54 protein-coding genes and 1 pseudogene are annotated in these 50,280 nt (G+C 61.2%); 32 read left to right on the forward strand and 23 right to left on the reverse strand.

What is annotated here, in order from left to right:
• Window positions 1-178: 178 nt before the first annotated feature.
• The 7 genes and pseudogenes from PVW51_RS21425 to PVW51_RS21455 all read left to right on the forward strand — a co-directional run.
• Window positions 179-2,161, forward strand: coding sequence for a ParB/RepB/Spo0J family partition protein (locus tag PVW51_RS21425; protein WP_274577362.1), 1,983 nt, complete (start codon window positions 179-181; stop codon window positions 2,159-2,161).
• A 74-nt stretch (window positions 2,162-2,235) separates the two neighbouring features.
• Window positions 2,236-2,829: a regulator gene (locus PVW51_RS21430; RefSeq protein ID WP_274577364.1), complete on the forward strand. Its 594-nt coding sequence runs from the start codon at window positions 2,236-2,238 to the stop codon at window positions 2,827-2,829.
• The gene (locus tag PVW51_RS21435; RefSeq protein WP_093733138.1) at window positions 2,829-3,482 is read left to right on the forward strand and encodes a DUF6927 domain-containing protein; all 654 of its coding nucleotides are present in this window, start codon (window positions 2,829-2,831) and stop codon (window positions 3,480-3,482) included. The genes PVW51_RS21430 and PVW51_RS21435 overlap by 1 nt, the downstream gene beginning before the upstream one ends.
• A 125-nt stretch (window positions 3,483-3,607) precedes the next feature.
• Window positions 3,608-3,934, forward strand: coding sequence for a type II toxin-antitoxin system PrlF family antitoxin (locus PVW51_RS21440; protein WP_074637394.1), 327 nt, complete (start codon window positions 3,608-3,610; stop codon window positions 3,932-3,934).
• Complete coding sequence (locus PVW51_RS21445; RefSeq protein ID WP_093733139.1) at window positions 3,931-4,449, forward strand: type II toxin-antitoxin system YhaV family toxin; 519 nt, start codon at window positions 3,931-3,933, stop codon at window positions 4,447-4,449. Before PVW51_RS21440 ends, PVW51_RS21445 begins: the two co-directional genes overlap by 4 nt.
• Before the next feature lie 249 nt (window positions 4,450-4,698).
• The gene (locus PVW51_RS21450; protein ID WP_009819682.1) at window positions 4,699-4,851 is read left to right on the forward strand and encodes an antitoxin PaaA2 family protein; all 153 of its coding nucleotides are present in this window, start codon (window positions 4,699-4,701) and stop codon (window positions 4,849-4,851) included.
• Window positions 4,852-4,952: 101 nt separating this feature from the next.
• Window positions 4,953-5,147: pseudogene (locus PVW51_RS21455) on the forward strand (hypothetical protein); the annotation flags it as partial.
• A gap of 35 nt (window positions 5,148-5,182) precedes the next feature.
• Here the strand turns inward: PVW51_RS21455 and PVW51_RS21460 are convergent.
• Window positions 5,183-6,379, reverse strand: coding sequence for an IS256 family transposase (locus PVW51_RS21460; protein WP_093733141.1), 1,197 nt, complete (start codon window positions 6,377-6,379; stop codon window positions 5,183-5,185).
• Between the two features lie 166 nt (window positions 6,380-6,545).
• On the opposite strand from PVW51_RS21460, the gene PVW51_RS21465 reads away from it, so the two are divergent.
• On the forward strand, window positions 6,546-6,959 hold the full coding sequence (locus PVW51_RS21465; protein ID WP_093733142.1) for a hypothetical protein: 414 nt from the start codon (window positions 6,546-6,548) through the stop codon (window positions 6,957-6,959).
• Window positions 6,960-7,078: 119 nt separating this feature from the next.
• Window positions 7,079-7,405: a YnfA family protein gene (locus tag PVW51_RS21470; RefSeq protein WP_167354532.1), complete on the forward strand. Its 327-nt coding sequence runs from the start codon at window positions 7,079-7,081 to the stop codon at window positions 7,403-7,405.
• Window positions 7,406-7,543: 138 nt separating this feature from the next.
• Here PVW51_RS21470 and arsH read toward each other — a convergent pair whose 3' ends face one another.
• The 3 genes from arsH to PVW51_RS21490 form a co-directional block, all read right to left on the reverse strand.
• A complete protein-coding gene (arsH, locus tag PVW51_RS24330; RefSeq protein ID WP_093733144.1) occupies window positions 7,544-8,668 on the reverse strand; it encodes an arsenical resistance protein ArsH in 1,125 nt (374 codons plus the stop codon).
• A 103-nt stretch (window positions 8,669-8,771) separates the two neighbouring features.
• The gene (locus PVW51_RS21485; protein ID WP_093733203.1) at window positions 8,772-9,146 is read right to left on the reverse strand and encodes a rhodanese-like domain-containing protein; all 375 of its coding nucleotides are present in this window, start codon (window positions 9,144-9,146) and stop codon (window positions 8,772-8,774) included.
• A 25-nt stretch (window positions 9,147-9,171) separates the two neighbouring features.
• Window positions 9,172-10,083, reverse strand: coding sequence for an MBL fold metallo-hydrolase (locus PVW51_RS21490; RefSeq protein ID WP_093733145.1), 912 nt, complete (start codon window positions 10,081-10,083; stop codon window positions 9,172-9,174).
• Between the two features lie 136 nt (window positions 10,084-10,219).
• On the opposite strand from PVW51_RS21490, the gene PVW51_RS21495 reads away from it, so the two are divergent.
• Window positions 10,220-10,537 carry an ArsR/SmtB family transcription factor gene (locus PVW51_RS21495; RefSeq protein WP_208596042.1) on the forward strand — a complete coding sequence of 106 codons (318 nt, stop codon included), beginning with the start codon at window positions 10,220-10,222 and terminating at the stop codon, window positions 10,535-10,537.
• Between the two features lie 85 nt (window positions 10,538-10,622).
• Here PVW51_RS21495 and PVW51_RS21500 read toward each other — a convergent pair whose 3' ends face one another.
• Window positions 10,623-10,973, reverse strand: a complete 351-nt coding sequence (locus PVW51_RS21500; RefSeq protein WP_093733147.1) for an ArsR/SmtB family transcription factor — start codon at window positions 10,971-10,973, stop codon at window positions 10,623-10,625.
• Between the two features lie 56 nt (window positions 10,974-11,029).
• Here PVW51_RS21500 and PVW51_RS21505 point away from each other — a divergent pair, with 56 nt between their 5' ends.
• The 14 genes from PVW51_RS21505 to PVW51_RS21570 all read left to right on the forward strand — a co-directional run bounded on the left by PVW51_RS21505 (window position 11,030) and on the right by PVW51_RS21570 (window position 24,377).
• Window positions 11,030-11,884, forward strand: a complete 855-nt coding sequence (locus PVW51_RS21505; RefSeq protein WP_093733148.1) for a cation transporter — start codon at window positions 11,030-11,032, stop codon at window positions 11,882-11,884.
• Window positions 11,881-12,378, forward strand: coding sequence for a signal peptidase II (gene lspA / locus PVW51_RS21510; protein WP_093733149.1), 498 nt, complete (start codon window positions 11,881-11,883; stop codon window positions 12,376-12,378). The genes PVW51_RS21505 and lspA overlap by 4 nt, the downstream gene beginning before the upstream one ends.
• 46 nt (window positions 12,379-12,424) lie before the next feature.
• Window positions 12,425-12,937, forward strand: a complete 513-nt coding sequence (locus PVW51_RS21515) for a TRAP transporter small permease subunit (protein ID WP_093733150.1) — start codon at window positions 12,425-12,427, stop codon at window positions 12,935-12,937.
• Window positions 12,927-14,300 carry a TRAP transporter large permease gene (locus PVW51_RS21520; protein ID WP_093733151.1) on the forward strand — a complete coding sequence of 458 codons (1,374 nt, stop codon included), beginning with the start codon at window positions 12,927-12,929 and terminating at the stop codon, window positions 14,298-14,300. Before PVW51_RS21515 ends, PVW51_RS21520 begins: the two co-directional genes overlap by 11 nt.
• Before the next feature lie 140 nt (window positions 14,301-14,440).
• Complete coding sequence (locus tag PVW51_RS21525) at window positions 14,441-15,694, forward strand: cytochrome P450 (RefSeq protein WP_093733152.1); 1,254 nt, start codon at window positions 14,441-14,443, stop codon at window positions 15,692-15,694.
• A gap of 175 nt (window positions 15,695-15,869) precedes the next feature.
• Window positions 15,870-16,124: a transposase gene (locus PVW51_RS21530; RefSeq protein ID WP_244148412.1), complete on the forward strand. Its 255-nt coding sequence runs from the start codon at window positions 15,870-15,872 to the stop codon at window positions 16,122-16,124.
• A gap of 41 nt (window positions 16,125-16,165) precedes the next feature.
• Entirely contained in the window at window positions 16,166-17,098 is a 933-nt protein-coding gene (locus PVW51_RS21535; RefSeq protein WP_093733153.1) for an IS5 family transposase, read from the forward strand.
• Window positions 17,099-17,218: 120 nt separating this feature from the next.
• A complete protein-coding gene (locus PVW51_RS21540; RefSeq protein ID WP_093733154.1) occupies window positions 17,219-17,518 on the forward strand; it encodes a type II toxin-antitoxin system RelB/DinJ family antitoxin in 300 nt (99 codons plus the stop codon).
• Window positions 17,505-17,780, forward strand: a complete 276-nt coding sequence (locus tag PVW51_RS21545) for a type II toxin-antitoxin system RelE/ParE family toxin (RefSeq protein ID WP_093733155.1) — start codon at window positions 17,505-17,507, stop codon at window positions 17,778-17,780. Before PVW51_RS21540 ends, PVW51_RS21545 begins: the two co-directional genes overlap by 14 nt.
• Window positions 17,781-17,887: 107 nt before the next feature.
• Window positions 17,888-22,150 (forward strand): strawberry notch family protein, encoded by a 4,263-nt coding sequence (locus tag PVW51_RS21550; RefSeq protein ID WP_093733156.1) that lies wholly within the window; start codon window positions 17,888-17,890, stop codon window positions 22,148-22,150.
• Window positions 22,151-22,271: 121 nt separating this feature from the next.
• A complete protein-coding gene (locus PVW51_RS21555) occupies window positions 22,272-22,658 on the forward strand; it encodes a DUF6878 family protein (protein ID WP_093733157.1) in 387 nt (128 codons plus the stop codon).
• 1 nt (window position 22,659) lies between these two features.
• A complete protein-coding gene (locus PVW51_RS21560) occupies window positions 22,660-23,121 on the forward strand; it encodes a DUF6915 family protein (protein ID WP_093733158.1) in 462 nt (153 codons plus the stop codon).
• 99 nt (window positions 23,122-23,220) lie between these two features.
• Window positions 23,221-23,541, forward strand: a complete 321-nt coding sequence (locus tag PVW51_RS21565; protein WP_093733159.1) for a hypothetical protein — start codon at window positions 23,221-23,223, stop codon at window positions 23,539-23,541.
• Between the two features lie 107 nt (window positions 23,542-23,648).
• The gene (locus PVW51_RS21570) at window positions 23,649-24,377 is read left to right on the forward strand and encodes a DUF736 family protein (RefSeq protein WP_093733160.1); all 729 of its coding nucleotides are present in this window, start codon (window positions 23,649-23,651) and stop codon (window positions 24,375-24,377) included.
• 166 nt (window positions 24,378-24,543) lie between these two features.
• Here PVW51_RS21570 and PVW51_RS21575 read toward each other — a convergent pair whose 3' ends face one another.
• Together PVW51_RS21575 and PVW51_RS21580 are read right to left on the reverse strand one after the other, a co-directional pair.
• A complete protein-coding gene (locus PVW51_RS21575) occupies window positions 24,544-26,883 on the reverse strand; it encodes a S8 family peptidase (RefSeq protein WP_244148413.1) in 2,340 nt (779 codons plus the stop codon).
• 31 nt (window positions 26,884-26,914) lie between these two features.
• Window positions 26,915-27,997: an AAA family ATPase gene (locus tag PVW51_RS21580; RefSeq protein WP_093733162.1), complete on the reverse strand. Its 1,083-nt coding sequence runs from the start codon at window positions 27,995-27,997 to the stop codon at window positions 26,915-26,917.
• 681 nt (window positions 27,998-28,678) lie between these two features.
• Here PVW51_RS21580 and PVW51_RS21585 point away from each other — a divergent pair.
• The 5 genes from PVW51_RS21585 (at window position 28,679) to PVW51_RS21605 (ending at window position 35,785) form a co-directional block, all read left to right on the forward strand.
• Window positions 28,679-29,608 (forward strand): DUF2493 domain-containing protein, encoded by a 930-nt coding sequence (locus PVW51_RS21585; protein WP_093733163.1) that lies wholly within the window; start codon window positions 28,679-28,681, stop codon window positions 29,606-29,608.
• A 539-nt stretch (window positions 29,609-30,147) separates the two neighbouring features.
• On the forward strand, window positions 30,148-30,354 hold the full coding sequence (locus PVW51_RS21590; RefSeq protein ID WP_274577395.1) for a hypothetical protein: 207 nt from the start codon (window positions 30,148-30,150) through the stop codon (window positions 30,352-30,354).
• 514 nt (window positions 30,355-30,868) lie between these two features.
• Window positions 30,869-31,462, forward strand: coding sequence for a helix-turn-helix domain-containing protein (locus PVW51_RS21595; protein WP_274577397.1), 594 nt, complete (start codon window positions 30,869-30,871; stop codon window positions 31,460-31,462).
• Window positions 31,449-33,782: a relaxase/mobilization nuclease domain-containing protein gene (locus tag PVW51_RS21600; RefSeq protein ID WP_274577399.1), complete on the forward strand. Its 2,334-nt coding sequence runs from the start codon at window positions 31,449-31,451 to the stop codon at window positions 33,780-33,782. Before PVW51_RS21595 ends, PVW51_RS21600 begins: the two co-directional genes overlap by 14 nt.
• A gap of 8 nt (window positions 33,783-33,790) precedes the next feature.
• Entirely contained in the window at window positions 33,791-35,785 is a 1,995-nt protein-coding gene (locus PVW51_RS21605; protein ID WP_274577401.1) for a type IV secretory system conjugative DNA transfer family protein, read from the forward strand.
• A gap of 54 nt (window positions 35,786-35,839) precedes the next feature.
• On the opposite strand, the gene PVW51_RS21610 is transcribed toward PVW51_RS21605, so the two are convergent.
• Window positions 35,840-36,724, reverse strand: coding sequence for a hypothetical protein (locus PVW51_RS21610; RefSeq protein ID WP_274577403.1), 885 nt, complete (start codon window positions 36,722-36,724; stop codon window positions 35,840-35,842).
• A gap of 45 nt (window positions 36,725-36,769) precedes the next feature.
• Between PVW51_RS21610 and PVW51_RS21615 the strand changes: the two genes are divergently transcribed.
• On the forward strand, window positions 36,770-37,588 hold the full coding sequence (locus PVW51_RS21615) for a S1 family peptidase (protein WP_274577406.1): 819 nt from the start codon (window positions 36,770-36,772) through the stop codon (window positions 37,586-37,588).
• A gap of 38 nt (window positions 37,589-37,626) precedes the next feature.
• On the opposite strand, the gene PVW51_RS21620 is transcribed toward PVW51_RS21615, so the two are convergent.
• From PVW51_RS21620 to PVW51_RS21690, 15 genes are read right to left on the reverse strand one after another with little or no spacing between them, the layout of a single operon-like run.
• Window positions 37,627-38,703, reverse strand: coding sequence for a type IV secretion system protein (locus PVW51_RS21620; protein ID WP_102859897.1), 1,077 nt, complete (start codon window positions 38,701-38,703; stop codon window positions 37,627-37,629).
• Between the two features lie 12 nt (window positions 38,704-38,715).
• Entirely contained in the window at window positions 38,716-39,129 is a 414-nt protein-coding gene (locus PVW51_RS21625) for a hypothetical protein (RefSeq protein WP_043755080.1), read from the reverse strand.
• Complete coding sequence (locus PVW51_RS21630) at window positions 39,126-39,320, reverse strand: DUF4177 domain-containing protein (RefSeq protein ID WP_209226995.1); 195 nt, start codon at window positions 39,318-39,320, stop codon at window positions 39,126-39,128. Before PVW51_RS21630 ends, PVW51_RS21625 begins: the two co-directional genes overlap by 4 nt.
• Window positions 39,317-40,303, reverse strand: coding sequence for an ATPase, T2SS/T4P/T4SS family (locus PVW51_RS21635; protein ID WP_274577423.1), 987 nt, complete (start codon window positions 40,301-40,303; stop codon window positions 39,317-39,319). Before PVW51_RS21635 ends, PVW51_RS21630 begins: the two co-directional genes overlap by 4 nt.
• A gap of 4 nt (window positions 40,304-40,307) precedes the next feature.
• Window positions 40,308-41,687 (reverse strand): TrbI/VirB10 family protein, encoded by a 1,380-nt coding sequence (locus PVW51_RS21640; RefSeq protein ID WP_149780671.1) that lies wholly within the window; start codon window positions 41,685-41,687, stop codon window positions 40,308-40,310.
• Window positions 41,684-42,379 carry a TrbG/VirB9 family P-type conjugative transfer protein gene (locus PVW51_RS21645; RefSeq protein ID WP_274577433.1) on the reverse strand — a complete coding sequence of 232 codons (696 nt, stop codon included), beginning with the start codon at window positions 42,377-42,379 and terminating at the stop codon, window positions 41,684-41,686. Before PVW51_RS21645 ends, PVW51_RS21640 begins: the two co-directional genes overlap by 4 nt.
• Window positions 42,380-42,381: 2 nt before the next feature.
• Window positions 42,382-43,035: a virB8 family protein gene (locus tag PVW51_RS21650; protein ID WP_149780672.1), complete on the reverse strand. Its 654-nt coding sequence runs from the start codon at window positions 43,033-43,035 to the stop codon at window positions 42,382-42,384.
• Window positions 43,036-43,051: 16 nt separating this feature from the next.
• Entirely contained in the window at window positions 43,052-43,861 is an 810-nt protein-coding gene (locus PVW51_RS21655) for a type IV secretion system protein (RefSeq protein ID WP_274577436.1), read from the reverse strand.
• Window positions 43,861-45,015 (reverse strand): lytic transglycosylase domain-containing protein, encoded by a 1,155-nt coding sequence (locus PVW51_RS21660; RefSeq protein ID WP_274577437.1) that lies wholly within the window; start codon window positions 45,013-45,015, stop codon window positions 43,861-43,863. The genes PVW51_RS21655 and PVW51_RS21660 overlap by 1 nt, the downstream gene beginning before the upstream one ends.
• Window positions 45,005-45,172: a hypothetical protein gene (locus PVW51_RS21665; protein ID WP_274577438.1), complete on the reverse strand. Its 168-nt coding sequence runs from the start codon at window positions 45,170-45,172 to the stop codon at window positions 45,005-45,007. The genes PVW51_RS21660 and PVW51_RS21665 overlap by 11 nt, the downstream gene beginning before the upstream one ends.
• Window positions 45,169-47,544: a type IV secretion system DNA-binding domain-containing protein gene (locus tag PVW51_RS21670; RefSeq protein ID WP_274577439.1), complete on the reverse strand. Its 2,376-nt coding sequence runs from the start codon at window positions 47,542-47,544 to the stop codon at window positions 45,169-45,171. Before PVW51_RS21670 ends, PVW51_RS21665 begins: the two co-directional genes overlap by 4 nt.
• Entirely contained in the window at window positions 47,534-47,812 is a 279-nt protein-coding gene (locus PVW51_RS21675) for a type IV secretion system protein VirB3 (protein WP_114284347.1), read from the reverse strand. The genes PVW51_RS21670 and PVW51_RS21675 overlap by 11 nt, the downstream gene beginning before the upstream one ends.
• Window positions 47,805-48,098: a TrbC/VirB2 family protein gene (locus tag PVW51_RS21680; RefSeq protein ID WP_012187163.1), complete on the reverse strand. Its 294-nt coding sequence runs from the start codon at window positions 48,096-48,098 to the stop codon at window positions 47,805-47,807. Before PVW51_RS21680 ends, PVW51_RS21675 begins: the two co-directional genes overlap by 8 nt.
• Window positions 48,095-48,709 (reverse strand): lytic transglycosylase domain-containing protein, encoded by a 615-nt coding sequence (locus PVW51_RS21685; protein WP_274577440.1) that lies wholly within the window; start codon window positions 48,707-48,709, stop codon window positions 48,095-48,097. The genes PVW51_RS21680 and PVW51_RS21685 overlap by 4 nt, the downstream gene beginning before the upstream one ends.
• Before the next feature lie 43 nt (window positions 48,710-48,752).
• Window positions 48,753-49,121 carry a hypothetical protein gene (locus PVW51_RS21690; RefSeq protein ID WP_274577441.1) on the reverse strand — a complete coding sequence of 123 codons (369 nt, stop codon included), beginning with the start codon at window positions 49,119-49,121 and terminating at the stop codon, window positions 48,753-48,755.
• A gap of 210 nt (window positions 49,122-49,331) precedes the next feature.
• On the opposite strand from PVW51_RS21690, the gene PVW51_RS21695 reads away from it, so the two are divergent.
• Both PVW51_RS21695 and PVW51_RS21700 read left to right on the forward strand, forming a co-directional pair.
• On the forward strand, window positions 49,332-49,583 hold the full coding sequence (locus tag PVW51_RS21695; protein WP_274577442.1) for a hypothetical protein: 252 nt from the start codon (window positions 49,332-49,334) through the stop codon (window positions 49,581-49,583).
• Between the two features lie 124 nt (window positions 49,584-49,707).
• Window positions 49,708-49,965, forward strand: coding sequence for a helix-turn-helix domain-containing protein (locus PVW51_RS21700; protein ID WP_274577443.1), 258 nt, complete (start codon window positions 49,708-49,710; stop codon window positions 49,963-49,965).
• The last annotated feature ends 315 nt before the right edge of the window (window positions 49,966-50,280 follow it).

Consider the following 50,280-nt stretch of genomic DNA (forward strand, 5'->3'; position numbering starts at 1 on the left):
TGTCTTAAACCTGGTGAGGAATGAGATCTTCGCCGGAATTTGTGACTTGCCCGAAACCCTTGACAGAGGCCCGCCCCATTACGGAAGTGGGCCTTTTGTCGTGGTGATCCCTGAAGCCGGGGATTGGTCACGCGCAAGCGCGCGCGGGCCACACCTCACCCACTTGGAAGGATATCCCATGACCACAAGCTTTGCCCCTCTCACCGTCGCCATCGGCGATCTGGTCCCGCATCCCGCCAATGTGCGCAGCAACTCGCCGGAAACTTATGACCTCGAGAACATCGCCCATCTGAAGGCCAGCATCGCTGTGCTGGGCCTGCTCCAGCCGCTCCTCGTCCAGATGCTTGACGGCAAATATGCTGTCCTCGCCGGTGGCCGACGCCATGCCGCGCTGAAGGAGCTGGTTGCCGACAAGGCCGCCAAGGAGTTCACAGCGAAGACCAAGGTGGACTGCCGCCTTGTGCCGGAAGACTGTGACGTCACCACGGCGCTGTCGCTCGCCGAGAACATCACCCAGGCACCGATGAATGCCATCGACGAGTTCGAGGCCTTCGCCCGGATGATGGAGGTCGACGGCCAGACGCCCGAGACCATCGCCAAAACCTTCGGCACCACCGTCTCCGCCGTGAAAGGCCGGTTGCGCTATGGCCTTATCCATCCCGACATCCGCGCCGCGGCCCGGGGCAAGGTGATTACGCTCGACACGATGAAGGCCTTCGCCGAGCATCCGAGCCAGGAGGCGCAGCGCGAGGTCTTCGAGGCGCTCACGAAGGACGGCGGCTATCTGCAGGCCTATACCGTCCGTCAGGCCCTCAAATCCCGCGGCGTGCAGGTCAGCGATGATATCGGGGCTTTCGTGCGCGAAGACTACGAGGCGCGTGGCGGTGCCGTCGCGGCTGACCTTCTGGAAGAGCATTCCGTACTCGAGGATGCGGCGCTGGTCGAAACTATCCTGCTCGAGAAGCTCGGTGCGGCTGCCGAAGAGACCCGTATGAGGCTGGGCTTTGCCTGGGCCGATGCGATGGTGCGCTATGATTACGCGACCATGGCCGACTACGGCCGCGTCTATCCCGGCCCCGTTGAGCCCGACGAGGCCGCCCAGAAGCGCATCGATGAGATCACCGCCGAGCTCGAGAAACTGCAGCTCGAGATGGAGGATGAGGGGCTCGAGGACGACACCTACAACGCCCTTTACGAGCGCGTGGACGCTCTGGAAGAGGAAGCCCGCGACCTGCAGGAGGCCTACAGCACCGAGGACCTCGCCCGCGCTGGTGTGATTGCGTCGTGGTCGGCCGGTAAGGTCACGCTCCATGTGGGCCTCGTCCGCCCCGAGGACACCGTCAAAGAGGAGGGCGCGCGCGGCTCCGCGAGTAATCCGACAGGGGAGGAGGCCCCGGACCCGGGCGAAATCACCTACCCGGCCTCACTAGCCGAGAACCTCAAGACAGAGCGGGCCATGGCCCTTGGCGCTGCGATGGCGCTGCATCCGGAGGCCACGCTCGATCTGACGCTCTTCAAGCTGGTCAGTGACGTTCTGGCCAGTGGCATGAGTGTCACGCAGGCGATCAAGATCGATGCCCGCAAGGAATACCGCAGCCATGCCAAGATGGACGAGATCGACGAGACCTCGCTCGAGCAGGTGGCGGCGGCGCATGATGCGCTTGACCTCTCGTGGCTCGACGACGCCCGCGCGCCCGCCGATCAGTTCGCGGCGTTTCGGGCCCTTCAGGCAGGGGAGAAGGCCAAGCTCGTCGCCTATGCCACCGCCAGCACCACGCAGTCCTGCTTCGCGCGGGATCATCGGCGCGACAGCCTGATGCATGCGTTCGAGATCGAGATCATGCCCGACATCCGCGCCCACTGGACGCCGAATGCGGCGCTCTTCAACCGCTTCAAGAAGGTCTGGCTCCTGAAGATCCTCGGCGAAGATCTGGGTCTGGCCCAGGAGGCGGTGACGCTCGCCTCGTCGAGCAAGAAAGAGATCGTCGCCTTCTGCGACAAGCTCTTTGCAGAGCCCTTCGCCACACTCACGGACGCGCAGCGCGCTGCCGTGGCCGCCTGGTGCCCGCCGATGATGCAGACCGCCGGTGTTGCCTGTGATGAGGCGGCACCCATTGCAGAGACCCCGGAACCTGACGGCGAGGTCGCGAAAGCGGCCTGACGCATCAAGTGACCCGCGCGAGGCGCAATGCCCGCGCGGGTCGATCCTCCCACACCCAACGGAAAGACATCCCCATGGCTATTCTTAAGTTCTCTGCCTCCGCTGTTGCGGCGCAGATCGCCCATGCGCGCGCCTGCAAGACCTTCCTGCCCAATTGGAACGGGCCCGTGGACAGGCCGGCCCTGATCCTCATCGTCGGCAATGGTGTGCATCTGCGCTCAAACGGCATCGATGGCACGACCACCCGTATCGTTACCACCGAGCAGGCCGATCCCTCCTTCGCCTTCGCCGACGGCATGAACCCGTTTCGGGACACCGACTGGATGGCGCAGCGCCGCATGGCGTTTCGTGATCTGACCGGCCAGTTCTACACCGACATCCTGGATGATGTGCAGGTGCTCATCGACCGGGGGCGGGGGGCGATCCGGCTCGCCACCGATGGCCACAGCATCCGCGTTTTCGTGCGCCGGGCCTCGGACTATCTCATCGGCGGGACCTACGAAGTGCCCTCGGGCCTCGGCGGCTTCTTCCGGGTCATCCTCAAGGATGCCTGCGATACCTTCGCGATCGTGCAGAACTGCGGCAATTGCGAGGATTTCGACGCCATGCAGCCCTACCGCGTGCCGCTCGATGCGCTGATGGAAATCGATGACCGGAGGGCGGCGTGATGGGTTGGCTCTTCTACACCGACGGCCGCGTCCAGACCTACGCAGATGAGAAAGCGGAGATTGCTCGGCTGTGCACCTTCGAGGGCGAAAGGCGCAAGACGGAACTGGTCAAAGCCTGCAAGGTGGGTTCGACTTGGTACGCGGCGGCAAAGGTCACATATATCGACGGCACCCCTGTCGAAGACACGACCTATGTCACCGATGCGGATGGCTCCATCACTTTCGCCGCCGTATTCCTTACCCGATATGATGACGGCAGCTGGGGCTACAAGAACATGGAGGAAAGCGCGGGACCGGTCGAATCCCGCGCGCCACTGAGCCTATTGGCCCTGCTGTCCGAGCTGAAAGACCCAGACAGCTATGCTCATGCCTGGTGCCAGCGCTGCCAGGACTGGGCTGCGATCCCGGACTACGAGGAAGGCGACAAGATCAAGCTCGCAGCACCTGTGACGCTCACCGATGGCAGTACCTGCCAGATTGTCACCGCGACCCACTACAGGCGCGGGCGGCAAAAGCGCCGCTGCTACCGCATCGAGGAAACTGGTGGGCTCGTGCGCCTGTCGAAGGCCTCGCTTGCGGGCTCGGAGCTGCTCAGCTCCGCGAAAGGTGCGGCTAGCCCGGTGCTGGCGGAGTTCCTGACGAGGCGAAATTAGGTCCTGCGCCGGACGGGTCATCGACCTGCCCGGCGACAGCAGATGCTGCGGCTTGTCTTGACAAGGCAATGCAAATGCATTACCTATCGCAGGCAGCAAAGATCCCTCTCTTTCAGGAGACTGCCATGACAGCGCTCGCACAAGATGTCTCGAAACTCACGGATCGGTATCAGACGACCGTGCCGGCGGGTGTTCGCAAGCAACTCAAGCTGGGCAAGGGCGACCAGATTCGTTACTGCACTGAGCCGAGTGGCAGGGTCTATATCGAGCCCGTGCGCAGCGAAGAGGAAGATCCCGTGCTCGGAGCCTTTCTCGATTTTGTCGAGGCCGATATCAAGGCGCATCCGGACCGCATTCGGGCCTTCGATGGGGCTTTGCATGACCGTCTTGCAGCACTGGTCGGAGACGTTGACGTCGATCTCGATGCGCCGCTATCGCTCGAGGATGAATGAGCGGCGATAGCGTGCCCGCCCAAGCGCCCCTTGTCGTAAACGGATGGTCGATATATGCGCATCCGCTCTTTCTGGACCAGCTCGAAGGGCTGACCCTGGAGGTCGAGGCGCGTAAGGCGCGCGATCCCAAGACCTGGCGCAAGAAAAATTCCACGAAACGGCTGGCCGCCATCTTCAAGCTGGTGACCGAGGCCATACCGGCAGATCCGGGTGCCGCAGCCTTCCGGCAAGGCGGCACACTCGGCGACCACCGCAAGCACTGGTTCCGGGCGAAATTCTTCCAGCAGTATCGGTTGTTCTACCGGTTCAACAGCGATGCGAAGGTCATCGTGGTGGCCTGGGTGAACGACGACAAGACCCTGCGCGCCTATGGCAGCAAGACGGATGCCTATGCGACGTTCAAAGGGATGCTGGAAGATGGCAACCCACCTGACAATTTCGACGCGCTCTTGAAAGAAGCTGCGGCGGCGGACAAGCGGTTCGAAACTTCCCTTGAAGCGGCGCCAGATCGGTAGGTGGCCCGGTTTGCTGTGAACCTACCGGCATTGCCGTTTACGACGTCAGGCTGGGTGATGTAGCATCAACCCATAGTATAGTCGGAGAAAGCGCAATGGACCCAAAGGGTAAGGAAGGGCCGCACCTCGGCACCGATGAGCAAGGCGCGTCTCGGATGAAACGGAAGCGTTGCCAATTTGCGGTGCGCGTTGCAGACATGCCCGATGACCTCGGCAAGCTTCTGGACTGGGGCCTAGAGGAGCATTTCCGTGGCCGCTGAAGCGAATTCGTATGACGCCTGGTTTTGCGCGCAGGTACAGGCCGCGCTGGAGGATGCACGCTCGGGAACATCTCAGGTTCAGGTGATGCAGGCCGCACAGGCATTGATTGATGCGAAGCGGCAGGTCGAACCCAAGTCCTGACCAAGCCTTGGAGGTCAGCGCGGTCTGACCCCGTCACCCTGAAAAGCGAAAGCGGGCTTTTTGTCCTTTGGAACTCAGACCCTGATCCAAAGGAAATCCCCATGTCCAAGCCCAAACCGGCAAACCCGGCTCTCTCAATCTCCGACGCTGATCTCGTCTGTGCGCTGGCGCAAATCGGCGCGGAGATCGACCACCAACCCCTGCGCAGCTCAGCGCTCGCGCGCATCATGCGCGAGACATTCCATGGCAGTGATGCCGGCGGCGCCTGGGACGGGATAGTGTCCCACCGACTGGTGTAAGAGCGCCGACCTTCGGAGAAGTCCAAGCCTGATCAGGAGGCCACGGCGGGCAACCTGATGCCGGGATTGTCGATGACGCGTGCGAGGGATTCAAGGCTCATGTAGCGGCGCGCGACTGTCCACTCGTCATTGGTCTCCAGCATCAATGCGCCAACGAGCCGAACAATGGCCTCGTCGTTGGGAAAGATGCCGATGACATCGGACCTTCTCTTTATTTCGCGGTTCACCCGCTCAAGTGGGTTCGTCGACGCGATCTGGGGCCAGTGCTCGCGAGGGAAATCCATGTAGGCGAGCACGTCATCGCGGGAAGCGTCCATCAGGGCGCCGAGCGTCGCCTGCTTCTCACGCAGCGCGTCGGCAACCACCTCCCACTGGGCTTCGGCATCGGCCTTGTTGTCCTGGGCAAAGATCGTCTTCAGCATCGCGGCCACGGCCGTGCGCTGCTTGGCCGGGGCATGGGCCAGAGCGTTTCGCATCCAGTGAACCCGGCATCTTTGGTGGGTCGCATTGAAGACCCGCCGCGCGGCGGCCCGGAGCCCCTTGTGATCGTCGGAGATCACCAGTTTCACTCCCCGCAGGCCGCGGTCGGCAAGACTGCGCAGGAAGTCGATCCAGAAGGTTTCTGCCTCGGAGAGGCCCGTGGCGACGCCCAGCACCTCGCGTTTGCCATCTTCGTTGACTGCCACGGCCACTATCACAGCACGGCTGACGATCCGCCCGCCGTCACGGACCTTCAGATAGGTCGCGTCGAGCCAGAGGTATGGCCAGCTCCCCTCCAGCGGCCGATCCAGGAACGCGTTCACCCGATCGTCGATCTCGCCGCAGAGGCGACTGACCTGGCTCTTCGACATGCCACCGGCGCCCATGGCCTTCACCAGGTTGTCGACCGAGCGGGTGGAAATGCCTTGGACGTAAGCCTCCTGGATCACGGCCACGAGCGCCTTCTCGGCCGTGCGGCGAGGCTCAAGGAAGCTGGGCAGATAGCTGCCCTTGCGCAGCTTCGGAATTTCCAACGCGACCCGGCCGGCACGCGTGTCCCAGTCCCGCGCGCGATAGCCGTTCCGATGGACCTCGCGCAGCGGCGAACGCGCGCCCTTCGCAACGCCCGTTCTCGCCTCAACCTCTGCCTCCATGATCCGCTCGGCCGCGAAGGCCAGCATCTCGCGGACCAGATCTCCATCAGCCTGCTTTTCAACCAGCTCGAGCAGAGCCATTCTGTCGTCGGTCATCGTCGTCTCCATCTGGTTCAAGGTTGCCCAACCTGAACCTACTTCGAAGATCGACGGTGACCGCCAGCGTCACACCCGGCCGCGCGCTGCGCTACGCCAAGGGCTCCGCCCGCGGCCTCTTACACCAAGCGTTGGGACACTATCGTTTCGCGCCAACGGAGCAGCATTGCGGGGCGCACTTTGCGACGGTGTGGTCTGGCCGCGCAGTCGATGGCACCGGTTGAACGTCTTGCTGGGTGCTGTTGCCGCCAAGCTGATCTCAGCCACGCATTACGTCTGGGCCGGGCTTGCCGTGGGCGTGGTGCTGGCACCTTTCGACTATCTGTTCTTGATGGTATTCGCCGGTTTTTCACTTGTGCTGTCGCGGTTTGTCCGGGTGCCGGGAGGTTTTGTCATCGGGTCCGCACTGGCGTTCGATCTGCTCGGAGTGCCCGTTGAACAGGCCCTTTTGATGATCCTGTTCAACTGGATGATGTCGATCATACTCGTCGTCAGTGTCGGGCTGATCGTCCTGTGGCAATCCGGCATCGACATCCGGCGCGCGCGACAGGAAGCTGAGGCCGCCGATGTCAGCGCCTGACGTCCCTGTTCTGCGCAACCAGCGGAGGCGCTTTTGGCATGGCGCGCGCAAGCCACTTTCTCGTGCGCATTGACATGAAGGAATAGACCCGACCCTGTCTGGAGCGTATGTCCGCCCCGATGAAAACAGTTCTGATCAACTTCATTGCCGCGCTTGCTGAAATCACTGGATGTTTTGCCTTCTGGGCTAGGTTCCGACTGGACAAGAGTCCGTTCTGGCTGGTGCATGGGATGCTGTCATTGGCGGTTTTCGCATCGTTGCTAGCCCTCAGCCCCGCCGATCAGGCGGGACGCGCCTATCCAGTCTACGGTGGCATCTACATCGTATCGTCCCTGCTATGGCTATGGGGTGTGGAAGGCCATCGCCCGGATCAATGGGATGTTATCGGAGCGGCCATTTGCCTTGTCGGTGCGGGTATAATTCTCTTGGCACCGCGTGGTATTTGACGCGGCTCTGCCACAACCCTGTCTTCCCCGAAAATCGTGATCAGTCTTTCGTTTCACAGGTTCCATTGATGTTGGCATTCTGCACATTCGGAAGGTTTTCCTGAGTCGCAGACGGTGCGAAAACGCTGGAGCGTTCGATCAGATCGCTTTCTGATTCACCCGCTTCGACAACTTGGCGGCGCTTTCCCTGCGCTCGCTGTAACGGTCGAGCAGGACATCCACGTTGTCCCGGGTAAGCAGGGTGAACTTCATCAGCTCCTCCATAACATCGACCATCCTGTCGTATAACGGAGACGGCTTCATGCGGCCCGCCTCGTCGAATTCCAGAAACGCCTTCGGGGTGGAGGACTGGTTCGGGATGGTCAGCAGGCACATCCATCGGCCGAGGATGCGGAGCTGGTTCACGGCGTTGAAGCTCTGCGAGCCGCCGCTGACCTGCATGACGGCCAGCGTCTTGCCCTGCGTCGGGCGCACGCCGCCGAGGCATAGCGGTATCCAGTCGATCTGGGTTTTCATGACGCCGGTCATCGCGCCGTGGCGTTCGGGCGAACACCAGACCATGCCCTCGGACCAGGTGACGAGATCGCGTAGTTCTTTCACCTTCGGATGATCGGCGTCCGCGTCGTCGGGCAGTGGAAAACCGGACGGGCAATAGGTTCGCGTCTCCGCCCCCAGTCGCGTCAGGATACGGGCGGCTTCCTCGGTCATCAGTCGGCTGAACGAGCTATCTCGCAGCGAACCGTAGAGCAGCAGGATGCGCGGGGCGTGCGTCGCCCGCGCGGGTGCCAACAGCCGATCGGTGTCAATGGGTTGGAAATGGGTTTCTTCGATGTTCCGTGTATCAGCCAAAGCGGCGTCTGCAGGGTGATCAATTGGCAGTTCCGGTGCCCAGGTCTCCCCCGGCCCGAAGGCAAGCTGCGGGCCGCCATCAAGGTAGCCCGGCACGTGCATCCCGTGCCAGTGTGCCGTGATTGGCTCATCAAGGCGGTTCGTTACGCTGATGTTTGCGGTGCGCCCACGCTGGAAACGCAGCAATGGCCCAAGGTAATCCTGCGAGTAACCCCAAGTCTCTGAGGCAGCTCCACCGACGAAGTCACGTGTTCCGCGTATAGCCTCAAGCGCGTTACCCGCGCCGGATCCGACCTCCATAATCTCCGGTATTGGCAATGGCGCACCAGGCTCGGCAGCCCAAGCCCGACTGATGTTGAGTACAGGGGTTGCGATAGCGGCGGTGGCGAGGCCGAGGAATTTGCGGCGTTTCATAGGGATACTCCGTTATTGCAAGAGTTGTAGGGCGTTGGCTAACCATTGAGGGAAACATGATCGTCACGATCCCCGCAGCGATAAGATCGCGACAGCGTCCGCGTTAGATCCGAAACGGCAGGTCCGCCTCTTTCCAAGCCGCGAGACCGCCTTCGATCACCGTTGTGACATAGCCCATCTGGCGCAGGCTGTCGGCTGCCAGAGCCGCACGCGCACCCGATGCACACAGCACGTGAACCCGTCCGTTGCCGCCGCGTTTATTGGCCAGGACCTCGTTTGCCTTGCCCGTGTCCGCGTCGGCCTGCGCCTCGACCAGTCCGCGCGGGATATGGACCGCGCCGTCAACCGCTCCATCGCTGTCCAGTTCCGCCGGTTCGCGCACGTCGAGAATAATATCTCCCTGCTTCATCGCGCTGTGGGCTTCCGCTGGGCTGATCACATCAACACGTGATCTGGCATCTTCAACGAGGTCTTTCATGGATTTATTCATAATGGCATCTCCTTCAAAATTTGTTCACGGGCATTTTCAAGTAATGCGCACCGTCGTCCTCGGACGCGGGTAATTGGCCCGCGCGAAGATTGATCTGGAGCGCGGCCAACATCCGGTCCGGCAAACCCAGCGTGGCATCGCGATCCTCACGGGTCTGAATGTAGTCGCTTTTGTCGGTGCCGTCCTTCACATGCACATTCTCGGCCTTGTGCATAGCGACTGTGGCTTCCCAATGCGGCTCGTCGCGATCCTCGGACCCGTAGTCATGCCCGACAAAGAGCCGGGTCTCCTCCGGCAAAGACAGGATTGCCTGGATGGAATTCCACAGGTCCTCAGTGGACCCGCCAGGAAAATCGGCACGCGATGTGCCACTGTCGGGCTGCATCAGCGTGTCGTGTACGAAGGCCGCATCGCCGCAAACATAGGTGATAGAGCCCAGTGTGTGCCCTGGTGACAGCATTACGTAAATGTCCAGATCGCCGATGCTGAAGGTATCGCCGGCCGCGAACAGACGATCAAAATCGCGATCCACGTCGAACGCGTCCGGCGTGTTGTAGTATTCGCGCCAGAGTCCGGCGATATCGCGAACCTTCTCACCGATGGCGTTGACGGCACCGGTCCGTTCCTTGAGGTGCGAAGAAGCCGTGACGTGATCGGCGTGGGGGTGCGTATCGAGAACCCATTCGACTGTAAGGCCGTGTTCGGCCACAAGGTCCAGTACCTGCTCCATACTGCGCATATCGGTTGTAAAACTTGCAGGATCGAAGTTCAGTACGACATCGATCAATGCAGCCTTTTTGGTCGTCGGGTCGGCGCAAATGTACTGGATGGACCCGGTGTCGGGCTCATAGATGCCCCAGACATCGGGGCTATTTTCCCCTGTCGATGCAGAATGGCGAACGACAGGTTCTTTCAGCTTGGACATGTTTACGCTCCTTTGCTTGCGAAGTCTGTGACCGGCCCAGTATGGGGCTCTGTTGAAATATTGTATTGTTCAAGTCGTCTGTCGGAAGTATATGTAAGTCATGTCTAAATTAGTCAACTCTAATACAGAGAAACCCATGCCCTCCCTCTCCATCTTGCAGACGCGCGCGCAGGATGTGGCGGGTCAACTGGCGTTGCTGTCGAATGCCAACAGGCTTCTCGTGCTCTGTCACTTACTGGAGGGAGAGCAATCGGTGGGTGAGCTACAGGGCCAGCTCGCCCTGAGCCAGTCGGCACTCAGCCAGCATCTCGCGAAGTTGCGTGAGGCTGGCATGGTCGCGACAAGGCGCGAAAGTCAGACGATTCACTACAGCATTGCCGATCTACGCCTACACGACATGATCGATGCGCTCTATCGCATCTACTGTGAAAGGGATGAGAGCGCGCTGGGTTGATGAACGTACCGGTTCCGTTACCCGGACGGGCTAGGTTGTAATTATGGTGAAGAGTTCAGGATTTCGCGGGCCGCGACATGATCGCTTACGCTTCGCGGTAATTGTCACACGCCTCAACACCCTCTGCAACCAATTCTAGAAGTGCGTCAACATCGTTCAAAAGGGCTGTAATGCGCGGGTTGCTGATGCGGTAGCGGATGAAGCGTCCGTCGCGATCGCTGGCCACGAGCCCGCAATCCAGAAGACACCGGAGATGGTTGGAAACGTTTGGCTGCGATAACTCCGTGCGCGTCACGATCTCATGAACGGCCAACGGCGCTTCGCGCAAGGCGTCCATAATCGCGAGGCGGCTCGGGTCCGCAAAGCCGCGAAACAGCTTCGCTCTTCGTTCAATAACGGTAGTCCCGGTATTGCAGTCGGCGATAATTTGATCCATATCATTCCTCGCTGATATGTTGTTTCTTGATTCACTCTAGCAGGAGAAGTGCACCCATGGCCAACACCGATAGCGCCGGTTCGACGGCAGATATCCCATCCTTCCGTTACCGCGTCTCCGGCATGGATTGCGCCAAGGACGCCGCGCAGATTGAACGAGCGGCGCAATCTGCCGGGGTCGCGCCCGACGCGGTGAAAGTGTCGGCGGCGACCCACATTATGACCCTGAAGGCCCCCGAAGCGCGGTTGCCGGAGATCGAGAAAGCCGTTGAAACCACGGGGTACGGGTTCGACCGCATCGAGAGCGACGAGGACCTTCAGCAAGGTGCGGCCCATCAGGATCCAGCCTACCGACGCGCGCTCTGGATCGTCGTGATCCTGAACGTTGGTTACGGTGTCATCGAGTTGGTCGGCGGGTTCATCTCCGGATCGCAGGCTGTGAAGGCCGATGCGCTCGATTTCATCGGCGATGGCGCGATCACCTTCCTTGGCCTTCTGGCAATCGGTTGGAGCCTTGCCTGGCGGGCGCGGTCAGCCCTGATTCAGGGCATCTTTCTCGGTCTGCTCGGTCTTGGCGTCCTTGGCACAACCATCATGCGGGCATTCGAGCCGACACCGCCAGATGCCACTCTGATGGGGATACTGGGCCTGATTGCTCTTGTCATCAATGTCATCTCCGTGTTGCCCCTGCTGAAATTCCGCAAGGGCGACGCGAACATGCGGGCTGTTTGGCTGTTTTCGCGCAACGACGCCATCGGCAACGCGGCAGTCGTTATCGCCGCCGGTCTGGTGTTTTGGCTGGGTAGCGCATGGCCCGACCTGATCGTCGCCTTCGGCATCGCCGGATTGTTCCTGCATTCTTCCTGGGCGATCATCAGCGATGCGCGTTCCGATCTGAAAGTGGCGGCATGAACAGCCGCATTCTGGGTGCGCTCTGCGCGATTGCAGCTTTCGGTCTCGATCAGGGCACCAAGACGCTGGCCCTTAACACCCCGGCGCTTGAGCATGGGGTCGAAGTTCTGCCCTTTCTCAATCTCGTTCGTGTCCTGAACGATGGGGTCAGCTTCGGCATGCTCGGCGGGATCGTGCCCTGGTGGGGTCTCATCGCGCTTGCTGCCGTGATCGTGGCATGGCTGCTGATCTGGTTATGGCGCGCGCCGGACAGGCTGACGGCTGCTGCTCTCGGTCTGGTTATCGGCGGTGCGCTCGGCAATGTCATCGACCGGCTGCGTTATCAGGCGGTCCCTGACTTTCTGGATTTCCATTTCGGAACATACCACTGGCCGTCCTTCAACCTCGCTGACGTGGCGATTTTCTGCGGGGCGGCACTGCTGTTCTGGGACGGCTTTCGCGCGACGAAAGACTCCGAACAGGACCACCGCAAGGAAAATATCACCGGGGGATAAAAGCTGACAAGTAAGGAACTTTGGGAGGTGACTAGGCTTGAGATTTTTGGATTGGATTGACCGTGGGATACGCGGCATCGGCGTCGTGACTGCATGGCTGACAGTTGTTGCGATTGCCGCTTACGGCGCGCTTCAGATGCTGGATCGCAAGCTACAACTTGGCGTTTCGAGCTACCTGCCGGACCTGTCCACGTCACTGCTGTTCATCCTGATCTTCTTGACCTTTGGGTATACCTACCTGCGCGACGGTCACGTGCGCGTGGATGTTCTTCGCAGGCATTGGTCCGCGCACCGCATTGCGTGGATCGAATTGATAGGTGGCCTTTTTGTCCTTCTCCCGCTCGCCGCCATCCTGACCTATTACGGGTGGGACGGTCTGATGCGCACCACGAAATACGCCGAGACCCAGTTGTGGGCAGAACGCATTGCCGGAGTCATCGGCCCCATCTTGCTGGCTCTTGCGGGGGTGATCGTAGCCCTGCGCAACATCGCCTTTCTGGCGGGGAAACGTGCGCAAGGCGCTCCGGAACAATCGGGCGGCCTCCATAATGGCAAATGAGGTCCTCACGGTCGCTATGCTGGTTGTGATGGCCATCGGGGTCTTCAGTGGCTTTCCGGTGGCTCTGGTCCTGGCGGGGACGGGCTTTCTGGGATTTGCGGCTGCGGTCTGGGTGGGAATCACTGACTTTCAGCATCTGGGGCTGATCTACCTGCGGGCTCGCGGCGTGCTGACCAATGAATCAGTCCAATTCACCAGCGTGCCAATGCTGATTTTCCTCGGACTGGTCCTGAATGCCAGCGGGGTTGCCGAAACCATGTTTCGCTTGCTGGGGCGTCTTCTGACAGGCGTTCCGGGTCGCTACGCCATTGCGACCCTGCTGATCGGCCTCGTGCTCGCGCCAGCCGCCGGGGTCATCGGCGCTTCGGTCATCACGGTGGCGCTGGTCGCCTATGCCCCGATGATGGCCTCCGGCTACGCACCGCGAACCGCGGGTGCCGCTGTCGCGGCCTCCGGCGCATTGGGCGTCGTGTTTCCACCCGCCGTGATGTTGTTCTTCATCTCGAACGTGTTCTATCTGCGTATCGGGTTGATGTACGTGGCCCTGATCGTGCCTGTTCTTCTGATGGTCATGGCCTTCGCGATCTACTTTGCCCTCACCTTGCGAAAAACCGTTGAAATCCCCCTGGACGCGCCTAAGACCAATCTTGTGTCAGACCTTTTGTTCGTACTCGCTTCAGTCGCTGTTATCGCATTCATTCCGCTCAGCATTATCCTGGGCTTTGCAACACTCACGGAGGCGGCTGGCGTAGGGGTGTTTGGCGCTCTGTTGGTCGCGCTGGTGCGAAAGCGCTTGTCTTTCTCGTCGTTGAACTCTGTCACGGTGCAGACAAGTACCATGACGTCGATGGTCTTCTTCATTGTACTGGGCGCATCAGTCTTTTCGCTGAGTTTCCACCTTGTTGGTGGACCCGATGTCATCTTCGACTGGATATCCGCATTTGATCTCTCCCGATGGGAATTATTGGCGATGCTCCTTGGTGTGGTCATCGTCCTCGGGTTTGTTTTTGACTGGATCGAGGTGCTGCTGGTTTTCATACCCGTGCTGATGCCGATCTTCTCGGAACTCGACTTCGCGGATCACGTCGGCTCTGCATACTTTGCGCAAATCTGGATCGCCGGACTGATAGCACTGGCGTTGCAGACGTCTTTTCTGACGCCTCCTTTCGGCTATGCCCTGTTCTTTGCCAAGATGGCGGCACCGAAGGGTATCAACCTTTCCGATATCTACCGCGGCGCGGTACCGCTTGTCGCCATCGAGATCGTATTGATTGCGGCGCTAATCTCGTTCCCTCAGCTTATCACCTGGCTGCCTGAAATGTCCCTTGGGTCTGCTGATGCGCCGCAGTTGATCCAGCGGTGACAGGTATTGCTGGCGCGGATGTAGTGACTTCCTGCCGAGTGGCACTTCTGTTCTGGAATAGCTGCCGCACCGCAGGCGGCCAGACTGAACAGGGCGAAAGTAAAGAAACAGAAACAGAAACAGAAACAGAAGGATAATGCATGTCCGACATACCATCCGCAAAGGGCTTTGACAGCACGCTCTCCCTTCTGCGCAATCCTTACGGGTTCATCCCGGACACCTGCCGCGCCCTTGACACCGATCTGTTCGCAACCCGCATCCTCCTTCAAAAGACGATCTGTATGACCGGTGCGGCGGCAGCGGAAGTTTTCTACTCCGAGGATAAACTGGTTCGCGAAGGCTCGATGCCCGGCCGCATTCAGAAGACACTGCTCGGAGAAGGTGGCGTTCAGGGACTGGACGGCGAGGCCCATCGGCACCGCAAACAGATGTTCATGTCGCTGATGGGAACGGAGCGGATCGCTGCTCTCCAGGGCATATCGCTTCACATGCTGGACAATTACGCACCCGACTGGGCGGCAGCAGATAAGATCGTTCTCTATGGCGAATTGCGCGAGATTCTTACGAGAGCTGTCTGCGCGTGGGCCGGAGTGCCGCTTCCCGAGGCGGAGGCGAAGACGCGAACGGCGCAGCTGACGGCTCTGTTTCAGGATGCCGGAGCCGTTGGCCTAAAACATTGGCGCGCGCGTCTGTCGCGGCACAGCCTGGAAAGGTGGGCTGAACGGATCATCGGGCAGGTTCGCGATGGAAGTCTCCAGCCACAAAAAGAAAACGCCCTCCACGTCATCGCGACATGGAGCGACCTCAATGGGGAGTTATTGACCCCCAAGGTGGCCGCCGTAGAGCTTTTGAATGTCCTGCGCCCGACCGTCGCGGTATCCGTGTTCATCGTTCAGGCCGTCCATGCCCTGCACCAGTATCCCCACTGGGTGCAAAAACTGAAAGACGACGAAAGCCGACTTGAGCCTTTCGTGCAGGAGGTTCGCCGCCTATATCCGTTCTTTCCCGCAGTCGCGGCACGGGTAAAAAGCGCATTCGAGTGGCGCGGATATCGGTTTCCGGAAGGGTGCAGGGTTCTGCTCGACCTTTATGGCACAAACACCGATCCGCGTTCATGGGACGCGCCGCAAGAGTTCCGGCCCGAACGCTTTCGGGACCGCGCCAAAAACCCCTATGATTTCATCCCGCAGGGCGGTGGCGACCACCACTTGGACCACCGCTGTCCGGGCGAATGGATTGCTATCAGCCAGATGAAGGCATTCTGCGGATATTTCGTGAATTCCATCGACTACGATGTGCCGGATCAGGATTTGGAGCTTGATACAAAAGAGTTGCCGCCCCTGCCGAAGACCCGGTTTGTCATGTCCGATGTCAGGCTTAAAAATGGATCGTGATTGGACAGCTCCGGTTTCCCTGCGAGCTCTGGAAATCGAGGCGCGCCGATTGGTTGCTAAGAAAGTGGAACATACAAATGCCCAAACGAACTAAACGTCCGGTCTGACTGCCCTGCCTGCGCGATGGAGTGGGTGATAGTGTCCACCATGGATAGTGGACATCTTGAGGTTGGTGATGGCGGGGAAGAAGGGTTTGAAGAAGCGGCTCTGGTCGGATGACGAGAAGCGCACGATTTGCGCGCAGACGTTGACGCCGGGCGTTTCGGTTGCACAGGTTGCCCGCCGCTATTCGATGAACGCGACCCTGATTTTCAAGTGGCTGAAAGATCCCCGGTTTGCGCCGTTGGAGAGCGGACCGTCGCCAGAGGAAAGTATCGCTCTTGAAGGCGTTTTCCTTCCTGTCGAGAGACCTTGTTGCACATATCGGTGAGGGGGATTCACTGAGCGCGCGCTGACGGTTAGCTCGAGGTCATGCCGAAGCCTTCCCCGATCCGCTACCGCACGACGAACTGGTCAGACTACAACGCGGCGCTGCGCAAGCGCGGCTCGCTGTCGGTCTGGTTCGACCCCGAGATGGTCTGGCATGCGGAGAAAACTGGCAAGCGCGGACGGCCCGAGACCTTCTCGGACGCTGCGATCCAGACATGCCTCACCCTGAAAGTGCTCTTCGGTCTTCCGCTCCGGCAGACGGTCGGGCTGGTTGAAAGCCTGATCCAGATGGCGGGGCTCGACTGGCCGGTTCCGGACTATTCGACGCTGTGCCGCCGGCAGGCGCGGATCGCGGTGCAGGTCCCGTATCGCACCTCGGGCCAGCCGCTGAACCTGTTGATCGACAGCACTGGCATCAAGTTCCGCGGTGATGGCGAGTGGCAGGCTCGCAAGCATGGCCCGTCACGCCGGAGGCAATGGCGGAAGGTTCATATTGCCATGGACGCGGGCACCGGGGATGTGCGCGCGGTTGAATTCACCTCGAGCCGCCAAGGCGACAGCCCGTTGCTGCCGGAGCTGCTGACGCAGATCCCCCCGGAGGAGGCGATCGGCACGGTCACCGCGGACGGGGCTTACGATACACGACGATGCCATGGCGCGATCATCGACCGAGGCGCGGATGCCGTCATACCGATCCGCCGTAATGGCCGCGCCTGGCAAGAAAACTGTCCCGCTGCTGCCGCGCGAAATGAGATCCTGCGGGCAACCAGGCGCTTGGGCCGGACGCTCTGGAAGAAATGGACCGGCTATCACGTCCGAAGTCGGGTCGAGGCTGTGATGAACTGCCTGAAGCTCTTCGGCGAGAGGATCATGTCACGAGACCCCGACCGCCAGACCGCCGAAATCCAGATCCGCATCGCCATCATGAACCGCTTCTCGGCCCTTGGCAGGGCCGAGATCGAAGCCGTCCGCTGAAGAAAGGCGGGAAAGGGGGCAGTCATGCTCGGGGCTGATTTGCGCAACATCGCCCATACTGCCGACTTGAATTCGTATCTCAAATGAGATACATCACTCCCATCAACTGGAGGACCATCCATGCCTGCCCAAACATCCATGCTTCATGTCCGTGTTGACGATCAGCTGAAAGCACAGGCTTCGGAGGCACTTGCGGGCGTCGGTCTGACGCTCTCCGACGCGGTGCGTATTCTTCTGACCCGCGTGGCCGCAGAAGGCGGCTTGCCTGCCGGATTGACTGCTGATCCGGATGCCTATGACGCCTGGTTCAGGGCGAAGGTACAGGAAGCGCTGGACGATCCAAGGCCCACAACGCCCCATGCCAAGGCGATGCAAGACGCCCAGGCATTGATTGACGGGAAGCGCCTTGCCAAATCTTGAATGGAAAGCCACGGCCATAGCCGACTTGCTGGCAATCATTGACTACATCTCTGACGACAACCCGGATGCCGCCCAAGTTCTCAAAGACGAGATTGAACACAAGACGTCCCTCATTCCAGAACGCCCTCAGATGTACCGTGCGGGCCGTGTGGACGGGACTAGGGAGATGGTTGTTCGGCCGAACTACATCGTGGTTTATGCTGAAAGCCCTGAGATGGTGACCATTTTGCGCGTTCTTCATGCTGCGCAGCAGTGGCCATGATCGGGGTGCAGGCCCCCCGCTAAGAAATTGCCCGCTCTACGCCTTCAAAGTGTAGAGCGGGCTTTTTGTCCTTTGGAACTCAGACCCTGATCCAAAGGAATATTCCCATGTTCAAGCCCAATCCGGCAAACCCGGCTTTCCCAATCTCCGATACTGACCTCGCCTCTGCGCTGGCGCAGATCTGCGCGGAGATCGTCCACCAACCCCTGCGCAGCTCAGCGCTGGCGCGCATCATGCGCGAGACGTTTCATGGCAGCGATGCCGGCGGTGCCTGGGACTGGCGCATGGCATATGACCTGATGCAGGCCGCGGCTGTCCAAGTGCTGCTGCGTGGGAACGGCGTGGCAGGTGACATCGCCGCTGCAAGGCTGCTTGCCTCGCGGCTGCTGACGGAAACCCGCCGGTCAGAGCAGCAGATCCGGCTGCAGCAGTTTTCCACGCCGCTGGCATGCGCGGCCCTGACGGTGCGGGCTGCAGCGATCCGCAAGGGCGAGACCGTGCTGGAGCCGTCGGCTGGCATCGGCGCCCTGGCTGCTTTCGCTGCCCGGGCCGGTGCCACGCTTGTGCTCAATGAAATCGACCCCTTTCGCCAGCGCCTCCTGCGCGCGGTTTTCGGCGGCGAGGTGACGGGCCATGACGGCGAGCATATCGACGATCTGCTGCAGACGCCGGTTCTACCCGACGTCGTGGTGATGAACCCGCCCTTCGCTTCCTCGGTCGATCGCTCCCGGGACAAGCACATCGCCGCCAAACATCTTATCGCGGCTGCCAAGCGCCTGGCACCCGGCGGGCGGCTGGTGGCGATCATGCCTCCGGGGTTCAGCCCCGAACGCGATGCCGCGCATTGGTCCCGCGCCTGCGGTCTCCTGAAGCCGCGCTTGGCACTCACGATGCCGGGACAGGTCTATCGCAAGCTCGGCACCTCTGTGGAAACCCAGCTGATGGTCTTCGACAAGGTGCAGGAGGACGGCGAGATGATCCGCGCCAATGTCCGGGATCTGGATGAAGCCTTGGTATATGTCGATGCCATGGCCGCAACCCGGACCGAGATACGCCCCGTCCAACGGGCGGCAGCGGTTACTCCTGCGCGACCGATCGGTCCATCCTCTGCCCCGCGCAAGACCGCCGCTGCGCCTGTTGCCGCCTACAAACCCCGGGCCAATGCCGTCCGTCCGCTCAGCTTCACAAGCTTTGAGACCCCTCGTGACAACACGCCCATCTCGGACATCTATGCGCGCTACCGTCCTCAGCGGATCGAGATCGCAGGCGCGCAGGAACATCCCACGCCGCTCGTTGAAAGCATCGCCATGGCCTCGGTTGCACCGCCCATGCCCTCAAACACGGGCAGTGATGACTTGCGACTGCCCGCACGGTTGATCGAGGAGGGACATCTCTCCGAGGCGCAGCTGGAAACCATCATCATGGCGCATGATGCCCATGGGCGCGACCTGCCCGGTCGGTTCACTATCGATGACGACCAGACCAAGCTGACGCGCGCCGATGATGACCCGGACGCACGGGCCTATCGCCTCGGGTATTTCCTCGGCGACGGCACCGGTTGCGGCAAGGGGCGCGAATGCGCGGGACTCATTCTCGTGAACTGGCTTGCCGGGCGCAGGAAGGCGATCTGGGTCTCCAAATCCGCCACGCTCATCGAGGACGCCACCCGCGACTGGACCGATCTCGGCGGCTCGCCCGCTGACATCCAGCCGCTCTCCAAATGGAAACCGGACCAGCCCATCACCGTGACCTGTGGCATCCTCTTCGTCACCTACGCCACGCTGCGGTCCGCGGGCAAATGCGGCACCACGCGACTGAGCCAGATCCTCGACTGGATGGGCGAAGACTTCGACGGCGTGCTGGCTTTTGATGAGGCCCATGCCATGCAGAATGCGGCGGGGTCCGAGCAGGGCAGGGGGGCCAAACCCTCCCAGCAGGGCCTTGCCGGCCTGCGTTTGCAACTGGCAGCACCCCGCGCTCGCGTCTTCTACATCTCGGCCACGGGTGCCACGAGCGTGCACAACCTGGCCTATGCCGCGCGGCTGGGGCTCTGGGGGCAGGGCCCCGAATACCCCTTCCCGAGCCGCGAGAGCTTTGTGTCGGCGATGGAAGCTGGCGGTGTCGCCGCCATGGAGGTGGTCGCGCGCGATCTCAAGACGCTCGGGCTTTACACGGCCCGCGCCCTCAGCTTCGACGGCGTGGAGTATGACGTGCTCGAACACGCGCTCACCCCGGCCCAGATCGAGGTCTACGACGCCTACGCTGGAGCGTTTCGGACGATCCACCACAATCTCGAAGCCGCGCTGACGGCGACCGGCGTCAACGATGCCTCTGGCGAGACCAATGCCTCGGCCGCTCGCGCCTCGGCCAAGTCCCGCTTCGAGAGCACGAAGCAGCGCTTCTTCAACCATCTCCTGATGGGCATGAAAGCCCCGACCATCATCCGCGCCATCAAGGACGATCTGGCGGCAGGCAATGCTTGCGTCATCCAGGTTGTCTCGACAGGCGAGAGCCTGCTGAAACGCCGGCTTGAGACAATGGACCCCGAGGATGAACTCGTCGAGGGTGCCTTGACGCCGCGCGACTATGTTCTGGGCTACCTCGAACAGGCCTTCCCGATCCATGCGCAAAAGCTCGTGGAGATTGACGGCAACATGGTGGCGGAACCTTTGCGGGATGAGACCGGGGCGCTGGTCGTCTCGCGCGAGGCGCTCGCTCTGCGTGACGCGGCCATGATAGAGTTGATGACGCTGGCTCCGATCCCCTCGGCGCTCGATCAGATCCTCTGGGCCTTTGGCGACGAGGCCGTGGCAGAAGTCACGGGGCGGTCCATCCGGCCCCTCAAGGCCGAGGACGGCCATCTCTTCATCGAGAAGCGCGCCGCCAGCAGTAATTCGTCAGAGACCCAAGCCTTTATGGATGGTGAGAAGGATATCCTGATCTTCTCCGATGCGGGCGGTACGGGCCGGTCCTATCATGCGGCGCAAACGGCGAAGAACCAGAAACGGCGGCGGCACTACCTGTTGGAGCCCGGCTGGCGCGCAGATGCGGCCATCCAAGGGCTCGGCCGCACGCATCGCTCTGCCCAGGTCAGCGCGCCCTTCTTCCGGGTCTGCACCTCCGATGTGCATGGCGAGAAACGCTTCACCTCAACTATAGCCAAACGCCTCGACCAGCTGGGGGCCTTGACGAAGGGCCAGCGCGAGACCGGCTCGCAGGGCATGTTCCGCGAGGAGGACAATCTCGAAAGCCCGATCGCGCGGGCGGCGCTGCGTGGGTATTTCGCCGATCTTGCCACCGGGCGGGCCGAGGCGATGAGCTACGAGAGCTTCACCGACTGGACGGCCTTGCGGCTGATCGACAAGGATGGGGTGCTCCTTGAGGAGCTTCCCCCGATCCAGCGGTTTCTGAACCGGGTTCTGGCCCTGCCCATCCACATGCAGAACGCGCTCTTTGCCGAGTTCATGCGCCGGATTGCCGATCAGACTGAACGGGCGCGCGCGGCGGGCACGCTCGATCTCGGCGTGGAAACCCTGCGTGGCGAAAAGATCGAACAGGTCTCCACAGAGGATCTCTGGACCTGCCCGAAATCCGGCGCCGTGACGCGGATCATCGGGCTCGAGGTGACGGACCCGGTCCATGTCCTGGGCGCTGAAGAGGCCCTGTCGCGCAATCCCGACAAGACCACGATGGTCAACCGAGCGTCTGGCCGCGCGGCGCTCATCTCGGCGCGGCCCATGCAGATGTATGACGAGGATATCGTCACGCTCATGCGCAAGGCGGTGCGGCCCAATGGCTCCAGCTACCTCGAAGAGACGCGCTTCGAGTCCTCGGCCTGGGAAGACATCGGAAGGCCCGAGTTTGCAGGACTTTGGGATGCCGAGGCCGCATCCCTGCCCAATACCACCACGACCAAGCTCTACCTGTTGACAGGACTGCTGTTGCCGATCTGGAAGGACATCCCGACCACCAATGAACGCATCTACAGGGTCACGCCGGACGGGGCGACAGCGATGATCGGGCGCACGCTGAGCGAAGAAGGGGCGGCCGCGCTGCGCGCCCGCTTCCTCGTCTCAAACCCGCAAACACCGCAGGAGATGTTGACCGCTGCGCTCGGCACCACGGCGCCGGTCGATCTGGGCCAGGGTCTCACCCTGACCCGTCGCCGGGTCGCAGGCGAGATGCGCCTTGAGTTGGGTGGTGCGGATCGGGGCATGATCGACGGCCTCAAGGCGCTCGGCTGCTTCACCGAGATCATCGCCTTCCAGCTACGGGTGTTCCTGCCGCATGGGGACAGGATCGACACGGGAAGCATTCTGGCCCGGATCGTTGGGCAGGGAACCACCAAAGCGGCAGAACAAGCCGCCTGAAAAGTCAAAGAGGGCTTTGGGCCGGGCGTCGCGGATCGGGGTTTGCCCGGTCTGCGCTTTCCGGGCGCGCGCTGACCTATGCCAAGCCCGGCCCCCCAACTTCAGACGAGAGGACAGACCCATGACCAATCCCCAGATCGACTATGCCGCGATGGCGGCTCAGTGGCGCGCGGAGCGCGAAACCACCCTGAAGGCATCCCGAGCGGAGCTGCTTGCGCAACTACGCGCGCTTGGCATCAGCGAGGTCACCGCCGAATACGAAGGCTATGGCGATTCCGGCAATGTCGAGGATGTGACGGTGCAGCCTGCGGAGGTCCAACTGCCGGAGGCGCTTGCCACTGAGGTGGGCGATTTCGCCTGGTCGCTTGCCTATCACCATCATCCGGGGTTCGAAAACAACGAGGGCGGCTACGGCACGCTGACCTGGGACTTGCGCAACGACAGCATCACGCTCGATCATGCGGACCGCTACGTTGAATGCTCGCACAGCCATGACGAGGGACTGTGAGATGGCACATCCGCTTCATCACGCTGAAAGCTCTGCCCGGAAATTCGGCGGGGTGCCGTCTGACTATCAGGCCGTGCACGAATGGTTCGACGCCTCGAAAGAGCACCTCGCGCTCTTCACGCACCGCGCCTTGCGTCATCATTCCCAAGGCCTGTTCGAATCCGAACGTGTCTTCGGCCTGACCCTGACCAATAGCGCGGGTCGGGACATTCCCGTGCGCTGGATCGGTGAGCAGCATGTCCGTGAAGATTGCCAAGGCCGCATCCCGAGCATGGCGGACTGGCTGCGTCGGATCCAGCCCGAGCCATGGATGGCCAATGGCCACATCGACCGGCATGTCGGCTCCGAGCCCTGCGGCGACCCAAGGGTTGCCTGGGCCTCCGACGTCGCCGCCGGCAGAACAGTTCTTGGCTTGAAGGATTGGATGGCGGCGCGCGCGACACAAGCCACGCAAGGTGCCTGACAGCCTCGGCCGTTTGCCAAACAAATGCTGCAGTGAAGCCCGGTTCGATGACCGGGCTTCCTGCGTCGTTTCCCCACCATTCTTCGTAAGGAGGTTCGCATGACACTCGATGACATCAAGGCGGCCGTCGATGCCGGCCAGACCGTGCACTGGGCCAATACCGGCTACGTTGTCCAAAAGGATCGGCTCGGTCAGTACCTGATCAGCTTTCTGCCGAACGGCAGCTGCATCGGTCTGACCGACTGGGAAGGGCAACGGTTGAATGGCAAAGAGGCGGAGTTCTTCATCGCGCAATCGAAGGACGCTGCGGAAAATCCGGGCCGCCAATCAAGATCAGACGGGCAGGAGAGGGGCGCAGCACCCGGGGGCGCGGCGGCACACCTACTCAGACGGCATCGCGAAGCTGGGGGCGGGGCATAAAGGGAAAGCAAGCTTTCTGATTTGTGATCCCTCAAGGGGTCGAGAAAGCAATCCCGGATGCGCTGGCAAGGACGTCAGGCACCGGCCAATCCAAAAGGAACCATCCCATGTTCGCAGGAACCCTCACCCGCAACGTCGAGACCGCAGCCGCCGAATACACCGGCATGATCCATTCGACGCGCTTTGACATTGCCATCCAGCTCGAGGCACGGGCCAAGATGTCCGAACGCAGCCCGGATTTTGATGTAACCGCGGTCAACAAGTCGGGCCGCAAGGTGCGCATCGGCACAGCCTGGAACGAGACCGGCAATACCAGCGGTAACCCCTACATCTCCATGCAGATCGATGTGGGCCTCGGCCCGTTCCGGGTCAACGCGGTGCAGACGAAAGAGGCGCGCGCGGCCCAGAGCGGCGAATTCGAGATCATCCCGTTGGTCTCGAACGGTCTGATGAAATCCGGCTCGATCTCGGGCGAGCTCACCGCCATGGACGCTGACAACGCCTTCACCGGCTACATCGCCAATATGATGTTCGATCTGGAGTTCATGCTGATCGAGAACAGCTACAAGACCGAGGAGACCCACCCTGACTACCGCATCGAGGTCAGCTCGCCCCGGGGCACACCGATCCGCGTTGGCTCGGCGTGGATGGCCAAGAGCAGCCGCACGGGCAATGACTACCTTTCGCTGCTGATCAACACGCCCGATGGCGACCTGCGTGTCAACGCCGTCCAGAACGAAGAACAGCGCGGTGGCCAGACTTTCTCGATCATCCCGTTCATCGACAGCGGTGAGCAGCCGCAGGACGCAGGCGCGGGGCTGTCGCTGGTCGCGTGATCAACGCGTAAGAATAGACGATCTGAACCGAAAGGGGAGCCGTGAGATCACGGTTCCCCTTTTGCTGTGTTTGTTTCAATAGAGCGATCGAACTGCCATTTCATGTGGAGGCCCGATGTAGATGCGATGCCGAGATAGGGAGCGCTGCGCGGGGTCTCCAATACAGTCAGACTTGTACAACTGCTTGAGCGGCAATCAATGCGTCAACAGCAACTTGAACCTCGGCGTAGAGCTCGGTGTCCAACTCTGCTGCGTCGATTTCCACAATCAGTGCGTAGCGTACGGAAGGCAAACTCTCAGCGAGAAGCTTTTTCGACTTCCACCAACCGGTGACTGGGTGAACAGCCAGCAAGTTGCGCCGCGCCAGATCTGAAGCCCTGCATGTCAGCTGATCTATATGGAGCGACCCGACATGGCGCCGATTGCTACCGAAGTCCCAAAGATCATCTTCGTCGCTTGCAGGACCATCGGGCTGTTCGGCCGCCTTGCTGATCCGGGCCAGAAATTGGGCTTCGTTCTCGCCAGCGCGATTGAGTTGGAAACGTAAGTTGTGGGACGCGTAGCGATACCGAACGCCGCGCGAGGCTTCGGACGGGTTCGGAGCGATAAAGCTACTGAGTGCCACCCGCAAGGTCACATCGGCATTGCCGAGCGCGCGCAAAGCCTCAACGGGCCAGGGAAGGGCGAACAGCTTCATTTCATTGTGGACATCACCGCCGGTCTTCTCTGAAATCCCGTACGGCGTAATCGTATCTTCCACGATGAGGGTCAGCGCGTTCGACGCGCTGCGGCGGGCACGCGCCATGTCCGGCACACCATACCCATAGCGCTGAAAAAGGGGCGTGAAGTGACCCTTGTTTGGCTGGGCCGGCAGATGCGCACGCATCTGCTGCGTCCACCGCGCTGACGACACGTAGAGACCACGCACTGTCTCGGGCCAAAGCGTCGGATAGTCCGACCAGAGTTCCGTTACATCCTTCGCGGCAAGCGCGGTCGCCGCGCTGGTATCGAAGGTGAATGTGAAGGATCGGACTGGGTAATTGTGGTGAGTCGAAAGCAGCGATAACCATCCATGCCGCATTGGCGGTGGCATGGCACTTAGCGCCCAGTTTCCACCCTCAAGGACGACGTCCGGCTTGTTCGGCCAATGGGACGACCACGATGCAGTTCTCGAAGCTGGCGATAGATCGCCGAATGGTGCAAGCGCCTGGGCCGGCTCTCCGTCTGGCAGTACGGTCTTCTCTGTAAAGGCCCCAACAGACAAAACATTCCACGCCTGGGCCGGCGATTCGATTTCGTTGTCCTCGTGATCGCATCGGTCGAGGTAGTTTCCGGCACCAAAGGTGAAGTTGTCGGTATTCCCTGCCGAAACAAGTACCAAGCGCTGTTGTTTGATGTCACCTGATACACCGGCGGCAAGCTGATCGACTTCCGTTGACCAGGAGGTGGGAGCTCCGTCGTGCGGCGTATCCTCACCTGTCGTCGTCGTCATGGCAAATGTACGGCGTCGGTGGCCAACCTGTTCTACTGTATTGATAGCCTGCTTGGTCACCGCGCCAAGGAGATGATGCGGGTTCATCCCTGCATCAGGCAGCAGCTTCACGGATTCCAAACGGTTCACGACCTTAACTGGGTTCGCCTGGTGCAGTTTCAGCGTCAGATCGCCAAAGAGCGCAAGTCCTCCCATCTCTGTGCCATGGCCCTTCACATCCTCCAGTCCCCAGGCCGGGTTGGCGGCATGTCGGTCATCCACGCTGAGCGCTGGCTGAATGAGAGGATGCGCGCGACTGACACCGGTATCCAAAAGCGTAACGTAGCCAGGATCGGGATTGTCAGTGTAGGTCGTACGGCCCGCGAGCTCGTCGACCCACTGCGCCTGTTCGGCCACCGGCAAGCCGTCGAAGAAATCCGCTGTGATGGTCGGAGCGGCAAGTGCGCGTACGCCACCCAGTCGCCGGACGGCTTGGGCAAGCTGATTGCGATCGGCCTGGACGACCACCACTGTATCTTCGGGAAACTCCAGCCGATCCGCGCCCACAGTCACACCATAGTTTGGCGCTGCTGCAACGAAGGCCTCGGTCATTTGGGGCTCGAGCCAAGCCTCCCAGACGGTCGCAACATCCGCCACGGGAAACTTGCCTGGAGGGCTGCGCCATAGGGCACGCAATCCCGCTTCCGTGATGGCAGCAACGCTTTGCACCAGGTCCGCGTTCTTCGGACGGCCCGGGACAATTTCACCATCTTTCTCGCGATCAGGCGTGTCTTCAGTCCGAAACTGCTCGACCTTCATACGTAGCTTTTCGATACCCTTGGCAGTCGCAAACACCGTCGCGCGCTCTTGGGCGCCACCAGGAACTGGAGTATCTTCGATGCGAAGAAGCATCAGGCCGCTGGCGTCCAAGCTGTCCTTTTTCAGGCGCTCGTCGATGCGGGAGGCGACTTCCAGATAGACGCCGGGAAGTTCGGCTGCTGGAATATCCGGCAGCGCGTCGATTGCCTGAAGCAATGCTTGGGCGTGCGCAGCGCGATTGGGGACATCACTTGGTCTTTTGGACCCGCCCCCGCCCTTTGCCTGGAATGGGCGCGGCTGTCCTAGATTGCGAAGGTGAAAGTGTGGAAGCTCTCGTGCCATTGTCGTTGGTCCCTAAATCTTGGAGCGACCGTCGGCGTTCGAGGGCGTCAAGTAAATCCTGTGTCGCAATCTTGTCAGTATCATTCAAAACCGCACGTCTCGCGGCATCTTCCGCCGCCGCCACAATATCGGCTGTTGAGAGGCCAGTGGCGACATCCGTCACCCGCTTCCATCCTATTCGATTGAACGAGAAACCGATCAGACGGCGTTCGAGCGCTTGCCTAATGGCCGGGCCATCGGGCATGACATAAGGCAACACAAGATCGAAGCGGCGCAGCACCGCGCGGTCAAGAATTCCCGGCAGGTTTGTGGTGGCAATGACGATCGAAGGCCCGGTATCCTCATCTAAGAACTGCAAGAATGAGTTCAGAACCCGCCGGGCTTCGCCGACGTCGTTCTCACCGCCCCGGGCGGCAGCCAAAGCGTCGATTTCGTCGAAGAGATAAATACCGCGCGTCGTCTTAATGGCATCGAAGATCATCTTCAGCTTCTGCGCTGTTTCACCCATGAACTTGGTGATCAGCCCGTGGAGCATGACCGAAAATAAGGGGTACTGCAGCTCCCCGGCCAGTGCCGACGCACTCAGTGTCTTGCCGGTACCGGGAGGACCTGAGAGGAGAACACGCCTCCGTGGCTTCAGGCCTTTTGCCTCGAGCTTTTCGCGCATGCGCGTCTCGAAAACGAGATGCGACAGTTCACTTCCAATCCTATCCGGTAAGATTACATCGACGATTCGCTCCGTCGGATAAGACGCGGCAAGAAACTCTGCAAGATCGCCGCGAGGCATTGCGATAGGGGTGACTGCAGGGGTTCGCTTTGCTGGCGGTTTTTGCCCCGCTTCAGCCCACTGCCGCAACTGTTCAGCCAGCCGAGTGTGTCCCTTCTGTTCTTCGGCCGCCGAGAGTTGCATCGCCAGATCGTAAAAACGATCAGCGTCCCCTTCTGCGTGGCTCTTAACGAGACCGATGAGTTGTTGGGCGGAAGCCAAGGTCGGACTGCTCTTTCTGAATGATCATTTTCAGCGTTGATAGGATCTTGTCTACATCCGAACCCTTTAACAGACCAGACAATTTGCACGGTTTGCATGCGGAGTGTGTCGGTTTTGTGCACTCGACCATCGACCTGAGTCCCAGCCTTGCGGCCTCCCCAGCTCGGCTTCGCGTGTCGCAGGGGAGAACGGCCCTTCGGTCCGTCGCGCATTCGGCCATGCGGCCTCACCGCGGCGTCGCACCCAGGCCCCCGGTTTGCCCGCCTCGCGAGCACGTCTCTCCCTGGCCGCTCCGCCGGATTGCGCTCAGGTCTGTTTTGCGGGGCAAAACGAGCCCGCCGCTTCATCCGTCTCCCGCGTCCGGTCGGGCCGTTTGCCTGCTCGGGTCGGGCAAACCTACCGTCAAAACACACACACATGAGCGCGGAAGCATATCCTCCGGATGGCCCCCAAATCAGCCCGCGTCAAGGATCGCAAAACTTTTCGGCGAGGGCGGGGCGTGTGGGGCGGGGCGGTCCCGTGCGTGAGCGCGCGCATGTGTCGGGTGCTGCGCGCAGAAAACTTTTGCGCCCAGCAAGCCGGCGGCTGCGCCGTCCCTGACCCGGGCAGATTCGGAAACCAGACATTCGGCCATGCCACCACACTCACGTGGTGGTCGAACCCAATATCTGGAGAAAGAACATGGCTTACGACACCGCTAACACATACGAGACGATCGAGCTTTTCGGACTGACCGAGAAGGACGCGCAGCTGCCGATCCCGGAGGATCACGTCCTGACCGACCGCATCATCCGAGAGAGCTTCGAGGCTCTGCTCGGGCAGCTGCGCGGGACCGGGCTCGAAGCGGAAATCGAACCGCTGGCGCATGGGCTCGCCACGATCCTGCAGCGCCGCAAGGTGGCGCTTGGCAAGGAGGTCGACCGCACTGCTGACAAGATCGGCGCGCTGGCAAAATCCCACGACGGGTCGGAGATCGCCGAGACCGCGCTCGAAGAGGCGCAGGCGCGCTTTCTGCAGCTGCGCGAGATCGTCAGCGCCATCGAGGTGATGAGCGAGGCGGCGGCGGAATGCTACGAGGTCGAAACGGGCCACGCCTTCATCCCGGCAGCCGGGTCGCGCGCAAGCGTCCGGGCGCAGGAGACCGGGGCGGTCTTCGAGGCGCGGCAGCTCCTGGAGCAGCACGACCGTGAAACCGCCGAGAAGTCGAAAGTCGAGGGGATCCCCTTGATCGTCTCGGGCGCGACCGACTGGACCGATGTCGATGTGATCTTCAACACGCTCGACAAGGTTCGCGAACGGATCAAGCAGAACCGCAATCAGGAGATCTTCCTCTGCCACAAGGGTGGCAAGCACGGGGCGGAGATGATTGCGGCTCGGTGGGCCCGGGCACGCGGGGTCGCGCAGGCGCGCTTCGATCCGCGCTGGTCCGCGCACGGGCGGGCGGCACCGTTCAAGTGCAACGACGAAATGCTGGACGACAAGTTCGCGGCGACGGGGGTTGTTCTCTTCGGTGGCAACGGGGTCGCGCTGAACCTCGGGCAGAAGGCGGAAGCGAAAGGCCTGACGGTCATGCGGGTTGCGGACCCGGCGAAGAAGGCGTCGCAGGATTGAAGAGAGAGGGTCGCGCATGGCGCGGCCCTTTCGTCATGTCTCATGGCGCGTGCGGTCGGTTACGCAAGATCGACAGGCTGCGGCGGTCGGCACTGTCATCGCTCTACCCGGTCCGTCAGCGTGCGGCCCATCCGCATCGGTACGGGTTGGGGATGGTGCGTACCTCACGCACATCGTCAGCGGGGCAAGACGCGAGGGGTCGAGACGTCGCACTTTAGGCCGAAGACTTGCGCGTCCCTCGGGTGGTGTTTCAGAACATCGCATCCACGCGGGCGGGCTCCGTCAGCTCCCCGGCCAGGCTTGGCGGGACGCGGACGCGGATGGTGGCGGCTGCGTGATGGCAAGGATCATCCGGATCTCTCCTTTTTGCTCATAGATGTGGATCGCACGGGGTCGGCCCAATCGTGCCCTCAGCTCACGCTTCGGCAAGCACAAATACGGCTTCCACGGCGGGGCCGCGGACCCTCCGCATTTGCGCTTGCGACCGGGCCTCTTGCCCCGGTGCTGGCAGATCCCCATCGCAAAAAGGAGAGACCCAAATGACCAACCACTACGTCGCCACCGTCCCCGTCAAGTTCACCGACACCGATGGCCAGGAGCGCACCCGTTTTCAGCGCGTGGGCGCGATGTTCCGCAACACCCGCAACGGGGATGGATCGGAGGTCTTCAGCCTCAAGCTCGACTTCCCGGTCGCGGTCTCGGAGCTGGTGATGTTCCCACCGAGCGCGAAAGATCCCCAGGACTGAATCCTCTGATGAGGATGGGCCGCCCCAGGACGATCTTGGGGCGGCCCGGTCCCTGTTCCAGGGATGCCGGTCCCTGCGCGTTCAACGGACGCACTCCGCCCGGAATGATCAGGCCGCGACAGACCGGCCAGTCAGCCTCAAGGGGGCCATCCACAAAAACCTATCGGCCAGGGCCTCCCGGTTTTTGCGGCAGAGATTTGGGGACCCAAATCTGGCCCTCCTTGACCCTGCCTGTCTGCCCTGTCGGTGGGGTTTGCGCCCGCCCGCGGTTCCGTCCGAACACTTGGCGTTCGGCCAGACCCTCGGGCGGGGCTGGTGGACGGGACCCCTAGGACAGGTGTCGCCCGGTGGTGAGGGCGGCAGAGCCGCGTCCCTGCGGGCCGCGGGGGAAGCGGACACCAAGGCTGCCTGAGACTGAATGCGACGTAAGTATATATTTGACAGCTTAATATAATATCGTAAGGTAGGGGCAGCCTTGGTGGAAGGTGGCAGGAAATAGGGGGTCTTTCTTCGCATGTCTCGCTCAAAACGCCTCACAGATGTGGACCGCATGGAGATCGTTCGCGAAGCTGCGGAAGGCGTTTCCACTTCAGTGCTGGCGGAACGGTTTGGCGTGTCGGTGCGGGCGATCCAGTACACGCTCAAAGCTGATGCCGAGCGCCAGACCGATACCGCTATTCCGGTCTCAGCAGTCAGTGTGAAGGTCACGGCTGCGGAGCTTGCGGCGCTCGACGAGGTGCTGGCCGAGGCCGGGATCGAGAGCCGTGCCGAGGGGCTCAGGCGGCTCATTCAGGCGGCAGGCGGGGTGTTCGTTCCGGACGCGCAGATGGCGGCAGAGATGGCGCGTTACCGCGCCTCTCTGCACGAGGTCGGTAATGGGGTCGCGCAGATCGCCAAGCAGATGGCGCAGGCCAACCGGATGGGGCAGGGGGCCTTGGGGGGCACGAGTGCCGAGTTCACCGAATTGCGCCTCGCGCAGATGCGCGGGCTGGCGCGGTTCATTCTGGATTCCGCGGACGAGATCGATCTGCTTCTGCGCCGCCGTCGGGACGCGATGCAGCTGCAGGCCACGGCCGCGCTAAGGGAGTTTGCCCATGCGGCTGAATGATGCTGTCCATGCCGTCACGGGCGAGGTCTTTCGGGATGGCTGGAGCCGCGTCCGGGGCTCGATGCAAGGGCTGCACGTGGCCAAGCAGACCCAGCTTGTGCGCGCGGCAGCAGGGCACCGTCCGGCGGTTTTCAAGGCGATCCGGGGCGGAGGCACCCATACCAAATCGCAGCTCGCAAACCAGCTCGATTACCTCACCACCAAGTCTACCCATATCGTGGACAGTAGCGGGTTCCTGGATGGCAAGACGAAGCTCGAGGCGGGTGACATCAAGGACCTGACCGAGCGCTTTGCCAAGCGGTGGGATGCGGGCTTCAAGCCCAAGCTCGGACAGACCACCCATATGCTCATGTCCTTCCCCATCGGCACGCGCGGGGAGGATGTGCGCGACATTGCGACGGATGTGGCCGAGCGGTTCTTCCAGACTGATGAGGGGCATTTCGACTACATCATCGCTGTGCATGAGGACCGCGATCATCCCCATGCGCATCTGGTGCTGAACCGCCGCTCGCAGGAGGGCGAGTTCTTCTTCTTGGGGCGCAACCATCGCTTCAACTATGACGACTTCCGCCTCGCCATGGTCGAGGAGGCCGAGAAGTATGGCGTGCGCCTGGAGGCCACGCGCCGGGTGGATCGCGGCGTCGTGCATTACCCAGCCCGCACCAGCGAGGTTTACGCCGCGAAGGAAGAGGGTCGCGCGCCCCGCGAGCGCGAACGCGTGGGGCAGGACCTGACGCGGACGCTGGCGGAGATCGCCAACACCAGAACCGTCTACCATTCGCTGGCCGCGGAGGCTTCGCGCGAGGCCCGCGAGGATATTGCCGCAGCCCTCTTTCGCGCGGGCGAGGTGCTGGCGCATGGCCGGCAGGTGGACCGAACAGGAGATGTGTATATGGCCGAGGATCAAAGCTTTGAGGATTTGAGAAGCCTCTATGCGGAAAAGCTCGCGCGGGTGCAGGGCATGATCGCCGAGAAGTCTGACGCGGAACGTCCCGTGCTGGAAAAGCGCCTCATCGAGATCCAGACGCAGGTCCAGCACATGCAGCCCTTGGGGCTGCGCTCGGGCTCGCTGTCAGAGGCCCCCTCGGAGGGCGGGATCTATTCCGAGGCCAATATTGACGCCAGCCAGCTTGAGCGTCTGGCCGAGCCGGACCTGAGATCGCGCATTGACGTCGCACTACGGGGCACGGGCATCAGCACATCGGAAGTGGTGGCCCGGATCGAGACTGGGGCGTCAAATGCAGCGCTCGAGCATCAATGGATCGCCAATGATCTAACACGCGTGGCTGAGGCGCGCGATCTGAACCTTGAACGCCGCGCTGATCTGGAACAGGCGCGAGACAGTCTCAACGATGTGCATGTCGCGCTTGGCACGCTGTTGGAGCGGGAGAACGTTCTGCGCCGGGATGGCGTCATGGAAGCGGAACCGGTCAGCGAGCGGTTCCATTATCACGAGGGCGCGGTGCGGGCGATGGAAGGGACAATCCGTCAGGAGATGCGCGCAGACGGCCTGACCGCGCAGCAGATCGAGGACCGGGACTGGGAGGTTGTCTCACGGGCGGAGCGCCGGATCGAGACGGAGCAGCGTGCATATCTCGAGGCACACCCGGATCTGCTCACACGCCCTGGCGATGTGATTGACCGGTCTGAGCCTTACAGGGAGACCATTACCGATGCGGCCCGCGCCAGCGAGATCACCCGCGAGGTCGACCGGATCATGGAGGGACGTGACGTCCGCACGCCCGTTGCAGATGCTGTCACGGATGAATTCAGGGAGCGCTATCCGGACATGCCGTCCCACCTCGCCCGCGGGCTTGGCGCGACCTACGCGGCCGTCGTCGAGATAAGCGACACGGAGGTCATCAATCAGGTCCGCCGCGAAACCGAGATGCGCGACGGGCTTGGGGTTGGTGCACGCGACGCACTCCTCGCAGCCCGCGGTGAAACTGCGCCGCAGTCTGACAATACCGATCGCCTCGCAGACGAGATTGCGCGTGTCCTAGACCATGAGCGGGCGGGGGAGTTGTCCGCGCCCTTCGAGACCGAGGCGGAGCGGGACGCCTTCCGTGGCGAGATCGCGCGGGTGCTGGACGTTCGCCAACTCGATCGGCTCACATCCGGCGATGCTGATGCGCTGGAGAAGGTTCTCGAGGACCGCCTCGACCGGCTCTATGTCGCCAAGGTCTATCTGCAATCTGATGCCGCGACGGCCAACACGGAGGCCTTGCGCCAGGTGGTCGATGATCTGGCCGACACCGAATATGAAAAACATCGCACCACAGACGTGGATGGCGAGACCGAGCGGGGACAGGTCCATTGAGCGCCGCCATGGGAAAAGCGCGGATCGCAACAGGGGTCTTGATGGTGGCGCTGGTGACCGGGGCCATGGGCTATACGATCGCCTCGGCGGTGCTGACCTACCAGGATCTCGGGTTTGGCGCCGAGATCGACTTTGCCTATATCGCGCAGAACTATCTGGCGATCCTCGATCGCCGCCGCGAGGACGCGCAACTTATTCACCTGATCATCGGCAGCTTCGCCGCCGCGGGCCTGATGCTGAGCCTCGCCCTCTCGGGGTCCGCCCTGACACGCTTTGGCCAGACCCATTGGCAGACCGCGCGCGAGATGAAGGCCAATGGCTTCTTCGGGGCACCCGGGACCGGGTTCATCCTCGGCAAGCTGGGGACGCCGGGCTCCCGCGCCAATTACATTTGCTCCAAGGTTTTTCCGCATGCGCTGATCGTGGCCCCCACGGGCCGTGGCAAGACCACGGGTTTTGTCATTCCGAACCTTCTGACCTGGCAAGGCTCCGCCGTGACGCTCGATGTGAAAGGCGAGTGTTTCGAGGCCACGGCCCGACACCGCGCAGCCCAAGGCGACAAAGTCTATCGCTTTGCCCCCACCGATTGGGAGGGCAAGCGCACGCATCGCTACAACCCGCTCCTGCGCATCCATCAACTGAAAGATCCCGCGCGCCAGCAGATGGAACTGCAGCTCCTGGCGACGCTCTTCCTGCAAAGCGACAATGACCGGGTGCAGGGGCTGCTCAAGGGCGGGATCGATCTCTTCGTGGCGGCAGGCCTGTTGGCCTTCCAGCGCAAGCGCCCGACTTTGGGCGAGATCTACCGCATCGCCGCCTCGGGCGGGAACAAACAGAAGGAGTATTTCGCGCGGGGCCATGAGGTCGACAACAGGGCCGCCAAGCTGATCTTCACCCGGCTGGCCTCGACCAACAACGATACGCTGACCTCCTACGTCTCGCTCTTGATGACCTCGGGGCTCGATCAATGGCAGAACCCGGCCATCGATGAGGCGACGGCGGTGTCGGACTTTGATTTCCGGACGATCCGCAAAAAGCCCTTTTCGGTCTATCTCGTGGTCCAGCCTCTGATGGTGAAGCCGCTCGCGCCGCTGATCCGGCTGTTTTTCTCCGACCTGCTCTCGGCCATGCAGGAGAAGGATCCTGGGCCGGATGAACCCTGGCCAGTGATGATCATGCTCGACGAGTTCAATCGCTTGGGCAAGATGCCCATCGTGGTCGAGAGCATCGAGACCCTGCGGACCTATCGTGGTCACCTCGCTGTGGTCACCCAAACCATTCCCGCCCTCGATGAAATCTATGGTGAGAATACCCGCCGCGCCCTGCAGGGCAACGCGGGCGTGAAGCTCTACCTGACGCCTTCGGATGAAAAAACCGTTGAGGAGCTGAGCAATGCGGTCGGCAAGACCACGAAGACCGTCATCACGCGCTCCCAGTCCATCGGCAAGAACCCCTTCGAGGGCCGCAGCCAATCGACACGGACCGAAGAAGGTTCCTTGCTGCCCGAAGATGAGGCGCGCCGCCTGCCCCTCGACGAGATCGTCATGGTGATCGATGCGCAAATGCCGGTCCGCGCAAAACGGATCCAGTATTTTGACGATCGGCTGTTCAAGGCGATCCACGCGGCACAGACGGGGGAGCTGCCGTTTCCAAAGCCGGGGGGAGGGGGGCCGCAGGGCACGCTGCCGCTGAGTGTGCGCGCGATGCCGATGACACCGCCACCGAACGGGTCAAGCAGACCCGAGGCCGATGTTGAGGGCCTGCGCGAAGGTGTTGGCGATCAACCGTCCGGGCAAACTGAACCCAATCCACGGAAGACCGCGCCCGTCGTTCAAACTGTTGTCGCCGAGGAACAGCGCCAGATGGAGATGGATTTTGAGGGCCAGGTTGCGGATTCCGACACAGTGGATGATGAGGCGCAGATGCGCTCTGCAGTCGATGGCTTGAACGACATGGAAGCGATGCTGCAGGAGGAGGGTGGCAAAAAGCCAATTCACCGGTAGGGCGGTGGGCATGGTCTGACGCTCATAGAGGGCGGAAAGCGGACATTCGCTGCACTATCGTTCAATGTCTGCTTTCAGTTTGGCAACTTGTGAAATCAATGGCTCAAGCCTGGGCCTTTTGGGCTCCCATACCGCTTCTTGAGGTGTTGAGCTTGTACTGCCACAAACGTCGGTTCGAAGTATTCGATAGTCGTCATTTACCGAGTAATATGACTCGTGCCCTGTAGCTCTTCCGCGACTGGGATAGAAAACCCACCGAAACTCTTTTTCCACACAAAACTTTTGCTGCTTTCGAAACCAAATACTTCTGTCCAGCTCGCGCACTTGCTCGGACAAGAACTCGGTCAAAGTATCGACGTAAGCAGTACTCATCCATTGTGTTTCTGAATCGTAGGCCACATTGCTATGAAAGCCGTCAAGTAAGAGGGCGTTCTCGAATTTGAACTTGTCAATCCGTGGCCGGCCGTCTGGAAGGAAAAAATTTTGCTGTAGGTCTGCTCCCAGTGATCTAAGCAACTGAGATGAAAACCGTTCAGGATTTGTAATGAAGAAGTAATCTTTCGCTTCAAATCTCTGTTGGATCTCCGGAATTTCGTCTAGATTTTCGACCAATGAGCAACAGAAAACCCAAGCATTGAACTCGGCGAGGTGCTCGTGGACTAACAGGGCGGTGCGGGCGACAAAGTTACCCTCCTCATCTAAATTCTCTGGGTTCAAATCGATACCACTGCGAGGATTGGAAGCTAGTTCTTCGAGCTTCTGGCAGGGGCGCTGAACAACTATTTCCCGTCCAATTTGCCCTTCTTGAATGTCCCGGAATTTTTCATCTTCAATGCTTCGGTAGTGGTGGAAAGTACCAAGTTTGAGGTTAAAGTTCGAACAGGTTAGAGCGTTTGGTTTGTATTTTGCTTCGCTGACGAATTTGACAAGGTATACCACGAAATCTCTCCTAAAATTTCTGGAGTATCAAAAATGGAGTACTGAGTGCCCGAATATGAGCCTGATCCCATTGAAGCACAACTTCAGCTCACAAGAAGTCGCTCTGTTGCAAACGGACGATTTTCGTTTTCGTTCGCCGCAGATTTCGACAGGACAATATTTCCAATAATTCATCAACCGCGAGGCGGACGACCAAGACTGATCGGGGCGGGCTTCTTCATCTTACCATGGGGCCTCTTCGTGACGGCAGGACACCTATTCGAAGGCAATGATATCGCGGATGATGATGCATTTGATGCTCTTGTCGACCTTGGTGGCGGCAATCTGAGGCAGATTCCGATAGAGGAAATCCATCGCAGTGAAGAGCGAGACGTAGCATTTGGAATTGTCTCAATGGAATCCGATGCACCAATTGTTCCAGTCATGCAACTCCCACCGATTGTCACCGAAGGCGGTGCGGAACCAATTGGAGCGCCAGTGTTTGCTCACACACTTGTGCAAGAGCTTCGTCCGCTCAGCCCCGATGAAGTACTGTTCCAAAGACGGTATCACTGGGAGTTGGGCTATGCAGAGGAAATCCACGAACATGGTCGTGGGTTTGTACGCGGGCGTTGTTTTTCAACAAATATTTTTGCCGAAGGGCGTTCAAGCGGGTCACCGGTATTCAATTCCAACGGGTTTGTTGTCGGTTTGGTGAGTATGGGTTTGACACCTCCCGATGGCCAATTGCCGTATTCCGTTATTACTTCGATCCAAGAAGCGCTGGACGTGCCTGTCAACGGCCAGACTGTCTGGGAACACAGGAGGCAAATGCCAAATAATCCAATTGTTTCGGTGTCTCGTGTGCAAAGTGCTGATAACTGACTGGTGAAGGCAGTTCGGCCAATGTCAGCTTAGGGCCGTCACCGTCGGCCAAGTCGACCCAGTCTCGCCAGCTGCGCCAGCATTTTTGACCCCGAGTCTGCGGATCCTGTGCCTCCTGCGGAACCCGTCTGCCCCATGCCTTGCCTCACGGGCATCTGCTGCACGCCGAAGAACTGCCGCGCCCTGAGGGCTGCGTATTCTGCGCCACTTGCGCCTCCGATCAGGTAGCGATTGTAGGCCTGCTGGCTGCCCATGGCGGCGCGGGCAAAGCTGTAACCGCCGCCGAGACCACCGGAGAGGGCGGGCATCATAATATTTCCGGAGATCGCGCGGACGATGAAGGGCGTGGCAATGATGAAGCCCTTGGCCATGAGCACCATCATGAAGAAGGGAATGAGCGCGCCGATGTTTGAGGCTCCCTCCGGGTCGCCGAGTTCGCCGATGAGGGCAGAGGAGACGCCCGTGATTGTCGCGAACACACCGGCCACGACTATGGGGTAGAGCGCGAAGGAGACCAGCGCCGACAGCCAGCGCGCGAAATAGTCCTTGGTGACCTCGAAGAGGGTCAGGAAAATCATCACCGGTGCGATCCCGATCAGAAGTGCGATCATCAGGCGGGATGCCACGAGGATAAAGGCGGCCAAACCGCCCAGGATCGAGAGCAAGAGGACCCCGACAATGTCGAGCATGGCGCCGGCCATCCAGTTCAGCTCAGACCCGGCGGCGTTGAGATAGTCCCCTAGTTCCGCGATCAGCCGGTCAAACTCTTCGGCGAAAGTTCCAGAAGGGCCGGGAGTCCCACCACCGACCGAGGCCACGAGCGCCCCTGCAATGCTGTCGATCCCGGCAAGGATGGCGGATGAGAGCGCGTTGAACTGCACCCAGTTGGTCGCGAATATCCCGATCAGTCCGATCTTGACCGCGAGCCAGAATGCCGTGCGCCCGTCCATCGCCTTGTACTGGTAGATCATGTTGAGGAACACAAGGATCACCACCAATGTTGTTCCCAGCACCAGAAGCGTGCCGACAGTAGCTGCAACGGAACCGAACTGGGTTTCTGCCGCGGTGTCGAGATAGCCTTGGGAGGTTTCAACGAAATATGTGACGACGCTCATCGGGGATCAGCCTTACCAATTGCCCGCAGCGTCGCAGATGGCTTTGGCCTCGAGGCGAACGTCGTTGGCGCGTCGATTGTAGGTTTCGGAAGCTTCCAGCATTTCCCAGCGTTCGCCACTGGCGTGGCGCTCACGAAACACCGCCTCAGCTGCGTCCCAAGATGGGAACCGGGTCTCGCAATCGCAGCTGCCGGACTCGACAATCCGCTCGAGGTTTTGGGCGCGATAGATGTCCTGGACCAATACGCGCTGATAGGCTTGGCGCAGGGGGATTCCTTGCATCCAGCTGGGCTCAGCGGGCCGGTCCGGACAGACGTTGAAGCTGCGATCGAGCGTCGGCACTAGATTGCGCTCGGCGAAGGCGGGGACAGCCAGTAGGCTCAGGGCCACTCCGGTCAAAGCAACGCTTAGCCGTGCCAGCCTCATGCCGTGGCTCCGATGGTGGTCGTTTCGCGTTTCAGGAAGACCGTGTGCCCAACATTCGCGAATTCCGAGGAGCTGATCGACACGACTTCCCAGCCTTCCGCACCTTTGGCATTCAGGCTGGCCTGCATGTCGGAAAGGCTGGTTTTGCGGGTCATTGGAAAGCTGAGGATGTCATATTCAAAGGTCTTCATTGGGAAGCTCCGATCTCTGTTGCGCCGGGGAGGTAGAATTCGGTGATGCCGCGCCTGCCGTCGTGGCGACCGGCCTGGATGATCACGTCAATGGAGTTCTCGATGTACTGGATCATGTCGGCATAGGTCATTGGGATCTCGGTCTTGAGCGCGGCGATGGCGAGACGCTGTACGGCAAGTTGCGGGGTTTCGGCATGCAGCGTGGTCATGGATCCGCCATGGCCGGTGTTGATCGCCTCGAGGAAGGTCATGGCTTCCTTTCCGCGCACCTCGCCCAGAATGATCCGGTCGGGGCGCATGCGCAGCGTGGCAGTGAGCAGCACATCGGCGGTCTGAAACTCCGCATCGCGATTGGCGATCAGGGTCACAGCATTCGGCTGGGTCGGTAGAAGCTCGGCGGCTTCCTCGATGGTGACAATGCGTTCCTCTGATGGCACGTGAGACAGGATCTTCCGCGCGGCGACGGTCTTGCCGGTGGAGGTGCCGCCCGAGACGATCATGTTGAGCTTATTGTCGACGCAGAAGGCCAGGGCATCGTCGATGACACCAGACGCCACGACCTCGCGCAGTTCGCGGGTTTTCTCGAGACGGAGTTCTTCGAGTTTGCGCTCTTTGCCATAGAGGAAATCAAGCGCGATCCCATCGAGCGGCAGGCTCGAGAAGAACCGCAGGCTGATCGACATGGCAGAGAGCACGGCAGGCGGGGTGATGACTTGGGCCCGGATCGGTCGCCCCTTGTAGGTGATCGAGACCGAGACGATGGGGCGGTCCTTGCTCATTGTTGTGTTGGCGGAAGAGGCGATCTGGTTGCCGAGGTCCTTCACTTCTGTTGCGGTCAACGCCTGATCCAGCTTCCGCATGAAGTGATCGCCCTGGAATTCTCCCCAGCAGCTGCCATCGGGATTGATGCAGATCTCGATGACATCGTCGCGGGCGGCGGCGTCGATCCGGTCGAGCGAGGTCTGGAGATAGCTCAGCGACATGGGCTCAGAATATCTCCAGATCGCGGTCGACCATCACCGTGACGCGGGCGCCCTGGTCGACATAAATGACGGGACCGATGGAGAGGTAGTCTCCGATCACAGAGTCCGTGGCATCGGCAAGATCGTCGCCCACGTCTTCGAGCACGTCCGCCGTGGTCTCGTCCTGAACATTTGCTGCAGCGGCGCTTGGCGCGGCGGAGATCAGCGAAATCAGCGCCGCCGAGCCGAAGCGCTCATCGAAGCGGGTATCGACAAAGCCGGTGACACCTGAGCGGCCCAGTTCATCTCCCCCGAAGGAGCTGATCTGGATGGTTTGATTGTCGGGCAGGATGATCCGGTCCCAGGCGATGGTGACCCGGCGCTGCGCGATATCGACGCCGGAGCGATAACGCCCGATAAGACGGGACCCGCGCGGGATCAGGAGGCGCGCGCCATCGAAACTGAACACGTCTTCGGAAACAACGGCCCGGGTCTGGCCGGGCAGGGAGCTGTCGAGCGCGGTTTCCATGACGGCCTGGATCATGGTGCCCTGGATGATCGTGTTGGAGGGATTGGCGATGACTTCTGCCTGTGTCACCGAAGTGGGCAGCGCGCCGTTCAGAACGAAATCCGTCACTTCGCCAAAGGTCCGCTCGGTCAGAGCCGTCTCATTTGCGCCAGAGGTGCCGCCAAAGGCGATGGTGGGCGAGGTGATGCGGCGTTCCTGAAACGCGCGCTCCTCAGCAGCGCGGCGTTCAAGTTCCGCGAGCCGTCGTGCTTCTTCCTCGCGGCGCAGCCGTTCTTCTTCCCGCGCGCGCAACTCGTCCTCGGTGGGCCCGGTGGGTGCGGGAAGTGGGCGGTTGGCCTCGAGCTGCGCAAGTTCGAGGTCCATGCGGAGTTGCTCCATCTCGCGATCGCGCGCCGTTAGCTCATCGCGAAACTGCTGCTGCGCGGCTTCCGATGCGGCTTGCAGGGCGGCGATTTGGGCTGTCAGCGCATCGATCGCTTCTGCGGCAACCGTGTCTTCCTCGACGACCGGCTCGGGCGCATTGCGCAACTCTTCGATCTGGGCCTGAAGAGCTGCGAGTTGCGCCAGAAGCTCGGCATTTGGTTCGACCGGTTCCGGCGCGACCAGAACCACCTCGGGCTCGGGCGGGGGCAAGGTCTCGATGGCGCCGAACCCGTCGCCTTCGTTCTGGAACACGTCCGGCGTGGCCGTGGGAAGGGCTTCCTCTTCCTCGGGTTGGGACATGAGATAGAGCAACGCACCGCCCGCGCCGATCACGAGGACGACGACCAAAGCGAGCAGCGGTGAGCGCCGTGGGGCAGGGGGCGAACCAGCGCCCTTGCCTTGTTCTAGAGCAGCGAGGCGTTTCTCGAGGTCTGCGTTTCCAGTATCGCTCATGATCCCATCCCCGCAGGCGGTGTGGCCTCGATACAGACCACCTCGTCCCCGATCCGCAGCACCCATTGCCTGTTCACCCCGGAGACCCGGATCACGCCGTCCTCGGTGGCTTGCGTGTTGACCGTCCGCTCGCGGCCATTCGCGTAGCGAAAGATTGCGGGGACGGGCGCGTTCCGCGGGAATTCGAAATACGTGAAGGTCCCGTCATCCCAGACGCGGGTCGGGGTGAACTCGGTACGTGCGCTGGCACCGTAGTTGTAGTTTGGCGCGTGGGCCGCGATGGCACGCGTGGGCCGTACATTGTCTTCGGGATAGCGGAACTGCACCACGTAGAAGGTCGGGCTGCGGGTCTCCTGGACGTTGAAGTAGTAGCTGCGGCGGTTGGTATAGACGGTCACGTTGGTATGGACGCCGCGTGCAACGGGCTTGATCGCGAAGGCCTGCCCGCCCGGCACGCCGTCGATCTCGAAGCCCTCCGTGTCGCCCGCTATGATCGAGCGGATGCTTTCGCCCTCGCCGAACTCGATGGTGGTCACATGGGTGAGCGACACGCTGAGGCGGTAGACCTGACCTTCTTGATATGTTGCCAGCCGCACCCGATTGTCATTGGGCCCGCCACGCGGGATGGTTTCGGCGAAAACAAGGCCGGGCAACAGGGCAATCAGCAATATGAAAAGTCGAGCAGGGAACAAATTCAATTCTCCAATCTGTCGGAGCGGACGGAATATTCGAGGACCGTGAAGCCGAAGGGGTTGGTCCAGACCTCATCGATGGAGCGGCGGGTCTCGGGGCGGAACTCGAAGAGAAGCGTGGCAGTGAAGAGGCCTGTCTGAACGCCATTGATAGACGTCAGGCGCTTGCGCAGGCGGACCGTGGCGCGGTTGGTGCCGATCCGGTTGATGCTGAGGATTTCCACGTCGAGCCGGGCATTGGGGCCATAGACGGTCGGCGGGTAATTCTCGTTGGCGCTGTTCCAGATTTGGCGCAGCCCGCTCTCGGCGGCCCCGTCCGAGCGGCGCAGAACGCTGCGTATGCGCAGATCGTTGTCCAGCTGGTTATAGACCTCCCGATCGGTCACATAGCGGAAGACCTCCGCCTCGATAATCGCCTGGTTGGCCGTGACAGACGTCGCGCCCACCGAGGCCTCGGGCAGGGCAAAGCCGGTAGCGGGATCATAGGGGACAACGACGGGCGGGGGGTCGACATCGAGGATTGTGACAGCCGCGGCGCTCAGGCAGCCGATGACGCCGAAGACAAGGCCTATCAGGCCAAGGCGCTGCCAGAGCCGTTCGCGGCGCAGCGCACCATAGACCAGCTCTTCTTCGATGATTTCCTGTTCACTCGCCACCTGTCACAACCCTTGATCAGTCTGCCCGCAACTCGGGCAGCGTGAAGTCCATAAACCGCTGTTCCTCGGCGATGGTGGCGGCATCGATCACGCCTCCCGTCCCATCGCCCACGGTCTGCACCGCTTCGAGTTGCCACATGGCGACCAGCGCAATGGCGAGCTCCGCGGTCACACGCGTGTTGAGATCGACGCTTTGCTTGAGCTCTTCCATGTCATCGATCAGCCCGACCAGGCGGTCGACCCGTTCCAGCGATTGGCCGGCATCCTCATAGCTGTTCTGGGCCGCGGCTGAGACCAGGGCGCCGGTGGTGGCCTGCGTCGCCACGCGGTTCGCGCCCGGATTGCCGCTGGTGGCCATTTCCGAGAGGGTGTCATCGTTAAATCCGAGATCGGCCAGTACCCGGTCCATCTGGGTTTCGATCTCGCCCGCGCCGGAGCCCGACAGGCCAGAGAAATCCCCAGTCTTGATGGCTTCGATGGTGGCGAGGATGTCCCCGAATTCCTGATCGAGCAGACCGTTCAGCTCGTCTTCCATCTCGGTGCGGATGATTTCCGGCAGTTCAGCAAGGCGGGTCAGGGCTTCGTAGGTTCTTTGCAGCTCCGCGAGTTGGTCCGTGAGTGTGGCAAGCTGTTCGCGGAGCTGCGTCAGCTGCTCGTTCTGCAGGATCTCGTCTTCGATCATCTGCCGGAGCTGCTGGATGTTTTGCGCGATGTTTTGGGTGTCGACGACCGGCACACCTTGCGCCACGGCAGCGGACAGGGTGCCGAGATGCAGACCGATCCCAAGCGTCGTGGCCAATGCCGTCCTCACGAGCAAATCTCTCATCAGTCTATCTCCCTGATCGTGAATTCCATGAACGTGCCTTCGACCATACGCGCACTGGCCTGAGCCAGCTCTTCGGCGGAAAGGACGCGGGTGCGCGCCGCCTGAAGCCGGATGCGGGCGGCCACGAGACGCACGAGTTCGGCGCGGGCATAAGTGTTGAGTGCAACGCTCTCCTGCACATCCTCGGTCTCGGAAATCCGTTCGACGATATCCGCAATACGCAGGGCGGCCTGCCTGATCGCGGCGGGCGAGTTGTTGCCATAGAAGGCCGCGCCATGACCCGTGAGCGAGAGGTTGGCATTGGCCAGAAGCGTGGGGTCGATCGTGCCAAGCGCTTCGATCCCGCCGATACGGGTCAAATAGAGGTTATAGCGTTCGGGGATCACCTGGACGTAGTGCTGGGTCTCGCGGAAGGGCGGCACGCCGCCATACTCGAAAACCCGGCCTGGTCCGGCGTTATAGGCTGCGAGCGCGTTGATGATATTGCCATCGAATGTGTTGAGCTGGGTCGCGAGATAGCGCGCGCCGCCATGCACCTGCAGGTAAGGGCTGTCATAGTATTCCGGGTTGATACCAAGATCGCTGGCGGTGCCGGGCATGATCTGGGTGAGGCCAAAAGCGCCGACCGGCGAGCGGGCGCCGATGGTGAAGCGGCTTTCCTGCCAGATGAGAGCCTGCAGCAGGGCTCGCCATTGGACTGGGGAGAGGCCCGCGCGGCCCACGCCCGCTAATCCGCTGGTTTCCCGGGCGACGCGGATGATGAGCTGCTCGATGTTTTCCGCCGCATCGCCAAACATCTGTGCGCCGCCGGGATTGGGGTCGATGTCGGCATTGCCGTAGACCGCTTCGACGGAACGGGCTGGATCGCCGCTTCCGTTTTCCAGCCCTGAAACCATCGCGGGTAGGCCCTGACCGCCGAAGCTGGTTTGGGCATCGAGGATGCGTTGCAGGGTTTCCAGTTGGTCGCGTTCGATCTCGGCAATGAGTTCGCGCACGGCAAGCTTGTCCGCCTGAACGGCCAAGTCAGCCTCGCGATCGCCTGTTTCGACGATATCACGCGCGGTCAGCCCACTGTCATTGGTCGGCACGCCTTGAGACGAGGCCAGACCGGGCAGCAGGCAAAGCGCCACGATATGAGGCAGGCTAGACTTCAATGTCGCCCTCCGGCGCGCCGAGGGGCTTGAAGGTGCAATCTGGCGCGACGGGGGCCGTCGAGGCCAGGAAGGTGAAGCAATTGGCCTGCGGCTCCCGGTACTGGGTGCAGGAGGCCAAAGCGCCGAGCGCGGTGATAAGAAACAGGGTACGGATCATGAAAGCCTCCAGAAGTCCGAGCGGTCGCGGTAATCGGCGCCGACAAGCGCTTCGCCCTTTTCCATGCCGCCAAGGATGGTGAGATTGGGTCCAAGCGCGCTCAGATCGGCATCGACGACGATCGAGCCCTGATCGTCGCGGATCAGCGCCAAACGGCTGTTGCTGCCCGTGTTGAGAAGGACGTCGAGCTCCTTCTCCGTGAGGTTCAGCATGGCGTAGTCCGAGGCATTGGCGCGGATATTGGGCAGCAGGATCTGCGTCGGAACGGCTTCGACGATGGTCTTGCCGGTCCGGGTGCGCTCAAGCTGGCTGGCATATTGCGTCATCATCACCGCGACGGTGTTCTGCTTGCGCGCTGTCACGAGCCAGTTCGACAACCGTTCGGCGAAATATGCGTTGTCGAGCGCCTTCCATGCCTCGTCGATCACGATGATGGTGGGGCGGCGGTCCTCGATCTCGCGCTCGACCCGGCGGAAGAGATAGGAGAGGACCGCCATGCGCTCCTTCTCGGCCTCACTGTCGAGAATGCCGGTGAGATCGAAGCCGACCAAATCGCCCTCCAGCGAGAACGTGTCTTCCAGCGTCTGCCCGAAGATCCAGCCGTAGCGGCCCTCTTCGGTCCACTCAAACAGGCGCTGGTGCAGATCGCCGCCATCATCGGTGGAGACAAAAAGCGATGCGAAATCCCGCCAGTTCCGCAGGGCCGGATTGGTGGCCTGGGCATTCTGGCGCACGACCTCCTGGATGCGGTTGGTCTGCGCCGGGGTCAGGGGCTTGTCGGCGCGGTAGAGCAGGGTTGTGAGCCAGTCCGAGAGCCAGGCGGTGCCGCGCGCATCGGTCTCTGTCCAGAGCGGGTTGAGACCCGTGGGCTGGCCGGCGTTCAGGGAGGCGTAGCGCCCGCCATTGGCGCGCACCGCCATCTCCATGCCAAGACGGTAATCGAAGACGAAGATCCGCGCCCCTGCGCGACGGGCCTGGGTCATCAGGAAGGCCGAGAGCACCGATTTGCCCGACCCGGGCCGCCCCATGATCAGGGTATGCCCGCTGGTCGGTTCTTTGTCGGGCGAGCCTTGCTCGTGATAAGAAAACCGGTAGGCGCTCTGCTCCGGCGTGGGCAAATATGTGACGACCCGGCCCCAGGGGGTAAGTGCTGCAGGTTTGCCGAGCTGCGTTCGGTGGAAGGCCGCGAAATCTGCAAAGTTGCGATTGGTGACGGCGCTGGCACGCACGCGCTTGGGCTGGTTGCCGGGATGCTGGCTGAGGTAATGGGCCTTTGCGGCGACCCGCTCACCGATCATCTTCACGCCTTCGGTCGCGGCGGCGTTCACGATTTCGGCGCTGAGGGTTTGCAGTTCTTCGAGCGTGTCGCAGAAGAGCGTCACGATCATGTGATGCTCGCCGAAGCTTTGGCGCTTGGCCTCGAGATCATCGGCGGCGATATCGAGGGCTTCCAGGAGGGAGAGGGCCGCATCCTGGCTGGCCTGCATCTGGCGCTTTTGTCGTTTGATGCGGCCCGCCATGAGGTTCGAATTGATCGGTGTGAAGGAATGGGTGACGATCATGTCGACCGGCAGGTTCAGCATGTCGAACATGGTGCAGGAGGTGCCTTCCGAGTATTCTCCGATGGTGAAGCTCTTGCCGTAGCGGTGGCCCACGACGCCCTCGGAAAGCTCGAAATGGTCGCCGTGAAACGTCACGCGGGTATTGGCGACGTTGAAGGACAAAAAGCCGTAGGTATTGGCGGGATAGAGCGGCAGCTCGGTTCCTGTGTTGAGCGCGCCCAGAAACCCCACCAACTCTCCCGATCCGGCTGACAGCAGGCGCGGCTTGAGCTCGGTAAGCCCCGAGAGGAAGACGTTCACGGCCTCACCGAGGCGCTGCAGGCGTTTGCGGGTCTCCTCTCTCAGCCGGTCCGGCGCGCTGCGGCTGAGGAACGGCAGGAGGCTTTTCGGGGGTGGGCGGTGAATGACGGTGAGCGTCAGCGTCTTGTCGCGCAGCCCGCTGGTCTCGAGTTTCGCGCGCCAGCGCCGGTCGACCTCGCCTGCGAAGCTGTCCTCACGGATCGGGTCGAGATCAGGTTTGATGGCCTTGGAGACCTTGTGGACGTAATAGCTGAATTCCGGCCCCAGCTGCGCAACGATGCGGGCAAAGAGCGCCGTCACCTTGTCGAGATAGGCATCATCTGTCGTGTAGCTGTTGATCCCCTCGAGCCGGATGCAGCGGAAGAGTTCGTTCACCCGGGTCCGCACGGTCTGGTCGTCGACGAGGCTCACATAGGGCAGCATATGCGCGAGGCGGGTCTCGCGCGCATACCAGTCTGGCGTCATTGTGCGGGCATCGAGCGCAGCATCACGGGCGTCATCACGGGGCATAGCTGTCCCCGCCATGGATGGACCTGTTGCGCGTGGGCGGTGTCTCCTGCAGGGCCGTCATCATCACGTCGATGAAACGCGGGTCCCAATCTGCGGCCTTCCACAGTACCGGATAAAGAAGGGCGGCCACGCCCAGCACCCCGATGTGCTGGACCCAGACGAACAAGAGCACCGAGCCGAAAAGCCAGACCATCGCGTACATGATGGGCAGGCCCAGAAGCTTTGGCGGACGCACGAGGCCGAGAAAGAGAGGCGAGCGCTCAGCCACCGGCAAAGACCGCGGCAACAATGGTGGGGGCGGCCGCAACACCGGCGATGCCCACGAGGACCCAAAGCGCTTGGCGCAGGTCGATGATGTTGAAGAACCAGCTCAAGAAAACGCCGAGGACCGCGAGTGTGGCGATGACCACACCAAGAGGGCCGGTCAGCGCATCGACAATGCCCTGCAACAAGCTTTGGATCGGGGAGAGATCAATGCTCTGTGCAAGGGCGGGCTCGGCAATGAACAGGAATAGCGCCAGCGAGGCGACAAAGAGGTTTGAAATCTGTCTCATGAATTTGATCCTTCCAATCGGGCTACGACGGCCATGACGCGGGCCACGTGGTTCTGGGTTTCTCGGTAGGGGGGGACGCCGCCATACTGGCGGACCGCATCGGGTCCGGCGTTGTAGGCAGCCAGCGCCAGGTGCGGATCGCCGAACGTCTCCAGCATCATCGCGAGGTAGCGGGCGGAGCCGTCAAGGTTCTGCAGCGGATCACGCGGGTCGACGCCCAGATCACGCGCCGTCGCAGGCATCAATTGACCAAGGCCAATAGCACCTGCACTTGAAATCGCATCCTGCCGGTAGGCGCTCTCAACCTCGATATTGGCGCGGTAGAGGACCAGCCAATCCGTCACGGAAAGCCCCGCGCGACGCAGGCCGGGATGGCCGGCATAGCGCAAGGCCGTGGTCTGAATCCCGGAGAGGACATCGGCGCGGGGCAGGGGAGTCGGGCGGGCAAGGGCCGCGACTTGGACGCCCTCTTGCTCGGTCTCTACCTCGCCGAAGATCGCGATCCCATCGGAGGCCGAACCCTGACCAATCCCGTCATTGTAGTTTCGAGCAAAGCTGCTTTGGGAGCGGGACGGGGTTAGAGAGCCGTCGCTCTCCATGACCAGGACCATCTGTGCGGAGGCAGGTGCTGCGACCAGCCAGAGACAGACGAGGTTAGTTGCCAGTGCCCTTGTCTGATGGAGCTTTGTCTGGCGGGGCGAGTTTATGCGTACGGCTTGTCCCCGCTTCAAGCGGCAGGTCGACATGCGCAAAGCCAAGGCCAATGAAGAAAGACACCACGCCGGAGATCGTCTTGAACTCGCGGATCTTGATATCGTTGTAAGTCGTCCGGGTGCGCGCAGTGACGAGGAGCTTTTCCACCCCGTCATCAGAGACAACGCGCATGATCCAGACCCCGTAATAGCTGGGGCCTTTCTTATGTGCCGACTCCTGGCACAGGATTTCTGCGCTATAGCCGCTTTCCACGAGTTCGCGGAACCTGGCTTCCGTAACCACATTTGGTGCTTCGATGTCCCAGTTCATGGCCCGGCTCACGCTTTCTCCAATGGCGCGACCCCAGGCATTCCTACTTGAAGCCCAGAGTTACGATAGTATACTATCAACCGCAAGATGTAATATCATGCTTTGGCTGTAGTTTGGTCACGCAAACACTAGTCTCGGCCAGTGTCCGCGATCAAGGAGATAACAGGTTTGAGAAACCCAAGGTTGACAGGCCTGCTCCCATTGCAAGCTATGGCCCTTCTGATCTGCGTCCCCGGGCCGGGTTTCACCGACTCCTGCCTCGCACCGGCCCGTCCCTTCCTGCCAAGCGATTCGCAAGCGGCCCGTGACTACGCCGACCTCATCCGTCGCGATTTCGAAGACTACATCCAGGATATCCAGAGCTACTTCCGTTGCCACGACGACGAGCGCGCCCGTGCATTCAAGGAAGCGAGGGAGGTCAGCGAGGACTATGGCCGGTTTCTGCAATTGGTAGGGGATTGATGGGTTATCCGGGGAGCATCAGACTTGCAGCCCATGGAAACCCGACGCCGATAACACCCTCAAGTATCTACTTTTTAGATAACAGATTTCATCCGCTAGCGACGTCACAAAAGGTATGTGACGCGTGGCAAAGACAATCAGAAGCACGGGACAGGTGGCACTCTGCCAGGCGTTGGTCGACGCTCGCATCAAGGCGGGCCTCGGTCAGAAAGACTTGGCGGACAGGCTTAGATGCCACCAGTCACTCGTTGCCCGCGTTGAGAGCGGCCAGCGCCGGGTCGACGTTGTCGAACTGGTGGTTCTGGCGCGCGCAATTGGCTTTGACCCGTTTGAGGTTCTGGCGATCGTTGAAGCCGCCACGGAGCCCGACCACCGGATTTGAGCCATTTCATTTTTCGAGAACACGGGAGCTGACTTCTCCCGGTGTGAATTCGTTACCGCGAGGACGAACAGTAACCGATTTTAACGAGGCCCGGCACACGGTTGCAGCAAACGCTTTGGATCTGAGCTGCTATCCGCAACGCCAAATTGCAGGAAGTCAGTAAACAGTGAACGAAAATGAGGTCGAAGGCGTCGCGATCGCCAATTTGATTGCAGCCGATGAAGAAACCTGTGAACAGGCATGCAATTTTGACCCCGTAGCGGGGTGATCGGCATCCAAAAATGACCCCCTTACACTGATGTGGATAATGCCCCC

Origin of the sequence: Sulfitobacter sp. PR48, from assembly GCF_028807335.1 — a bacterium.
GTDB lineage: Bacteria > Pseudomonadota > Alphaproteobacteria > Rhodobacterales > Rhodobacteraceae > Sulfitobacter.

Excerpts from the sequence above, each read along its gene's own strand:
- PVW51_RS21665 (WP_274577438.1), bottom strand. The coding sequence starts at position 45,172 with ATGATCCGTACCCTGTTTCTTATCACCGCGCTCGGCGCTTTGGCCTCC.
- PVW51_RS21470 (WP_167354532.1), top strand. The coding sequence starts at position 7,079 with ATGAAAACAGTTCTGATCAACTTCATTGCCGCGCTTGCTGAAATCACT.
- PVW51_RS21485 (WP_093733203.1), bottom strand. The coding sequence starts at position 9,146 with ATGAAAGACCTCGTTGAAGATGCCAGATCACGTGTTGATGTGATCAGC.
- PVW51_RS21640 (WP_149780671.1), bottom strand. The coding sequence starts at position 41,687 with ATGAGCGATACTGGAAACGCAGACCTCGAGAAACGCCTCGCTGCTCTA.
- PVW51_RS21670 (WP_274577439.1), bottom strand. The coding sequence starts at position 47,544 with ATGCCCCGTGATGACGCCCGTGATGCTGCGCTCGATGCCCGCACAATG.
- PVW51_RS21635 (WP_274577423.1), bottom strand. The coding sequence starts at position 40,303 with ATGTCGCTGAGCTATCTCCAGACCTCGCTCGACCGGATCGACGCCGCC.
- PVW51_RS21425 (WP_274577362.1), top strand. The coding sequence starts at position 179 with ATGACCACAAGCTTTGCCCCTCTCACCGTCGCCATCGGCGATCTGGTC.
- arsH (WP_093733144.1), bottom strand. The coding sequence starts at position 8,668 with ATGAAACGCCGCAAATTCCTCGGCCTCGCCACCGCCGCTATCGCAACC.
- PVW51_RS21550 (WP_093733156.1), top strand. The coding sequence starts at position 17,888 with ATGTTCAAGCCCAATCCGGCAAACCCGGCTTTCCCAATCTCCGATACT.
- PVW51_RS21655 (WP_274577436.1), bottom strand. The coding sequence starts at position 43,861 with ATGAGAGATTTGCTCGTGAGGACGGCATTGGCCACGACGCTTGGGATC.
- PVW51_RS21490 (WP_093733145.1), bottom strand. The coding sequence starts at position 10,083 with ATGTCCAAGCTGAAAGAACCTGTCGTTCGCCATTCTGCATCGACAGGG.
- PVW51_RS21630 (WP_209226995.1), bottom strand. The coding sequence starts at position 39,320 with ATGAAGACCTTTGAATATGACATCCTCAGCTTTCCAATGACCCGCAAA.
- PVW51_RS21690 (WP_274577441.1), bottom strand. The coding sequence starts at position 49,121 with ATGAACTGGGACATCGAAGCACCAAATGTGGTTACGGAAGCCAGGTTC.
- PVW51_RS21440 (WP_074637394.1), top strand. The coding sequence starts at position 3,608 with ATGACAGCGCTCGCACAAGATGTCTCGAAACTCACGGATCGGTATCAG.
- PVW51_RS21435 (WP_093733138.1), top strand. The coding sequence starts at position 2,829 with ATGGGTTGGCTCTTCTACACCGACGGCCGCGTCCAGACCTACGCAGAT.
- PVW51_RS21540 (WP_093733154.1), top strand. The coding sequence starts at position 17,219 with ATGCCTGCCCAAACATCCATGCTTCATGTCCGTGTTGACGATCAGCTG.
- PVW51_RS21445 (WP_093733139.1), top strand. The coding sequence starts at position 3,931 with ATGAGCGGCGATAGCGTGCCCGCCCAAGCGCCCCTTGTCGTAAACGGA.
- PVW51_RS21460 (WP_093733141.1), bottom strand. The coding sequence starts at position 6,379 with ATGACCGACGACAGAATGGCTCTGCTCGAGCTGGTTGAAAAGCAGGCT.
- PVW51_RS21605 (WP_274577401.1), top strand. The coding sequence starts at position 33,791 with ATGGGAAAAGCGCGGATCGCAACAGGGGTCTTGATGGTGGCGCTGGTG.
- PVW51_RS21585 (WP_093733163.1), top strand. The coding sequence starts at position 28,679 with ATGGCTTACGACACCGCTAACACATACGAGACGATCGAGCTTTTCGGA.
- PVW51_RS21495 (WP_208596042.1), top strand. The coding sequence starts at position 10,220 with ATGCCCTCCCTCTCCATCTTGCAGACGCGCGCGCAGGATGTGGCGGGT.
- PVW51_RS21565 (WP_093733159.1), top strand. The coding sequence starts at position 23,221 with ATGACACTCGATGACATCAAGGCGGCCGTCGATGCCGGCCAGACCGTG.
- PVW51_RS21600 (WP_274577399.1), top strand. The coding sequence starts at position 31,449 with ATGCGGCTGAATGATGCTGTCCATGCCGTCACGGGCGAGGTCTTTCGG.
- PVW51_RS21525 (WP_093733152.1), top strand. The coding sequence starts at position 14,441 with ATGTCCGACATACCATCCGCAAAGGGCTTTGACAGCACGCTCTCCCTT.
- PVW51_RS21530 (WP_244148412.1), top strand. The coding sequence starts at position 15,870 with ATGGCGGGGAAGAAGGGTTTGAAGAAGCGGCTCTGGTCGGATGACGAG.
- PVW51_RS21590 (WP_274577395.1), top strand. The coding sequence starts at position 30,148 with ATGACCAACCACTACGTCGCCACCGTCCCCGTCAAGTTCACCGACACC.
- PVW51_RS21570 (WP_093733160.1), top strand. The coding sequence starts at position 23,649 with ATGTTCGCAGGAACCCTCACCCGCAACGTCGAGACCGCAGCCGCCGAA.
- PVW51_RS21500 (WP_093733147.1), bottom strand. The coding sequence starts at position 10,973 with ATGGATCAAATTATCGCCGACTGCAATACCGGGACTACCGTTATTGAA.
- PVW51_RS21555 (WP_093733157.1), top strand. The coding sequence starts at position 22,272 with ATGACCAATCCCCAGATCGACTATGCCGCGATGGCGGCTCAGTGGCGC.
- PVW51_RS21535 (WP_093733153.1), top strand. The coding sequence starts at position 16,166 with ATGCCGAAGCCTTCCCCGATCCGCTACCGCACGACGAACTGGTCAGAC.
- PVW51_RS21685 (WP_274577440.1), bottom strand. The coding sequence starts at position 48,709 with ATGGTCCTGGTCATGGAGAGCGACGGCTCTCTAACCCCGTCCCGCTCC.
- PVW51_RS21625 (WP_043755080.1), bottom strand. The coding sequence starts at position 39,129 with ATGAGGCTGGCACGGCTAAGCGTTGCTTTGACCGGAGTGGCCCTGAGC.
- PVW51_RS21520 (WP_093733151.1), top strand. The coding sequence starts at position 12,927 with ATGGCAAATGAGGTCCTCACGGTCGCTATGCTGGTTGTGATGGCCATC.
- PVW51_RS21620 (WP_102859897.1), bottom strand. The coding sequence starts at position 38,703 with ATGAGCGTCGTCACATATTTCGTTGAAACCTCCCAAGGCTATCTCGAC.
- PVW51_RS21560 (WP_093733158.1), top strand. The coding sequence starts at position 22,660 with ATGGCACATCCGCTTCATCACGCTGAAAGCTCTGCCCGGAAATTCGGC.
- PVW51_RS21695 (WP_274577442.1), top strand. The coding sequence starts at position 49,332 with ATGGCCCTTCTGATCTGCGTCCCCGGGCCGGGTTTCACCGACTCCTGC.
- lspA (WP_093733149.1), top strand. The coding sequence starts at position 11,881 with ATGAACAGCCGCATTCTGGGTGCGCTCTGCGCGATTGCAGCTTTCGGT.
- PVW51_RS21430 (WP_274577364.1), top strand. The coding sequence starts at position 2,236 with ATGGCTATTCTTAAGTTCTCTGCCTCCGCTGTTGCGGCGCAGATCGCC.
- PVW51_RS21680 (WP_012187163.1), bottom strand. The coding sequence starts at position 48,098 with ATGAGACAGATTTCAAACCTCTTTGTCGCCTCGCTGGCGCTATTCCTG.
- PVW51_RS21595 (WP_274577397.1), top strand. The coding sequence starts at position 30,869 with ATGTCTCGCTCAAAACGCCTCACAGATGTGGACCGCATGGAGATCGTT.
- PVW51_RS21505 (WP_093733148.1), top strand. The coding sequence starts at position 11,030 with ATGGCCAACACCGATAGCGCCGGTTCGACGGCAGATATCCCATCCTTC.